This window comes from Streptomyces sp. HUAS 15-9, assembly GCF_025642155.1.
Taxonomy (GTDB): Bacteria; Actinomycetota; Actinomycetes; order Streptomycetales; family Streptomycetaceae; genus Streptomyces.
Genome location: NZ_CP106798.1, coordinates 2,734,517 through 2,791,321, shown reverse-complemented (window position 1 = coordinate 2,791,321; position 56,805 = coordinate 2,734,517). Strand labels below are relative to the sequence as shown.

48 protein-coding genes and 2 pseudogenes (2 of these 50 only partly in view) are annotated in these 56,805 nt (G+C 71.8%); 18 read left to right on the top strand and 32 right to left on the bottom strand.

The features are described 5' to 3' along the window. The 4 genes from N8I87_RS12810 to N8I87_RS12795 all read left to right on the top strand — a co-directional run. Positions 1–845 carry the 3' portion of an RHS repeat domain-containing protein gene (locus N8I87_RS12810; protein WP_317633460.1) on the top strand. Its footprint begins 64 nt before the window's first position, so only the last 845 of its 909 coding nucleotides appear in the window; its start codon lies off the left edge, out of view; its stop codon occupies positions 843–845. A 439-nt stretch (positions 846–1,284) separates the two neighbouring features. Continuing rightward, the gene (locus N8I87_RS12805) at positions 1,285–2,154 is read left to right on the top strand and encodes a DUF6924 domain-containing protein (protein ID WP_263208427.1); all 870 of its coding nucleotides are present in this window, start codon (positions 1,285–1,287) and stop codon (positions 2,152–2,154) included. Between the two features lie 76 nt (positions 2,155–2,230). Then, positions 2,231–2,644, top strand: coding sequence for a cytidine deaminase family protein (locus tag N8I87_RS12800; protein ID WP_263208425.1), 414 nt, complete (start codon positions 2,231–2,233; stop codon positions 2,642–2,644). A gap of 252 nt (positions 2,645–2,896) precedes the next feature. After that, positions 2,897–3,421 (top strand): hypothetical protein, encoded by a 525-nt coding sequence (locus N8I87_RS12795; protein WP_263208424.1) that lies wholly within the window; start codon positions 2,897–2,899, stop codon positions 3,419–3,421. 334 nt (positions 3,422–3,755) lie between these two features. Here the strand turns inward: N8I87_RS12795 and N8I87_RS12790 are convergent, their stop codons facing one another. From N8I87_RS12790 to N8I87_RS12765, 6 genes are all read right to left on the bottom strand, one after another. Further along, positions 3,756–4,793 (bottom strand): rod shape-determining protein, encoded by a 1,038-nt coding sequence (locus tag N8I87_RS12790; RefSeq protein WP_263208422.1) that lies wholly within the window; start codon positions 4,791–4,793, stop codon positions 3,756–3,758. A gap of 233 nt (positions 4,794–5,026) precedes the next feature. Next, positions 5,027–5,458, bottom strand: a complete 432-nt coding sequence (locus tag N8I87_RS12785) for a CU044_2847 family protein (protein WP_263208420.1) — start codon at positions 5,456–5,458, stop codon at positions 5,027–5,029. A gap of 107 nt (positions 5,459–5,565) precedes the next feature. Beyond that, positions 5,566–6,909 carry a carboxyl transferase domain-containing protein gene (locus N8I87_RS12780; RefSeq protein WP_263208418.1) on the bottom strand — a complete coding sequence of 448 codons (1,344 nt, stop codon included), beginning with the start codon at positions 6,907–6,909 and terminating at the stop codon, positions 5,566–5,568. Further along, positions 6,902–8,347, bottom strand: a complete 1,446-nt coding sequence (locus N8I87_RS12775) for an acyl-CoA synthetase (RefSeq protein WP_263208416.1) — start codon at positions 8,345–8,347, stop codon at positions 6,902–6,904. Before N8I87_RS12775 ends, N8I87_RS12780 begins: the two co-directional genes overlap by 8 nt. A 51-nt stretch (positions 8,348–8,398) precedes the next feature. Next, positions 8,399–9,004 carry an O-methyltransferase gene (locus tag N8I87_RS12770; RefSeq protein WP_263208414.1) on the bottom strand — a complete coding sequence of 202 codons (606 nt, stop codon included), beginning with the start codon at positions 9,002–9,004 and terminating at the stop codon, positions 8,399–8,401. A gap of 43 nt (positions 9,005–9,047) precedes the next feature. After that, the gene (locus N8I87_RS12765; protein ID WP_263208412.1) at positions 9,048–10,109 is read right to left on the bottom strand and encodes a MerR family transcriptional regulator; all 1,062 of its coding nucleotides are present in this window, start codon (positions 10,107–10,109) and stop codon (positions 9,048–9,050) included. Positions 10,110–10,224: 115 nt separating this feature from the next. On the opposite strand from N8I87_RS12765, the gene N8I87_RS12760 reads away from it, so the two are divergent. After that, entirely contained in the window at positions 10,225–11,100 is an 876-nt protein-coding gene (locus tag N8I87_RS12760; protein WP_263208410.1) for an ATP-grasp domain-containing protein, read from the top strand. On the opposite strand, the gene N8I87_RS12755 is transcribed toward N8I87_RS12760, so the two are convergent. From N8I87_RS12755 to pgfA, 10 genes and pseudogenes are all read right to left on the bottom strand, one after another. Next, positions 11,090–11,692 carry a hypothetical protein gene (locus N8I87_RS12755; RefSeq protein WP_263208408.1) on the bottom strand — a complete coding sequence of 201 codons (603 nt, stop codon included), beginning with the start codon at positions 11,690–11,692 and terminating at the stop codon, positions 11,090–11,092. The two genes, N8I87_RS12760 and N8I87_RS12755, sit on opposite strands and share 11 nt — an antisense overlap. Continuing rightward, on the bottom strand, positions 11,655–12,494 hold the full coding sequence (locus N8I87_RS12750; protein WP_263208406.1) for an FkbM family methyltransferase: 840 nt from the start codon (positions 12,492–12,494) through the stop codon (positions 11,655–11,657). The genes N8I87_RS12755 and N8I87_RS12750 overlap by 38 nt, the downstream gene beginning before the upstream one ends. Next, on the bottom strand, positions 12,491–12,697 hold the full coding sequence (locus N8I87_RS12745) for a Trm112 family protein (RefSeq protein WP_263208405.1): 207 nt from the start codon (positions 12,695–12,697) through the stop codon (positions 12,491–12,493). Before N8I87_RS12745 ends, N8I87_RS12750 begins: the two co-directional genes overlap by 4 nt. Continuing rightward, positions 12,694–13,584, bottom strand: coding sequence for a hypothetical protein (locus N8I87_RS12740; protein WP_263216418.1), 891 nt, complete (start codon positions 13,582–13,584; stop codon positions 12,694–12,696). Before N8I87_RS12740 ends, N8I87_RS12745 begins: the two co-directional genes overlap by 4 nt. Before the next feature lie 20 nt (positions 13,585–13,604). Further along, a pseudogene (locus N8I87_RS12735) lies at positions 13,605–14,338 on the bottom strand (class I SAM-dependent methyltransferase). Continuing rightward, a complete protein-coding gene (locus N8I87_RS12730) occupies positions 14,335–15,636 on the bottom strand; it encodes a condensation protein (protein WP_263208404.1) in 1,302 nt (433 codons plus the stop codon). Before N8I87_RS12730 ends, N8I87_RS12735 begins: the two are co-directional and overlap by 4 nt. Then, on the bottom strand, positions 15,633–19,946 hold the full coding sequence (locus tag N8I87_RS12725) for an alpha-(1->3)-arabinofuranosyltransferase (protein ID WP_263208402.1): 4,314 nt from the start codon (positions 19,944–19,946) through the stop codon (positions 15,633–15,635). Before N8I87_RS12725 ends, N8I87_RS12730 begins: the two co-directional genes overlap by 4 nt. Beyond that, entirely contained in the window at positions 19,943–20,668 is a 726-nt protein-coding gene (locus N8I87_RS12720; RefSeq protein ID WP_263216417.1) for a class I SAM-dependent methyltransferase, read from the bottom strand. The genes N8I87_RS12725 and N8I87_RS12720 overlap by 4 nt, the downstream gene beginning before the upstream one ends. Positions 20,669–20,772: 104 nt before the next feature. Further along, positions 20,773–21,924, bottom strand: coding sequence for a glycosyltransferase family 4 protein (locus N8I87_RS12715; RefSeq protein WP_263208400.1), 1,152 nt, complete (start codon positions 21,922–21,924; stop codon positions 20,773–20,775). Between the two features lie 180 nt (positions 21,925–22,104). Then, the gene (pgfA, locus tag N8I87_RS12710; protein ID WP_263208398.1) at positions 22,105–23,082 is read right to left on the bottom strand and encodes a cell envelope lipid trafficking protein PgfA; all 978 of its coding nucleotides are present in this window, start codon (positions 23,080–23,082) and stop codon (positions 22,105–22,107) included. A gap of 194 nt (positions 23,083–23,276) precedes the next feature. Between pgfA and N8I87_RS12705 the strand changes: the two genes are divergently transcribed. The 4 genes from N8I87_RS12705 (at position 23,277) to N8I87_RS12690 (ending at position 26,520) form a co-directional block, all read left to right on the top strand. Beyond that, complete coding sequence (locus N8I87_RS12705; RefSeq protein WP_263208396.1) at positions 23,277–23,429, top strand: hypothetical protein; 153 nt, start codon at positions 23,277–23,279, stop codon at positions 23,427–23,429. A 40-nt stretch (positions 23,430–23,469) separates the two neighbouring features. Continuing rightward, positions 23,470–24,714: a PucR-like N-terminal domain-containing protein gene (locus N8I87_RS12700; protein ID WP_263216416.1), complete on the top strand. Its 1,245-nt coding sequence runs from the start codon at positions 23,470–23,472 to the stop codon at positions 24,712–24,714. 190 nt (positions 24,715–24,904) lie between these two features. Then, on the top strand, positions 24,905–25,678 hold the full coding sequence (locus N8I87_RS12695) for an IclR family transcriptional regulator (RefSeq protein WP_263208395.1): 774 nt from the start codon (positions 24,905–24,907) through the stop codon (positions 25,676–25,678). Next, positions 25,675–26,520, top strand: a complete 846-nt coding sequence (locus N8I87_RS12690) for an SMP-30/gluconolactonase/LRE family protein (protein ID WP_263208394.1) — start codon at positions 25,675–25,677, stop codon at positions 26,518–26,520. The genes N8I87_RS12695 and N8I87_RS12690 overlap by 4 nt, the downstream gene beginning before the upstream one ends. Before the next feature lie 519 nt (positions 26,521–27,039). Here N8I87_RS12690 and N8I87_RS12685 read toward each other — a convergent pair. Genes N8I87_RS12685 through N8I87_RS12675 form a run of 3 tightly spaced genes read right to left on the bottom strand, consistent with a single transcriptional unit; the run spans position 27,040 to position 30,261 of the window. Further along, on the bottom strand, positions 27,040–28,437 hold the full coding sequence (locus tag N8I87_RS12685; protein WP_263208393.1) for an NAD(P)/FAD-dependent oxidoreductase: 1,398 nt from the start codon (positions 28,435–28,437) through the stop codon (positions 27,040–27,042). Beyond that, positions 28,430–29,659, bottom strand: a complete 1,230-nt coding sequence (locus N8I87_RS12680; protein ID WP_263208391.1) for an MAB_1171c family putative transporter — start codon at positions 29,657–29,659, stop codon at positions 28,430–28,432. The genes N8I87_RS12685 and N8I87_RS12680 overlap by 8 nt, the downstream gene beginning before the upstream one ends. Next, positions 29,656–30,261: a toxin-antitoxin system, toxin component family protein gene (locus N8I87_RS12675; protein WP_263208390.1), complete on the bottom strand. Its 606-nt coding sequence runs from the start codon at positions 30,259–30,261 to the stop codon at positions 29,656–29,658. The genes N8I87_RS12680 and N8I87_RS12675 overlap by 4 nt, the downstream gene beginning before the upstream one ends. A 233-nt stretch (positions 30,262–30,494) precedes the next feature. Here N8I87_RS12675 and arfA point away from each other — a divergent pair, with 233 nt between their 5' ends. Further along, on the top strand, positions 30,495–32,018 hold the full coding sequence (arfA, locus tag N8I87_RS12670) for an arabinosylfuranosidase ArfA (protein ID WP_263208389.1): 1,524 nt from the start codon (positions 30,495–30,497) through the stop codon (positions 32,016–32,018). A 10-nt stretch (positions 32,019–32,028) separates the two neighbouring features. Here arfA and N8I87_RS12665 read toward each other — a convergent pair whose 3' ends face one another. Next, a complete protein-coding gene (locus N8I87_RS12665; RefSeq protein WP_263208388.1) occupies positions 32,029–34,995 on the bottom strand; it encodes a beta-galactosidase in 2,967 nt (988 codons plus the stop codon). Between the two features lie 74 nt (positions 34,996–35,069). Between N8I87_RS12665 and N8I87_RS12660 the strand changes: the two genes are divergently transcribed. Both N8I87_RS12660 and N8I87_RS12655 read left to right on the top strand, forming a co-directional pair. After that, positions 35,070–35,528 (top strand): RrF2 family transcriptional regulator, encoded by a 459-nt coding sequence (locus N8I87_RS12660; RefSeq protein ID WP_263208387.1) that lies wholly within the window; start codon positions 35,070–35,072, stop codon positions 35,526–35,528. Positions 35,529–35,697: 169 nt separating this feature from the next. Then, positions 35,698–36,351: a DUF4360 domain-containing protein gene (locus N8I87_RS12655; protein WP_263208385.1), complete on the top strand. Its 654-nt coding sequence runs from the start codon at positions 35,698–35,700 to the stop codon at positions 36,349–36,351. A 121-nt stretch (positions 36,352–36,472) separates the two neighbouring features. Here N8I87_RS12655 and N8I87_RS12650 read toward each other — a convergent pair. The 8 genes and pseudogenes from N8I87_RS12650 to N8I87_RS12615 all read right to left on the bottom strand — a co-directional run bounded on the left by N8I87_RS12650 (position 36,473) and on the right by N8I87_RS12615 (position 46,882). Further along, positions 36,473–38,165, bottom strand: a pseudogene (locus N8I87_RS12650) (pyridoxal phosphate-dependent aminotransferase). Positions 38,166–38,364: 199 nt separating this feature from the next. Continuing rightward, entirely contained in the window at positions 38,365–39,513 is a 1,149-nt protein-coding gene (locus N8I87_RS12645) for an aldose epimerase family protein (RefSeq protein WP_263208383.1), read from the bottom strand. 54 nt (positions 39,514–39,567) lie between these two features. Continuing rightward, entirely contained in the window at positions 39,568–40,812 is a 1,245-nt protein-coding gene (mmsB, locus tag N8I87_RS12640; RefSeq protein WP_263208382.1) for a multiple monosaccharide ABC transporter permease, read from the bottom strand. Beyond that, positions 40,809–42,359 carry a multiple monosaccharide ABC transporter ATP-binding protein gene (gene mmsA, locus N8I87_RS12635; protein WP_263208380.1) on the bottom strand — a complete coding sequence of 517 codons (1,551 nt, stop codon included), beginning with the start codon at positions 42,357–42,359 and terminating at the stop codon, positions 40,809–40,811. Before mmsA ends, mmsB begins: the two co-directional genes overlap by 4 nt. A gap of 45 nt (positions 42,360–42,404) precedes the next feature. Further along, complete coding sequence (chvE, locus tag N8I87_RS12630) at positions 42,405–43,511, bottom strand: multiple monosaccharide ABC transporter substrate-binding protein (RefSeq protein ID WP_263208378.1); 1,107 nt, start codon at positions 43,509–43,511, stop codon at positions 42,405–42,407. Between the two features lie 116 nt (positions 43,512–43,627). After that, complete coding sequence (locus tag N8I87_RS12625) at positions 43,628–44,605, bottom strand: hypothetical protein (RefSeq protein WP_263208376.1); 978 nt, start codon at positions 44,603–44,605, stop codon at positions 43,628–43,630. 115 nt (positions 44,606–44,720) lie between these two features. Next, positions 44,721–45,725: a zinc-dependent alcohol dehydrogenase gene (locus N8I87_RS12620; protein WP_263208374.1), complete on the bottom strand. Its 1,005-nt coding sequence runs from the start codon at positions 45,723–45,725 to the stop codon at positions 44,721–44,723. Next, a complete protein-coding gene (locus N8I87_RS12615; RefSeq protein WP_263208372.1) occupies positions 45,722–46,882 on the bottom strand; it encodes a mandelate racemase/muconate lactonizing enzyme family protein in 1,161 nt (386 codons plus the stop codon). The genes N8I87_RS12620 and N8I87_RS12615 overlap by 4 nt, the downstream gene beginning before the upstream one ends. 201 nt (positions 46,883–47,083) lie before the next feature. Here N8I87_RS12615 and N8I87_RS12610 point away from each other — a divergent pair, with 201 nt between their 5' ends. Continuing rightward, positions 47,084–47,917: an SCO2400 family protein gene (locus N8I87_RS12610; RefSeq protein ID WP_263208370.1), complete on the top strand. Its 834-nt coding sequence runs from the start codon at positions 47,084–47,086 to the stop codon at positions 47,915–47,917. 228 nt (positions 47,918–48,145) lie between these two features. Here N8I87_RS12610 and N8I87_RS12605 read toward each other — a convergent pair whose 3' ends face one another. Then, positions 48,146–49,009, bottom strand: coding sequence for a hypothetical protein (locus N8I87_RS12605; protein ID WP_263208368.1), 864 nt, complete (start codon positions 49,007–49,009; stop codon positions 48,146–48,148). A gap of 197 nt (positions 49,010–49,206) precedes the next feature. Here N8I87_RS12605 and N8I87_RS12600 point away from each other — a divergent pair, with 197 nt between their 5' ends. Then, positions 49,207–50,364, top strand: coding sequence for a serine hydrolase domain-containing protein (locus tag N8I87_RS12600; protein WP_263208366.1), 1,158 nt, complete (start codon positions 49,207–49,209; stop codon positions 50,362–50,364). A gap of 294 nt (positions 50,365–50,658) precedes the next feature. On the opposite strand, the gene N8I87_RS12595 is transcribed toward N8I87_RS12600, so the two are convergent. After that, on the bottom strand, positions 50,659–51,657 hold the full coding sequence (locus tag N8I87_RS12595; protein ID WP_263208364.1) for an NADP-dependent oxidoreductase: 999 nt from the start codon (positions 51,655–51,657) through the stop codon (positions 50,659–50,661). Positions 51,658–51,746: 89 nt separating this feature from the next. Between N8I87_RS12595 and N8I87_RS12590 the strand changes: the two genes are divergently transcribed. Then, positions 51,747–52,184 carry a MarR family winged helix-turn-helix transcriptional regulator gene (locus N8I87_RS12590; RefSeq protein WP_263208362.1) on the top strand — a complete coding sequence of 146 codons (438 nt, stop codon included), beginning with the start codon at positions 51,747–51,749 and terminating at the stop codon, positions 52,182–52,184. A 553-nt stretch (positions 52,185–52,737) separates the two neighbouring features. After that, positions 52,738–53,547 carry an EI24 domain-containing protein gene (locus N8I87_RS12585; protein ID WP_263208360.1) on the top strand — a complete coding sequence of 270 codons (810 nt, stop codon included), beginning with the start codon at positions 52,738–52,740 and terminating at the stop codon, positions 53,545–53,547. On the opposite strand, the gene N8I87_RS12580 is transcribed toward N8I87_RS12585, so the two are convergent. Continuing rightward, on the bottom strand, positions 53,537–54,820 hold the full coding sequence (locus tag N8I87_RS12580) for a PA0049 family protein (protein ID WP_263208358.1): 1,284 nt from the start codon (positions 54,818–54,820) through the stop codon (positions 53,537–53,539). The genes N8I87_RS12585 and N8I87_RS12580 overlap by 11 nt on opposite strands. Positions 54,821–54,895: 75 nt before the next feature. Continuing rightward, on the bottom strand, positions 54,896–55,849 hold the full coding sequence (locus N8I87_RS12575; RefSeq protein WP_411577220.1) for a LysR family transcriptional regulator: 954 nt from the start codon (positions 55,847–55,849) through the stop codon (positions 54,896–54,898). Between the two features lie 49 nt (positions 55,850–55,898). On the opposite strand from N8I87_RS12575, the gene N8I87_RS12570 reads away from it, so the two are divergent. Together N8I87_RS12570 and N8I87_RS12565 are read left to right on the top strand one after the other, a co-directional pair. Beyond that, positions 55,899–56,288 carry a RidA family protein gene (locus N8I87_RS12570; RefSeq protein WP_263208355.1) on the top strand — a complete coding sequence of 130 codons (390 nt, stop codon included), beginning with the start codon at positions 55,899–55,901 and terminating at the stop codon, positions 56,286–56,288. A 119-nt stretch (positions 56,289–56,407) separates the two neighbouring features. Beyond that, a protein-coding gene (locus tag N8I87_RS12565) for a glycoside hydrolase family 3 protein (protein WP_263208353.1) crosses the window boundary here: on the top strand, positions 56,408–56,805 show its 5' end (the start). The gene runs 2,035 nt beyond the window's last position; only the first 398 of its 2,433 coding nucleotides appear in the window; the start codon lies at positions 56,408–56,410; the stop codon falls past the right edge of the window.

Below are 56,805 nucleotides of genomic sequence, written 5' to 3'. Positions count from 1 at the left end.
CGGTGGGCCGCCCGCTCATCCTGCGCTCGCCCGTGGGCGAACTGCACTTCGCCCACGATCCCGCGAACCGCGAGACGGAGCGCCGCCTCGGTACGGAGGTGAGGCTGACCCAGAGCTGGAGCCCGCGGAACCTCCTCACCGGTCAGAGTCTGACCTTCGGCCCGGAGGCGGACGACGCGGACCGCCTTCTCCAGCACCGCACCTACACACACCGCGCCGACGGCTGCCTCACCGAGATCCGCGAGCTGACCTCGGGCACCCGGCGCTTCGACCTCGACGGCATGGGACGCGTCACCGGAGTGCGGGCGCACGGTTGGACCGAGACCTACGCTTACGACGCGGCGGGCAATGTGGTGGACGCCTCCGCGCCCGCCCACGACACGCCCGGCGAGCGAGAGTTCGACGGCACTCTCGTCCGCTCGGCGGGCGCAACCGCGTACGAGCACGACGCGCAGGGACGCCTGGTCCGCAGAACCCGCAGGCTCCTGAACGGCCAGAGCCGTACGTGGACCTACGCGTGGAACGCCGAGGACCGTCTGGCGGAGGTGGTCACTCCGGACGGTGACCGCTGGCGCTACGCCTACGACCCGGGCCGGCGCATCTCCAAGCACCGGGTGGCCATGGACGGCTCGGAGCACGCCTTCCGGCGGCGTGCGGCGGTATACACGGCGGCGGCGAGGATCACCGTGCCGCCGCCGGCGATGCCCACGGTGCCCATGTGGCTGGAGGAACCTGCGGCCTGCTTGCAGTACCGGCGGTTGTCGCTCTTGACGGTGATGGTCAAGTGGCCCCGGTTGTCGGTCGGTCCGGGCGCCTTGTGGTGTCCGGCGATGTCGACCGGGTAGCTTCCCGGCCTGATGTCGCAGCGGATGGTGCCGTTGCCCTGCCCGAAGCTGTTCTTCTGCATCTCCACGGTGACGGCCTTGGCGAACGCGGGGGACTTCACGGTGAAGCGACCGTTGCCGTCCGCGGCCAGGGAGGTCAGGTCGACGTCGGAGGTGACCGTGATGGGCGCGCCCTGCTGAAGGGGGCCCTCTGCGGCGCTGTCGCTGTCGTTTTCGCTGATGCTGACGCTCAGGCCCGGGTCTTCCACCGCGGATGCCGCGTGGGGGGTCGTCAGTCCGATGATGGTCGTGATGAGGGCGGCTGCTGCCGCGCGCAGGCGTCTGCTGTCATGACGGAGGTGTGGGTCCATGGCTTGTCAGAGGTCTTCAGCCGGGTTTCCGTTCTCACGCCGAAGTCGCCGACAACCGGCAGGCACAGCAAGCACATTGGGGGCTCACCATGCAGCGTTCCAACTGGCCGCTCCTTGACGGCCGCACCCGGCCGCTCAAGTTGAAGGAGTGGGGCGACCTGGCCGTCATGGACCCCGACGCCGGCAAGCGGCCACGTGGACGCGGGTTCCTCGCGGCCGAGAAGGACTGGCTGCGCATCGATGCCGGAAGCGCCATGGAGAACCCCGTCGTCGCTCTCTACGCCGGAGACGACCCGGGAGCGGAGAGCGGCTGGGACGAGGTCGAAGAGGTCACCGTGATCTCCACGACCGGCTTCCTCGCCCTGTGCGACAGCGGATACGAGCCGCTGCGCAAAGAGAATCTCGCCACCGCAGGAGTCGGCCCCTACCTGATCCGTGTCCATGCCAGTGACCGGTCGTCGGACGGCAGGAGGCCCCGCTTCCTCATCCAGGTCATCCCCGGCGAGCGTACGGGGGCCGAGCCCGAGCCGGCCTCCTCCACGATCGAGGAGTCCACCGGGCCGTTCCTGGTGCGGACGTGCTTCGAACAGCCGGATGAGTGGGCACGCTTGCTCCAGGCCCTCGAAGGAGGCTCGGAGCACCACGAGTCGATCACCGTCATCGACAACCGCGCCTATGCGGGCTTCACGGCGGATCGGATCCAGGCGCGGATCGGGCGGGATGACGAGGACTGGCCCGGCATCACCCTCGTCCTCATCGCCGACGAGTGGGCACTGGCCTCCGCGGAGTTCCCTTTGCTGGCCGTGAACAACCTGCCCGACGAGGACGACGATCCGTTCAGGATCACCCTCGCAGCGGCCGGTTCCTTCGTCGTCAACATGGAGCTGGCGAACACGAGTTTCGGTGCGTGGGGCGATGGTGTCGACGCCGACGGCATCTACCGGGAAGAGCACTACTGACAGTGCCGCCGATATTCGCTTGCACACCCTCGTCACCCGGGTCAACGTCGCCTGACACCTGACGAAGGCAGAGAAGATGACCACGCAGACCCACCCCGTCGACCATGAACTCGTCCAGGCCGCGGCGCTCGTCGCTCGCACTCGCTGTCGGGGCGACAACCACACCATGGCTGCCGCGGCCCGCGCCCGGGACGGCCGGATCGTCACCGCGGTGAACGCCTACCACTTCACGGGAGGGCCGTGCGCGGAGCTGGTCCTCATCGGCGCGGCAGCCGCCCAGGGCGCCTACGACCTGGACACGATCGTCGCCGTGGGCGACCGCGACCGGGGGGTTGTTCCCCCGTGCGGTCGGTGCCGTCAGGTCCTTCTCGACTACTTCCCCGCCCTCAAGGTCATTGTCGGCGAAGGCGACCGCGTACGAACCGTCCCTGTCACCGACCTGCTGCCCGAAAGCTATGTCTGGGCCGACCACCAGCTGGACGCCGAGTAGCCACGACACTCAGCTGCCGAGTATCCGGGGATCCAAGCCCCGCCCAACAACCAAACCCCGCCCAACAACCAAGCCCCGCCCAACAACCAAGTCCGGCCCATGACTTCACCTACGCCTGTCATGGTGAGGTCAAATGTTCAATCAAGGCATTCCTGGTCCGGCAAAGGGGTCTACCCGCATAGAAGAACCCGGTGCTGTCATGCGCACGACTGCCCGGAAATCGTGCCGGGCACCGTACCGGGAGACCCCCACATGTCCCGAATACCGCGCCCCCTCGTGACCACCCTGTCCACCCTCGCCCTCGCCGCCGCGGGCCTCACCGTCACCACCGGCAGCGCCCATGCCGCCGGCTGCAGCCAGGACCACCTCCCCCTGCCCGACCCCGGCTGCCAGCCCGGCGCGTTCAACCCCGACGTCACTCAGAGCACCATCGGCTCCACGATCTGCGTCTCCGGCTGGACCGCGACCGTACGGCCGTCCAGCTCGTACACCACCGCGCTGAAGAAGAAGCAGATCGTCGAGTACGGCTACACGGACACCAGCACCTCCGACTACGAGGAGGACCACTTCGTCCCGCTCGAACTCGGCGGCGCCCCCAAGAGCGAGCTCAACCTCTGGCCGGAGCCCGAGTACGGCACCAGGACCGCCGCGAACAAGGACACCGTCGAGAACAAGCTCAAGAAGGCCGTCTGCGCCGGTCGGGTCAGCCTGGCCGATGCCCAGGACGCGATCGTCACCGACTGGACCACCGCGCTCTCCAGCCTCGGCCTCGGCTGACGCGGTTCAGGGGTCCGTCTCCTCCTCCGGGAGTAGACGGACCCCTTCGTCTCCTGCCGGGGAGGCATGGGAGGTCGCTCCGTGGGCACGATGTGCCAGACCGGGTCGCGGGCGAGGCTTGGGCGTATCAACTGCGGGGCACTGACCTCGTACCGAATGAGCGGTGACGAGCAGTGCCAGGAAGACCCGACAGTACGAGGCCTGAGGAGGCGTCATGGACCGCCGGATCCGTGTTCGTGTCAGCCGTCGGCCCGCCGCACCTCGCGGGCAGGAGATCGACCGCAGGACGCCTTCGGGGCGGATCCTGCCCTACTGACGTACATCACTGGGGGGTTCAGGCCGCCAGTGGGTCCAGCGTCATCGGCTCGATCCTGCCCTCCAGCATGGCGCCGATGCCCTGTACGGCACACACGTCGGGCCGCTCGGCGATGTGCACCGGCATGCCGGTGGCCCGTCTGAGCATCTCGTCGAACCCGGGGATCAGCGCGGACCCGCCGACCATCATCATCCCGACGTCGGCGAGGTCGGCCACCAGATCGGGTGGGCAGACCCGCAGCACCTTGCCGATGCCGTCCAGCACGGCCGTCAACGGCGTGTGGATGGCTTCCCGTACGGTCGCGGTGTCGACCCGCACGGACCGGGCGAGGCCGGTGGCCACGTCCCGCCCGTGGATCTCCGTGGTCGCCGGTCCCTGCGCGTTGAGACCGCTGCCGGACAGGGCCAGCTGCAACGGCCGTACGGACTGGCTCGGCAGCACCAGTTCGTGCTCGTGCCGCAGGAGCTGCACGATCGCGTGGTCGACGGCCTCCCCGCCGACGTTGATCCGCTCGGCGGTGACGATCGAGCCGAGCGAGAGGACGGCGACCTGGGTGGCGGCGGCCCCGCACACGACGATCATCATGCCCTGGGGCTGTTCCACCGGGAGCCCGCAGCCCACGGCGGCGGCGATGAGGGTGTCGACGAGTTCGACGCGCCGGGCGCCCAGGCCGACCAGGGTCTCGATGGTCGCTCGCTGGGCCAGCGGACCGGCGTCGTGCGGGGTGCAGGCGGCGGCCCGGAGGCGGGTCTTGCGGCGCAGGGTGCGGCGGACCTTGTCGCCGAGCAGATGGCGCAGCATGCGCTGGGCCATCTCGATGTCGACGACCGTACCGCCGGAGACCGGCCGCACCACGCGGATGTAACTCGGCGTCCGCCCCGTCATCCGCTCCGCGAAGTCGCCCACCGCGATGAGCGCGCCGGTCCGGATGTTCACGGCAGCGACGGAGGGCTGGTCGACGACCAGACCGGCGCCCTTCACATACACCCGGGTGCGGGCCGCCCCCAGGTCGACGGCGAAGTGGCAGCGGCGCAACTGCTCCAGACTGACGGTCACGGCAGATCCTCCCGGGTGCGCAGGCCGTGGGGGTGCCGCCGGGTGGCGGGCCTCTTCCTGCATCCTGCGCGGGCCGGGGGACGGTGCGCCTTCTGGAGGGGGCCGGGCGGGGTGCCGCTGAATGGGGGGTTCGCAGGAGCCGGGCGGGGACGCGGGTCGTGCCCGGCCCGCCCGGAGGTGGCGTACGGGTAACATGCCGCCCGCCCCGGGAAGGGGCACGTACGGTGCGCTGCTCAGGACCCGGTGGTGGGACCCGCCGCGGGCGGGACGGCCGGCGTCTGCGGCGGCTCCTGACGTGGCGTGCTCGACGGGGCCGCCGCCTCCTGTCCCGACGACCAGCTGAGCCGGACGACCAGTTGTCCCTCGGCCGCACCCTTGGCGATCACCGCCCCGGCCTCCGCGCTCAGCTTCACCCCGAACTCCAGCTCCACGGAGTCGGGCCGCAGCGCGCCCTCCCGGAAGACCCGCAGCGCGGACTGCGCCGCCGAGCGGACCGAGCCCAGGGCGCTCTCGAAGGTGTGGACGGTCCGGTCCGCCGTTCCGTTGCCGGGTCCGTTGCCGGGGCCTTCGCCGCGTGAGACGAGGCGGGTCCCGGTCGTGGGGTCCGCGGTCTCCACGACGACGACCGTGCCGTCATCGGTCCTGAACTCCACCAGCTTGGCCATGGCCGCGCACGCTCCCCCGTGTTCTTGATCCACTACCGGCTCCATTGTTCCCGAAGCCGACCGGCGATGTCCCCCGTTCGGCCGGTTGCGCCCGCCCCTGCCGAGGCTCAACGCCGGGCGTGGTCCACGATGCCGCGGATCACTCCCAGCTCCACCAGGTCCTGTGGCCGGATACGGAGCTGGTCGGCCGTCGCCTCCGTCTCCTCCGGGGGGCGCTTCAGGATGGCGGCCGCCAGTTCCGGGGCGATGACCGAGAAGTAACTGTCCGGCGTGGCCCAGGTGTTGCCGGGCGCCGCCAGCGCCAGCGCCCCGCCCGAGCCGCCCTCGCCGATGACGAGCGTGGTGACCGGGGTACGGGCGGCGGCCACGGCCCCGAACACGTCCGCGATCGCCGCACCCGCGCCCTCTCGCTCCGCCTCGGCGTCGTTCGCCGCGCCCGGTGTGTCCACCAGGGTCAGCACCGGTATCCCGAGCCGGTCCGCCAGCCGGATCAGCCGGGCGGCGGTGCGGTATCCGGCGGGGCGGGTCTTCGTCCCGGTCTGGGCGGCGTAGGCGACGGTACGTCCGTCCCGCTCGCCGAAGCCGCACAGCATCCCGTCGGGATCGGTGCCCCCGCAGCGGTCGCCGACGAGCGCGGCACGGCGGGTGAAGTACGCGTCCAAGTAGGCCTGTGCCCGGGGGCGTTCGGGGGAGCGGGCGCGGAGGACGGCCTCCCAGCCGGTGGCCGGGAGGGGTGTGGAGCCGAGCGCGGACGGGGGCGGGGCCTCGGCCGCCGGTGTGGTCAGCAGCCGTAGCCACAGCCCGAGCGTCTCCCGCAGCTCCTCGGGTCGTACCACCGCGTCCGCCGAACCCGCCGCCACCTGCGCCTCCGCCGTGTAGGCGGCGGGGTCGGCGTCCGGCGGGCGGACCCGGGAGCCCGCGAAGCCGACCTGGGCCCCGGGGAGGGCGAGGGTGATGTCGGCACCGGCGCCCAGGGTGGCCCAGCCGCCGCCCGTCGTCGGGTCGCGCAGTACGGCGATCTGGGACAGGCCTGCCTCCCGGGTGAGCGCCGACTGTCGGGCCACACGCTGGAGTTGGGTCAGCGCGAACATGCCCTCCTGCATCCGGCTGCCGCCGGTGGCGATCAGCGGGACGACCGGGAGGCGGTGTGCGCGGGCGTGGGTGTACGCCGCCTCCAGGCGGTCGCCGGTACGCCGGCCCAGGGAGCCGCCGAGGAAGCCGAACTCGAAGGCGATCAGCACGGCGGGCGTGCCCTCGACGCGGGCGGTGCCGCAGACGACGGACTCCTCCTCGCCGGTGCGGCGGGCGGCGCGGGCGCGCGAGGCGTCGTACCCCTGCCAGGAGATCGGTCCGTCGGGCGCGGACTTCCCTTCCCGGTAGGGGAGTTCGGTGAAGGTGGAGGCGTCGCAGACCAGTGCGAGTATGTCGCGCGCCGACAGCCGCTCAGGCATCGCGCAGCTCCCGCTTCATGATCTTCCCCATGTCGTTGCGGGGGAGGACGTCCAGGTGCCGTACGACACGCGGGCGCTTGTGCGGAGCCAGCCTGCGGGCCACATGGTCGGCCAACTCCTGGTCGGACGGCGGGGACTGGGGATCCGCCGGGACGATCCACGCCACGATCCGCTCGCCCAGATCCGCGTCCGGTTCCCCGGTGACGGCCGCCTCCAGCACCCCCGGATGCTCCAGGAGGGCGTTCTCGATCTCCCCGGCCCCGATCTTGTAACCGCCGCTCTTGATCAGGTCGGTGGCCTTGCGTCCGACGATGCGCACGTACCCGTCCGGCTCGCGCACGGCCATGTCCCCGGTCCGGAACCAGCCGTCCTCGGTGAAGGCGGCGGCGGTCGCGTCGGGCCGGTTGAGGTACTCGGTGAACAGGTTCGGGCCGCGCACCTGGATCTCGCCGACGGTCTCCCCGTCGTACGCCGCGACGGGCGTCCCGTCCTCCTCCACCAGCCGAAGCTCCACGCCCGGCAGCGGCACCCCGACCGTGCCCGCGCGCGGCTCGCCGTCGGCCCGCACGCTGGTGTTCATGAGCGTCTCCGTCATGCCGTACCGCTCGATCACCCGCTGACCGGTCGCCGCCGTGATCCGCTCGTGGTCGTGCACGGGCAGCGCGGCCGAGCCGGAGACGAGCAGCCGGGCCCGGCCGAGCGCCTTGGCCAGCTCCGGGTCGCGGGGCAGGGCCTCGGCGATGCGGTGGTACATCGTCGGCACCCCGAACAGTATGGTGGCGCCGTCGTTCAGCTCCCGGGTCACGCCCTCGGTGCCGAAGCGCCCGAGATGCCGCACGGATCCGCCGCGCCGGAGCGGGCCGAGCACGCCGAGCACCAGACCGTGCACATGGAACAGCGGCAGCCCGTGCACCAGGACGTCCTCGCCGGTCCACTGCCAGGCGTCGGCGAGCGCGTCCAGGGTCGTGGCGAGCGCCCGGCGGGGGATGACGGCGCCCTTGGGCGGACCGGTGGTGCCGGAGGTGTAGACGATCAGCGCGGGGTCGCTTTCGGACGTACGGTCCTCGGGCACGTCCCCGCTGCCGAACGCGTCGACATCGACGCGCTCCAAGTCAGCCAGTGCCGCCGGGAGTTCGTCACCCGGCGCGGTCAGCACCAGCGAGGGCGCGCTGTCGGAGAGGATGTGCGCGAGTTCCTTCTCCCCCGACTTCGGGTTGAGCGGCACCGCGGCCGCCCCGGCGAGCAGCACGCCCACCACCCCGACGGCCGTCTCCAGCTCCGGGGTCGCCCACACGGCCACCCGGCCCGCGCCATGAACCCGGGCGGCCACGGCCCCCGCGGCGGCACCCAGTTGCGCGTACGTCAGCGACCGTTCGCCGAACCGCAGGGCGACTCGCTCGCCGGAACCGCCCACCAGGGCCGGAAAGAGGGAGGACACGCGAAGCACTCCTTGTCTGTCGGGACGCTGCAGGGGACGACAGCACCCTTCCTACACCAGGCGCCGCGTCCCCACGACCGCGCTCAGATCCGAAGCGAGTCGCAGCTCCGCCGAGCACAGCACCGGGTGCTCCAGCCAGTGCAGCCGGGCCCGGTCGGGGAGACCGTCGTGCAGCGGCGGCCAGGTGGTGGCGGGCGTGAAGTCGTCCACGACGACCGTGCCGCCGGGTACGAGCAGCCGCTCCACGTCGGCGGGGGTGTCCCCGGGCGCTTTTCCCTGCCCGCCGCCGTCGAGCACGAGCAGGTCGTACGGCGCGTGCTCCTCGATCCTCCGCCAGTCGCCGGTGAGCACCTCGGCCCCCGGCCGGCCGGCGAAGATCCCGGCCGCGACCCGCGCCCGCGCCGGCTCGCGCTCGACGCTGTACAGCCGCACGCCGTCACCCGCGCCGGCGGCCAGCCAAGCCAGCCCCACCCCGAGCCCCGTGCCCGTCTCGCCGATCCGGGCCCGTGCGCCGCCCGCCAGGGCGTACAGCAGACGCCCCTGCTCGGGGCGGCACGAATACGGGAAGCCGTGGCCACGGGCGACGGCCACCGCGCGCCGGACGAGCGGAGGCAGATGGTCCACGCCGGTGTACGCGTCGGTCCCCGAAAGCGCCATGGACCCGATCCTGCCCGACGCCCGGCTGCCGTGTCGAAGGGTGTCAGGCCGCCGCCTCCACCACGTCCGCCACCACGCAGCTCACGTTGTCCGGGCTGCCCACGGCGTTCGCCTCGGTGATCAGGGTGCGTACGGCGGTGTCCGGGGCCGGGGCGGTGGACAGGAGCTGGGTGATCCGGGCGTCCGGTACGACGCCGGACAGGCCGTCGGAGCACAGCAGGTACCGGTCGCCGGGCAGGGCGTCGTGCAGTTTCAGGTCGGGGACGGCAGGGGTGTCGCCCGAGAGCGCCTTGAGGAGCATGGCGTGCTGTGGATGGGCGGTGGCCTCCTCCGCGGTCAGCCGGCCCTCGTCGATCATCGACTGGACGACCGTGTGGTCGTGGGTGATCCGGAACAGGCCGCCGTCGCGGAGCAGATACGCGCGGGAGTCGCCGATGTGGACGAGGGCCAGCCGGGACCCCGTCCACAGCAGCGCGGTCAGCGTGGTGCCGACGGTGTCGCTGCCGCCGGCCACGTCCCGGACCGCCTCGGTCGCGCCCCGCACGGCCTCCTCCAGCAGGTTCAGCACGCTGCCCGCCGACGGCTCCTCGCTCTCCAGGAACTTCAGCGCCTCCACGGCGGCGCTGCTCGCGGGCGCCCCGGCGGGCCCGAACCCGTCGGCCACGGCGAGCAGCCGTGTGCCCGCGTAGGCCGTGTCCTGGTTGGCGGGCCGTACGCGCCCGGTGTCGGAGTGGGCGCAATAGCGCAGTTCCAGCATCGTGGTGTCCTTCCTCGGCTCTGCGGTCAGGTGGTCGACGAGGAACCCGGCCAGATCGCGGCGTACGGCCGTCTCCCGCTCGACCCGCGCCCAATAGGCACGGATCTCGCGGGCGGCCGCCGCGGGCGGCAGCGCGCACACCTGCCGGATCGAGGCCAGCGGCATCCCCAGCCGCCGCAGCCACGCCACCAGCCGTGCCCGCTCCAGCTGCTCCACCGCGTAATAGCGGTACCCGGTGTCCGGGTCGACCCGCGCGGGCCGCAGCAGCTCCAGCTCGTCGTACAGCCGCAGCGCCTTCGGTGACAGCCGGCACGCCTTCGAGAAGGCCCCGATCGTCAGCAGCTCCATGCGCCGCCACCCCCGTACGTCCGCTCGTCGTTCCGCCACTGATGCTGGGGCCTCACCAAAGGTGAAGGTCAAACCCGTTGGATCGGTTGCGGCAGCGGTTGTTAGCCTGCGGCGCATGCCCCGTATCGCACTCGCCACCTACGACCCGGGCGATGAGCCCCATCACGACCGTGACCTGCCCGCGCTGGTGGCGGCCCTCACGGACGCCGGGGCCGAGGCCGGTGCCGTGCACTGGGACGATCCCGGCGTCGACTGGGACGGGTTCGATCTCGTCGTCATCCGGTCGACCTGGGACTACAGCTGGCGCGCGGACGAGTTCGTGGCGTGGGCGGAGCGGGTCGGTAAGGCGACGCGCCTCGCCAATCCGGCGGCCGTCGTGCGCTGGAACACGGACAAGCGGTATCTCGGTGACCTCGCGGCGGCCGGTGTGCCCGTCGTGCCGACCAGCTACCTCGCCCCCGGCGACGCCCCCGACCTGCCCGACGACCGCGAGTTCGTGGTCAAGCCCACCTTCGGCGCGGGCGCCCGGTTCGCCGCGCGCTACACCCCCGGCGAGCGGGACCGGGCCGTGGGGCATCTGGCGCGGATGCACGACGAGGGGCTCACCGCGATGGTGCAGCCGTACGTCGAGGGCATAGACGTCAGTGGTGAGCGCGCCCTGCAGTTCTTCGGCGGCCGTCTGCTGCACGCCAGCCGCAAGCGCGCCGTCCTGGCACCCGGCGCCGCCTACGACGCGGCCAAGGTGGCCCACCCCGACCTGGAACCGTGGACCCCGACCCCTGCCGAACTCTCCGTCGCCGAACGCGCCCTGGCCGCCGTACCGGACGCTCCCGAGCTGCTGTACGCGCGCGTGGACCTCGTCGACGGGGAGGAGGGGGAACCCCGGGTCATGGAGCTGGAGCTCGTCGAGCCGAACCTGTTCCTCTTCCTGCACCCCGGCTCGGTGGACGAGGTCGTCGCCGGGATCCTCGCGGCGGCCGCTACTCGCTGACCGCCGTCCGCTGCAGCAGCCCCCAGGTGAACTCGGCGGCCACCTCCCGCCGTACGCCCTGCGCGTCGGGCGCCGTGAACGCCAGGCCCCAGCGGGTCGGTGCCGTGCCCTCCAGGGGGCGGGCGGGGGCGAAGGCGCGGGCCACCTCGTCGACCGTGCAGGACCAGGGGGTGAGGTCTTCGAGGGTGCGGAGGTGGGGGGCGGGGGCGCCTGGGGCGCGGATCAGCCATTCGTTCCAGACCGCGCCGTCGGGACCGAGCAGCGCTTCGAAGCGCAGCGTGGGCCAGAGGGAGAGCGGCCACTGCCAGGCCCTGCACTCCAGGTCGCCGACGGTGCGCTTGGTCTCGTACTCGGGCGGGCCGAGGACGGAGCGGTAGCGCGCGGCGGACGTGCGGGCGCGCGGGGAGCGGACCATGGCCTGCCAGCGCTTGTTGGCCTCCCGCATGTCCGCGAGGGAGGCCCCCAGCTCGCGGCGGGCGTCCTCGACCAGACCGGGGTTGTGGTCGGCCATGCGGCGCAGCAGCACCAGTTGGAAGTCGAGCGCGGTGAAGGGGCTAGCGGGGCGCTTTCCGGAGGGCGGCATGGGGACCATCGTCGCCCATCGGGGTCGTACCCGGGCGGCGGCCGTCCGGGAGGAACAGCACGGAGTTGACGTAGCGCGGACCCCTGACCGCGCGGAAGGGGAGGACCCGGCGCAGCAGGCCGCGCGAGACGACATGCGCGGTTCCGGCCTGGTGGGCCTCCAGCGGGAAGGAGGCCAGCGGGATCCAGCCGGCCCCCGGCAGCACCCAGCCCTCGTAGCCCAGCAGCCGCAGATACGTCAGCACCGGCGCGATCGGCTGGATCCGTGACTCCAGCTCCACGAACAGCGCCGGGCGGTCGCGCGCGAGCAGTGCCGTGGCGCCGCGCAGCACCGCCAGTTCGCTGCCGTCCACGTCGATCTTGATGAAGCCGACGTCCCGCAGTCCCAGGTCGTCCAGCGGCACACAGGGCACCTCCAGGGCCCGGCCGTGGATGTCCCGGCGCACCAGGGACGACACACCCCGGTCGCCCGCGTCGTCCGGCGGCAGCCAGAGCCGGGCGATGCCGGGGCGGTCCGCGGCGGCGGCCTGGATCACCCGCACGTTCGCCGGGAACGCCGCCGAGGACAGCAGACGGGCCAGATGGGGGACCGGTTCCACGGTGACCACCTGGCGTGCGCGTGCCGACAGACGGCGGGTCCACGGGCCGTACCAGCCGCCCACGTCCACCGCCGTGCCGCAGCCGGCCGGGCAGAGCTCGCCGAGGCGGGCCAGCTCGGGTTCGAAGCGCGGGTACAGCGCGCGGGCGGTGGCGGCGACGAGCCGGGTGGGGAGGCGGGGGGCCAGCCGGGTGGCCAGGGTCGGTCCCCTCACGGCGTCATCCGCCTCAGCAGCTCCTCGTGCTCGTCGTCCGACACCTGCTCCCCGGACGACGGCAGCAGCTGCGGGATGCCGTCCACGATCGGATAGCGGCGGCGCAGCCGCGGGTTGTAGAGGGCCTCCTCGGGCAGCAGGTGCAGCGGCCCCTTGTCCAGCGGGCACGCCAGGATCCTCAGCAGCGGGTCGTCGGGTTTCATGGGGGTGTCAACTCCTTGGCGCCGAGGGAGGGTTCGGGGGCTCGGTCGTGCTTCGGCATGGCCAGCAGCACGCTGACCGCGAGCGTCGTGCCCGCCAGCCGCAGGGCGAGCCTGAGCGGATCGTGCGGCAGCGCCTCACCGAAGGACAGCGTGCCGAGCACCGCGGTGAACAGGCAGGTCACCGTCGTACACACCGGAACGATCAGGGAGGCCCGACAGCGTTGCAGCGCCGCCTGGGACATGACGAGGCCGAACGCTCCCGTGCAGAGCAGGAGGTACGGGTAGGGGGAGCGCAGCAGTCCGGCCGGGCCGCTGGTCACATAGCCCGACACGCCCTTGATGGCGAGCGAGCTGACCCCGTACAGCAGGCCCACCGCGACCCCGTACTCCACCCCCGTCGTGGGCAGCCGGTGCCGGCGGCGGGCCCGGCGCTCGGTGGCCCGGTACAGCCACACGCCCGCACCGAGCGAGGGCACGCACACCAGCAGCACCAGCGGGTACGGAGCGGCCCGGCTGACCTTGTCCGACCCCTCCCGCAGGGACAGTACGACCATGAGCAGCGCGGCCAGGATCGCGCCGAGCGCATACCGCTCCCGGCCGCTGGTCTCCTCGCCGAGCAGCCGTGCCGAGAGGAGCACGAGCAGCACCAGCCCGGACACGAAGATGCCCTGCGCCGCGGCGATCGGCAGCGTGCGGTAGACGACGAGCTGGGCGCCGAACCCGGCCGCCAGCGCCAGCGACCCGCCGATCCACAGGGGGCTGCCGAGCACCAGCCGCAGCAGCCGGGCGGGCCTGCGCACGGTCACCTCGGGCAGCGCGGACAGGGCCCGTTTCTCCAGCACGAACCCCGTGCTGTACAGGACGTTCGCCAGCAGGGCCGCGACCACTCCCCACCACATGGCCGCCCCTACGTCCGTCGTGCGTGCAGCAGCAGGATCGAGGCGAGCGAGGGTCTGGCACAGGCCAGCCGGTCCAGCGGACGCAGCGGACGGGGCACGCCGTGGAAGGGGGCGCCGTGCACGCGTACGACCTCGAAGCCGACCGCGGTCACGAACTCCCGCAGCGCGCGGGCCGTGTAGAGCCGCAGGTGCCCGACGACCTCCTTGCCGGGGCGGCCGTGGATCGCACGCAGGCTGACCTCGGAGAACACGGGCTGTACGCCGGCCAGCAGCAGGGCGCGGTTGTACCAGGCGGCCAGGTTCGGCGTGGAGAGCATGAGGTGGCCTCCGGGGCGCAGCACGCGGTGGATCTCGTCCAGGGCCGCGTCGGGGTCGACCAGGTGCTCGATCACCTCGCTGAACAGCACGGCGTCGGCGCAGCCGGTCCGCAACGGCAGCCCCCCGCCGGTGAGTTCGCCCCGGACGGCGTACGGCAGCCGGGCGTGGGCGCGGCGCAGGGCGTCCTGGGACCAGTCGACGCCGACGACGCGGTGACCGGCGAGGAACGGGGCGGCGGTGGCGGCCGCGGTGCCGTCGCCGCAGCCGATGTCGAGGACCGTGCGCGCCCCGCGCCGGCCGGGCCGAGGGCGGCGGCCAGCAGCCGGGCCTGGCGGATGCTGCGCGCGGCGCCGGAGGCGACCGGCACGGCGGGATCCTCGTAGAAGTCGCGGAGTTCCCCGGGCGGGGTGGCGGTGGTCGTCATGGGGCGGTCACCTCCGTGGTGTGCAGATAGTGCTCGAACAGATCGCGCAGCTCGGCACCGTCCCCTGGGCCGAGCAGGGCGCGGGACCAGCGCACGGAGAGGTGGAGGCGGCCCGCGGTGGAGGCGGTGGTGAAGGTGAGCCCGCGCGGCATACGGGCCGGTGCGGAGAACCAGACGGCGTCCGCGCGGCCCGCCTCCTCGCCGAAGTCCAGCGGGTAGGGGATGCGGCCGATGTTGCTGAGCAGGGTGGTCGACGTCCAGGGTGCGACGGCCCTGCGCAGCCCCCGGGTGAGCGCGGCTCGTACGGCCACCGGGGCCCAGGGAGCGGTCAGCAGGACGGCGCCGTGGCCGAGTTGGGGCCGGGGCAGGGACTTGAGGAACCGGGTGCGGACGGCGGTGCGGCGCAGCAGCCCGGCCATGTCCGTCGCGTCCAACTCCTCGGGCGCGAAGGGGACCTCGACGAGCCGGGTGCCGTTGCCGATGGGCATGCCCGCGTCCCGGGGGCGGTCGTCGACGGGCATGGTGATGCGGATCGGGCGGGGGCGGGCGCCGTGGTCCCGGTTCCAGCGGGCGATCAGCAGCGCGGTGGTGACCATGAGCTGGTCGTTCACCGTGTACGGGGAGCCCTTGGGGCGGTGCGGGAGGGGCAGTTCGGTGACGATCACGCCATTGCCGGGGGAGGGGGTGGGGCCGGGGCTGCCGGGGGCCACCCGGGCGGGCGGGGTCCAGTTGGACGGGACGGCCACGGACTCCCGCTGTGCGTCCTGCGTGCGTACGGGAGGTGCGGCGGGCGAGTTGTCCCGGCCGCCGTACAGCTCCGCCGCCGTGGCCACGACGCGCAGGCAGGCCGGGCCGTCCAGGGCGGCGTGGTTGACGGTGAGGATCAGCACCGTGCCCTCGCCCTCGGGCACCGCCTCCAGGCGGATCGGCGGGGCGGCGGAGAGCGGGGGAGCGCAGTCCAGGGCGCGCTGCCGGGCCTGCCCTCGCGCGTCCCGGTCCGGCGGCGGGAAGCGGATCACCTCCACGTCCGGTTCCGCCGTCAGCTCCCACTCGTACCGGGCCCGGTACCTGGCCCGGGGAGCCTCCCGCATCAGGATGCGTGGATGCCGGCGCAGCGCCTCCCCGAAGGCCGTGCGCAGCCGCGCGGGGTCCAGTCGGCCGGGCAGCCGGACCTCGATGTGCACGGTCTCCGGTTCCGCGTCCTGCAGACAGTGCCGGGCGACCTCGTCGACGACCGGGAACGGGATACGGGACGGGGGCCGCGCGGGACCGTCCGGCCGGTGCTGGAGCGCGGTCATTCGGGAGCACCTCCGTCGGGCTGTCCGGGGCCACGGGCGGAGACGGTCGGCCCGGAGGCGCTCGGCGGGGACTTCTCCTCTGGTGTGGCGGGCGCGGGCCCCGGCGGCTGCGTGCCCAGGGGACTGGATCCGCGTATCCGATGCGGCAGCGGTGCGGTCGGCGCCTCCGCGTCCGAAGGTGTGCCACCCTCCTCCCCGGGCGGGACCTCCCGGACACTCACCAGCCCCGCGAACAGCCCTATCAGCGCGAGCAGTTGGGCTAGGTGGCCGAAGGCGCCGTGTCCGGCGGCCACCGGTTCCCCGGCGCCGGTCGCGGCCGCGATCCCGGCCCCGGCGAGCGCCACGAGGGCGAGCGGCACCAGCAGCGCGTGCCGTCGGTGGGCCAGCAGTGCCAGGGGCGGCACCAGCAGGGCGAACCAGCCCGCGATCACCACGGCGACCAGCGTCAGCGCCACCGTGCCCAGCCACAGGCCGGGCGCCGGAGACTCGGGCTGCGGTTCGTCCGGGTTGGGCGCGCGGCGCCGCCACACCACCAGGCCCAGCAGGGCCGCGAGCCCCACCGCGCCGCCGATCAGACCGGCTTCGTAGGTCGTCGCCGGTCCGTACGACAGCTTGACCGTGCCGCCGGCCCCGGCCGGGATCCGCCAGCCCTGCTGCCAGCCGTCGAGCCGGAGAGGGGTCAGCTCCTTGCCGTTCAGGGTGGCCCGCCAGCCGTCGTTGTAGTTCTCGTACGTCGTCAGGTACGTGGCCGCCCCCGAGCCGATCGTCACCTCGCGGCGGTCGCCCAGCCAGTCCCGTATCCGCAGCTCACGCCCCGGGCCGGCGGCCTCGTTCACCGCCCCGCGGGTCAGCGTCACGTCCGTCAGGACCAGGGGACCGGTGTCCCCCGCCTCGACCCGGTGCGTGCCCGCGGTCAACTCCAACGCCGCGTCGACAGAGCCTTCCTGGCAGGGCGTCACCTCTACCCGTCGGCGCTCCACCAGGTCCCGTACGGTCCCCTTCACGCTCGTCGGATACAGCTCGCCGTCCACCGCCAGCACCGGGCCCTGGCCGCACGGCAGGGAGAACGTCCGGGTGGGGGCCGGCTGCCGGGTGCGGTAGCCGTCGAGCGCCGGGAGGTACGCCTCGGTGAGTCCGACGGGGAGTTGCAGGTCCTCGTCGGCGACGGGGTTGTGCAGGGTCAGCGGCGCCGTCTTGGTGATCGTGATGTCGAGCCGGTCCGTGGTGATCGGGTCGAAGCGGACCATGCCGTTCTCGTCGACGCCCGCGGTCGTCGCACCGTCCGGGGAGCTGATGTCCACCTCGGTGGGGCGGGTCGACAGGCCGCCCGCGGGGGCGAGCACGAGCTCGCCGACGGGCTGCTTGCCCTTCCAGCTCAGATGGATCGTCGGACGGTCGCCCGCGATCCACGCCGTCGTCAGATCGCCGTCGGTGAGGTTGCGCGCGGACAGCCCCGCACCCAGGGCCGCGGTGGAGTCCGCGGTCGCCGTGATCCGGTGCTTCTGGTCCGGCGCGACCCGGTACAGCAGCTTGTCGAGCGCCTCGCCCGGCACCGGCACCGCGCTCGCCGCCACCTGGTACGACCCCGCCGTCCCGGTGGCGAAGGCGCGGTGCAGCCCCGCCTCGGTGCCGGTCGCCGACAGCCCGGTCGGGTCGGCCGCGCGGTGCAAGGAGACGACCTCGGCCGCCGCGTCGGAGCGGTCGGCGTCGGTGGGCAGCCGCAGCATCCGGGTCACCTGGACGTGGGGCAGGGCGATCTCGGAGAAGCCCGCGCCGGTGAGGCCGGAGCGCCGGGCCACCGAGTCCACGATCGTCAGCTTCATCCAACGCGTCGCGCCGGCCGGGGCCTTGACGGTCTGCGTCATGCCGTCGGGCCGCAGGAAGCTGGTCACCGAGCCCTTCTCCGTCGTCACCCGCACCCGGGTCGCGGCCGCCCGCACGCTCTGCTGCGGCAACGGCGTCACCTTGACGGACGACGGCATGTCGTACGACCCGTCGAAGCCGATGCGCAGCCACTGCCCCTTCGCCGAGCCGGGCGCGCCCTCCGCCCACGCGGTGGCCGGGTCGCCGTCGAAGGCGTTGACCGGGTCGTACTGCGGGAGGTGGAAGAGCCAGTTGCCGTACGACGACGCCGTCACCGAACTGGCGCCGCGCAGTTGGGCCACGGTCTGGTGGCCGATGCCGTCGGTGGGCAGGATCTGGCGCGGCTCCTCGCCCGCGTCCTGCACGGCGTCCGGTGCGTTGCGTTCGTCACGGGTGTACGTGTACGAGGTGTTGGCGTCGACCAGCCCGAACCGGGTGTCGGCCCGCCGCAGTCCGTCGCCGACCAGCTGGAGGCCGGGAGAGCCGACCCCCGGGTGGTTGTCGCCGGTGAGCACGGTGGCCCGGTCGCGCAGCCGCGCGGCGAGCGGCAGCAGCGCCTCGGGGCCGCCGGAGACGACGGCGGTGTCCGCGGCCGACAGCAGCCGGGCCTGACCGGGCCGCGGCACGTCCTTGTCCACCGGCTCGTAGATCTCCACCGCCCGCTGCCTCGGGTACAGCCCCTCCACCTGGAGCGGGGTGCCGTGGGCGATCCGGCCGCCGGTCATCACCGGCCCGTAGCCGGTCACCCGCCGGTAGCCGGACTGCTCCAGGGTGCGCTTGACCGTGGTCGTCGGGACAGAGCCGATCTGGTCGGGGTCCAGGTCGTTGCGGACGACCACGTAGTAGATCCCGGCGCGGCTCAAGCAGTCGGCCAGGCCAGGGACTTCGCCGCCGCTCAGCAGCGCCTGCTCGACCGCGTCCATCGCGCGCCGGTTGCCCGGGGTACCGAAGGGCACGAAGTCCCGCTGTGCCCAGCGGCTGTCGGCCAGCACGTCCAGGGGGTGGTCGATGGGGGAGCCCCAGGTGTAGAGGCCGTGCGCGGTGGCCGGGACGACCAGGGCGCGGGAGTCGGGGGAGTACTTCTTCAGCCAGTCGGCCGTGGTCTGCCAGTACTTGGGCAGCTGCTGGAACGAACCCGGGTTCAGGATCGACCCGTTGAGGTACGGCCACAGCAGCCCCGGCAGCACCAGGACCGCCGCGACCAGCGGGGCGAAGCGGCGGCCGCGCACCGGGCGGGCGCCGCGCGGCTCGGCGGCCACGCCCACCAGATGGGCCAGCCCGAGCACGAGCGCCAGCGCCATGCCCGTCTGGAACTTGTAGATGTTGCGGAACGGCACCAGCGGGCCGTTCAGCCAGTCCTGTACGACCCCGTGGAAGGGCGCCCCGAACGCGCCGCCGTACCCGGCGAGCGTGATCAGCGCGGTGATGAGCACGGTCAGCACCAGCCAGCGCCGCTCCGGCATGTCGCGTCGGGCCAGTCCGGCCAGCCCGAGCCCGGCGGCGAGCGCCGAGCAGACGATCACCACGACCGCGGAGGCCACGGCCCAGCCCGCGGGCAGCCAGGCCTCGCCGAGATGCAGATAGGCGACCCAGTTCCCGCTGCCGCGCAGCGCCTCCGTGGCCGACATGGTCGCCGTCGTCGTCTGTGAAGTCTCCACATAGGGAAGGAAGTTCTCCCCGTAGACGCCGAGCAGCAGCAGCGGGATCCACCACCAGGCCGTCGCCACGAGCACTCCGGGCACCCACCAGGAGATCAGCTTGCGCTGTCGTGGTCCGGGTGGGCGGGAGAGCAGATACAGCCCGGCCGGGAGGAGGGAGGCGAGGGTCGCGGCCGCGTTGACGCCGCCCATGAACGGCACGACCAGTGCCGAGCGCAGGGCCGCGACCCGGGCGGTGTACCGCTCGTCGGCCAGCGGCAGCAGTACCCACGGCAGGAGGGCGCCGGGCAGCGCGGCCGCCGAGGTGGAGCCGACGACCACGGTGAACACCGGCCACAGCGCGTAGGCCAGCGCCCCGAGCAGCCGGGACGCCGGGGTTCCGACGCGCAGCCGCTCGGCCAGCCGCAGCGCGCCCCAGAAAGCCACCGACACGATCAGCGACAGCCACAGCCGCTCCGCGAGCCACACCGGCAGGGACACGGTGTGGCACAGCCAGTAGTACGGCAGCATCGGCCACAGATAGCCGGCGTACTGGTCCTGGATCCCGCCGAAGGATCCCTGGTCGTGCCACAACTGGCCGAGGTCGGAGAGGAATCGGCCCGGGTCGACGGTGACGCCCAGTTTGGTGTCGAAGGTCTGCCGGCCCGGGTGCACCGCGAGGAACAGCACGAACGCCACGGCCCAGAACCCCAGCAGCCAGCGCCGCGACCGTGGGCCCTCAGGCGGGCCCGAGGTGGCCGCGGTGGTGGGGACGGCTGCCGGGGGAGGAGCCTGGACCGTGGTCGTCATGGGGGACACCGCCGGAGGATGAGGAGGAGGTTCCAGGTGGCCAGCTCACGGATGCCGGGCGCCTTCACGACGGCTTCCGCGAGGAACGGCCAGTAGCGGGAGCGCGCCGAGACGACCGTGACGTCGTCGCGGGCGCGCACCTGCCGCAGGGTGGCTCCGATGTGCACGGCGAACAGGTTCTCGCCCAGGGTGTGCTTGGCCGGCCGTCCGGTACGACGGCGGTAGCGGGCGCGGGCCCGCTCGGCGCCGAGATAGTGCCAGGGCGCCCACTCGTGACCGCCCCACGGGGAGAGCCAGTTGGTGAAGGACACGTAGATCAGCCCGCCGGGCCGGGTGACCCGGGCCAGTTCGCTGAGGAACGTCTGCGGATCCGCCACATGCTCGAGGACGTTGGACGAGAACGTCACGTCGGCGGCCCCGTCGGACAGCGGCAGCAGATAGCCGTCGGCGATCACCGTCCCGGCGGGCGGCTTCTCGCCAAGCTCGGTCACGTCCGGCTCGAACAGATGGGCCTGCGCGCCTCGGCGCCGGAACTCCTCGGTGAAGTACCCACCGCCCCCGCCGACGTCCACGACGATCCGCCCGGCGACCGGCCCGTGGTAGGCCTCGACCTGGTCGGCGGCGTCCCGGGCGAGCAGGGAGTAACAGGCCCTGGGGTCGTCCTGCTCATGCCGGAAGGCACGGAAGAGGGCGAGGGAGCGGCGTAGAGAGGGGTCCTTCAGACTCCGGCGCCCTGCAGCGCCCCAATAGGGGCGCGGGGAACTGCGCGACCAGCCACGACGGATCCGCAGTCGCGCGACAGCCTCACCGACACGGCGCACAGGCGTCATCGCTCCCAGCCCCGCACCGCCTCCGCGCCAACCGCAAGGAACTGTCTCACCGTGCGGTCCCAGCGGTAGCCGGCGGCGCGGTCACGGGCCGCCTTGCCCATCGCCTCCCGGCGGCGCGCGGACAGCGCAAGCGTGCACCAGGCCGCCGCGAACGACGACTCGCCGCGCGCCAGTACGCCGGTCTCGCCGTCCACCACGGAGTCCCTGAGGCCGGGTACGTCGAAGGCGACCGTCGGTGTCTCGCGTGCCGCCGCCTCGGTCACCACCAGGCCCCAGCCCTCGACGGCCGAGGGGTGCACCAGCAGCCAGGCGGCGCACAGCAGCCGGTGCTTCTCGGCCTCCGGGACATGCCCGGTGAACTCCACGCCGGGCCCGCCGAGCCGTTCCAGCCGTTCCCGCTCCGGGCCGTCGCCGACGATCAGCAGTCGGCCGCCGGTGACCGGCCGCACCCGCTCCCAGAGTCTGAGCAGCAGATCGATCCGCTTGTACTCGACCAGCCGCCCCACCGCCACGAACAGCGGCTCGGCAGAGCGGTCGGCCCGTGGACCGGGCTCCTCCACACCGTTGTGGACGATCCGGATGCGGTCCCGCTGCACCCCGATCGCGCGCAGGGCGTGTGCCGTCGACGGGGAGACGGCGACCATCAGAGCCCGCTGCTGCGCACCGGTCAGCGCCCAGTGCTCCAGCCTTCGGCCGATCCGCGCGGCCGGTGCCAGCGGTCCGCTCAGCCGCATCCGCCACAGGTCGGTGTGGACGTGGTTGACCAGGCACAGGGTGGGGCCGTGGTGCCACAGCGGCGCGAAGTAGGGCATGCCGTTGCACACCTCGACCAGCAGGTCGCAGTCACCGACCTGGCGGGCGAAGGCCGAGCGGGCGCGCAGGTAGTGGGCGTAGGAGCCGCCCGCGGACACGACCCGGTAGTCCCGGAAGGCGGCGGGGCCGCCGCACAGGAGGGTGACCTGGTGGCCGAGACGGGTCAGTCCGTCCGCGAGCCGGTCGACGAGCAGTTCGGAGCCGCCGGCGGAGGGGTTGCCGAGGTCCCGGTGGGCGAGGAAGACGATCCGGCGCGGATGTGGGGGGAGCGCCGGGAGGTGCCGCGTGCCCTGCGGGAACGCGGCGCGCATCGAGGACGGCACGTGCTGGGGCATGGGTGCTCCAACTCGTCTCAGGGTGCGGAACTCACTGTGGGGGCGATTCTGGGGAGATTCCGTGGGGGCGATTCTGTGGATGGGCTGTGCTCGGGGTGGGGTGGACAGTTTTCGCCCAGCCGTTCCCCACGGCTACTCACCGGGATGACAATTTCGGGGCTTATTAGAGCTGACGTCACGTCACATCGTGAGCGGTGGCCTGGATATAGCGTCTGTTTCAGGACGTTTCCGTCCTCGTACCACCAAAACAGCCCCTGCCGCCGCGAGGACGAATCCGGCCACACCGGCACCGAGCGGCAGGGTTTGCCCCACCATGCGCAGTCGGCCGCTCTCCTTCTTCGCCAGGCTCACCTGTTCCTTCTGCGTCCCGGTGGTGAACCCGATCTTCCGGCTGTCCAGCAGCACCACCGCGTCCTTCTCCGACCCCGGCGCGCGCAGCGTCCGCCGCGGCCCGACCTGGGCGTAGATCACCCGGCCGGTGCGCCGGTCGGCGATCAGCTCGATGCCGTGGTTGGCGTACCACTCCTCGGCCCGCACCTGAGGACGCTTCGGCAGGCCGACGATGCTCCCGGGCACCAGCCGGGTGCCGATCTTCGTGGCGGCCACCGTCCCCGTGAACCGGTAACCGCGGTAGCCCTGCACCTTCTTGGTGCCCGCGTAGTGCAGGGTCACCGTGGAGCCGAGGGAGTTGTCCCACCACTGGTAGGAGTGTTTGCGCAGGTCGAAGGGGAACTTCAGATAGGCGTCGCCCTCGAAGTAGGGGTTCTCCTTGCAGCAGTGCACGGGCTGGTTGGTGGAGCGGTCGGTGACCCAGCGGTTCAGGAAGAACTCCAGCGCGTCGTGCGGATCGGCGGCCGGCAGGGTCTTGTCCGTGTCGACGGTCGTCGTCACGTCCCACACCGCCCGGCCGCTGCGCTCGCTGTCCTCGACGTCCCCGCGCACCACCTGGGTGATCGTGATCCGCCGGTCGGCCACGGTCCTGACCTGCCCGGTGTCGAAATAACTGCCCTTGCCGGTGTAGACAGCGGTGGTGTCGATGTCGATCGGATTCACGGCGGCACGCGGCTCGACGTACCACGCCAGCAGGGGCGCCAGCACCAGCAGGAACGTGCCGAGACCCAGGGTGATCAGGGAAAAGGGTGAGGCTGTACGGCGCATCCGGCACTCCAGGTCCGAGAAGGAACAGTGCGCGTGCGAGGACCCACCCCTCTGGGCCGGGAACCGTAGGCGCCCCTTGACTCGGTGTCAATGACTGTCGACACTGGGCCGGACAAGCAGGGGTGGGACGCCGGATGGGGACCGACTCCGGGAGCGTTCCCGGGGCCGACTCGGACAGAGAGGCTGACCCTGCGATGTCCAGACTGCTCGCCGCCGCACTGACCGTCGTGGCCGCCGCCGCCCTCGCCGTGGGTGCCGCGCTCGGTGTCGTCGCGCTGCTCGACGCCCGCCCCGACCAGCCGAACACCCCCTTGATCACCTACGAGCAAGCCGGCCAGGGGAGTTGACCCCGTGAGCCGGAGCGGCGTGCCGGAGACGAACCGGAGAATGCCGCCCGCCCGTGCGGCCGCCGTGTCCGCCCGCTCGGCCTGGCGCGACGTGCCCCGCCTCCAGGTCCGGCAGTTCGCCGCGATCGCCATGGCCGAGGCGCCCGCGCTGGCCGAGGAGATCCTGGGCGAGATCCGCCGGGAGTACCCCGGCCTGCCCGTCGTGCTCGACGAGAGCGGTGAGCCGATGGCGCTGATCGGCATCCGCCGGGCCATCGAGGTCTTCGTCCAGCACCTGGAGAGCTCCGAGGGCCGCCCGACCGTACCGCCCGGCGTGTTCCAGGAGTTCGGCCGCGGCGAGGGCCTGGGCGGCCGCAGCCTCGACTCCCTCCAGGCGATCTACCGCCTGGGAGTACGGCTGGCCTGGCGCCGCTTCGCCGAGATCGGCCAGCGCCTCGACATCCCGCCACCGGCCATGTACGAGCTGGTCGACGCGGGTTACGAGTATCTGGACGGCCTGGTCGACCAGTCGGTGCGCGGCTATGCCGAGGCCGCCGCCCGCCAGGCCGGGGAACGGCTGCGCCTGCAGCGCCGGCTGATGGAACTGCTGCTCGTCGAGCGTCACCGGGGCGACCCGGCCGACGCGCTGGCCGAGCGGGCCGCCCGGATCGGCTGGCCGCTGCCCGGGAGGGTCGCGGTGGGGGTGCTGCTGCGCCCGGCGCGGGAGGCGATGGCCCCGGCGGTGGGGCAGGGGGTGCTGCTCGACATGGAGTACGAGCAGCCGCGGATGGTCGTCCCCGATCCCGACGCCGGGGGCCGCCCCGAGCTGCTGCACCGGGCGCTGACCGGCTGGGCCGGGGCGATCGGCCCGCCGGTGCCGCTGCCCGACGCCTGCAAGTCGCTGCGCTGGGCCGAGGCCGCCGTACACCTGATGGAGCGGGGGCTGCTTCCGGCCGGGGAGATGCTGCACTGCACCGAGCACACGGAGGCCCTGGTGCTGCTGCAGCCCGAGGAGCTGATCGACGACCTGGCCCTGCGCTGCCTGGCGCCGCTGGCGCACTGCGGGCCGACGCATGGGAGAAGGCTTGCGGAAACGTTACTGGCGTGGCTGGAGACGCGGGGAGGCGCCCCGGAGGTGGCCGTGCGTCTCGGCGTCCACCCGCAGACCGTCCGCTACCGCCTGCGCCAGATCCGCGAGCTGTGGGGCGACGGGATCGACGACCCGGACCGCCGCTTCGAGCTGGAGCTGGTGCTGCGTGCCCAGCGGTTGCGCGGAGAGCTGGGCGATCCGAGGGCGCACCGGTAGTGGCGCGGAGCCGTGGCCGAACGCGCACTCATCACCGCGTACACCACCATTCCGCTCGCGTACAGAACCATTGCCGGTACAGCACCATTGCCCGTACAACCCACCATGACTAGCCTGTGTTCGTTCGTCATGCCGATCGTCTGTTGAAATTTCGAACACAGGCGCTTAGACCCAAGGGAGGGGGCCGGACGTGGGACGCCTCGTACCTGCCGTGACCCGGGCTCTCGACATTCTTGAGCTCTTCCTCGACGGGGACGGGACGCTCTCCGCCCCCGACATCGTGCGCAAGCTACAGCTGCCGCGCACCACCGTGCACGAACTGGTCACCACGCTCGCCGCCCGGTCGTACATCGTGCCCGTACCGGGCCAGCCCGGACGGTACCGGCTCGGTGTGCGCCCGTACCAGCTCGGCAGCCGCTACGCCGAGCAGCTCGACCTCGCCGCCGAGGGCCAGCAGGTGGCCCGGTCCGTCGCCGAGACCTGCGACGAGACGGTCCATGTGGCGATCCTCGAGGGCACCGACGTCATCTACATCGCCAAGGTCGACTCCACGCACGCGGTGCGCATGGTGTCGGCGGCCGGCCGCCGGCTGCCCGCCCACTGCACCTCGGTCGGCAAGATGCTGCTGGCCTCCCTGCCCGAGCCGGAGCTGGCCTCGCGCATCCCGGACGGCGCCGAGCTGGCCGCGATGACCCCCAACAGCATCACCGACCCGGGCGTCCTGCGCGAGGCCCTGGCGGAGATCCGGCAGCGCGGCATCGCGGTCGAGAGCCGCGAGTCCAACCCGGACGTGAGCTGCGTGGCGGCGCCGGTGCGTGACCGTACGGGCCAGGTGGTCGCGGCCCTGTCCATCTCCGTTCCCATGATCCGCTGGAGCGAGGAGCGCCGCGGTGAGCTGGAGCAGCTCGCCGCCAAGGGCGCGGCCGAGCTGTCGGAGCGCCTCGGCCACCGGGGCGCGGCATGACGGCGTACGAGGTGGCGGTGGCCGCGCACGCGACGCTCGGCGAGGGTCCGACCTGGGATCCGGCGGCGGGCCGGCTGCTCTGGGTGGACGTCCTGGGCTCGCGGGTGCACACCTACGACCCGTCGACCGGCCGCCGTACGGTCCGCACGACGCACCAGCACGTCGGCGCCGCCAAGCCCAGGGCGGGCGGCGGCCTGGTCCTGAACCTCAGGGACGGCGTGGGCCTCCTCGACCCGGACGGCACGTTCCGCTGGCTGCGTAACGAGCCCGTCCCCGGCCGCCGCGCGAACGACGCCGCCGTCGCCCCGGACGGCTCGCTGTGGGCGGGCACGATGCGCTACGACGAGGCGCCCGGGGGCGGCACGCTCTGCCGGATCACCGGCGACGGCTCGGCCCGGACGGTGCTCGACGACGTCACGGTGAGCAACGGCACCGGGTGGAGCCCCGACGGCCGACTGATGTACTACGTCGACTCGCCGACGCGGCAGGTCGACGTCTTCCGCCACGAGGACGGACGGGCCGTGGACCGGCGCCGACTGGCGCACATCGAGGACGGCGCGGGCTTCCCCGACGGGCTGACGGTCGACGCCGACGGCTGTGTGTGGGTGGCTCTGTGGGACGGCGGCGCGGTGCGCCGGTACACCCCGGACGGCGAGCTGGACCGCGTGATCGAACTGCCGACCCCACGGGTGACGGCGTGCGCCTTCGGGGGCCCGGACCTGACGGACCTCTACATCACCACGGCCCGGGTGGGACTGACGGCACCGCACCCGGTGGCCGGGTCGCTCCTGGTGGTCCCGGGAGCAGGCAAGGGCCTGCCCCAGCCGGCGTTCGCGGGCTGACCGGGCCGGGGTTCACAGCAGCCCGCCCGCCTTCCGCTCCTCGGCGGTCAGCGGCGGCTTGAGCGGGCCGGTCGCCGCGGCCTGGAGCACCTCGGCGCCCCGCTGCAGGGACGTCACGGTGGTCCCGGGAGCAGGCAAGGGCCCGCCGCAGCCGGCGTTCGCGGGCTGACCGGGCCGGGGTTCACAGCAGCCCGCCCGCCTTCCGCTCCTCGGCGGTCAGCGGCGGCTTGAGCGGGCCGGTCGCCGCGGCCTGGAGCACCTCGGCGCCCCGCTGCAGGGACGTCACGGTGGTCCCGGGAGCAGGCAAGGGCCTGCCCCAGCCGGCGTTCGCGGGCTGACCGCCCCCGGACTCACAGCAGCCCGCCCGCCTTCCGCTCCTCGGCGGTCAGCGGCGGCTTGAGCGGGCCGGTCGCCGCGGCCTGGAGCACCTCGGCGCCCCGCTGCAGGGACGTCACGGTGGTCCCGGGAGCAGGCAAGGGCCTGCCCCAGCCGGCGTTCGCGGGCTGACCGCCCCCGGACTCACAGCAGCCCGCCCGCCTTCCGCTCCTCGGCGGTCAGCGGCGGCCCGCTCAGCCGCGGCTTGAGCGGGCCGATCGCTGCGGCCAGGAGTGCGTCGGGGGCGAGCAGCACCTCCGCGCCCCTTTGCAGGGACGTCACGTCGGTGACGCGGCGGGCTATGCGGCCGTTGCCGGTCGCGGTGTACAGCAGGCGTCCGACGTACGCCGCCGTCAGCCGCTCCTTGAGCGTGGGCCCGCCCTCCGTCGCCCCGGGATAGAAGACGTCCGCGCCGATCGCCAGGTCCCACGCGGCCCTGACCGGCCGGCTCACCGCCTTCTGGATCTGCCGCGAGAGACCGGGCGAACCCCAGCCCTGACGCCGGACCACTTCCCTCAGGGCGAGCGCCCCTTGGGCGGCCACCGACATCCCGTGCCCGTACACCGGGTTCAGCGCGCACACCGCGTCCCCCAGCACCACGAAGTTCTCCGGCCAGGCGGGCATCCGCTCGAAGTAGTGCCGGCGGTTGGCCGTCGTCCGTGTGCACGACACCTCGCCGATCGGCTCCGCGTTCGCGATCAGGTCGGCGATGACCGGATGGCGCAGCTCCTCCCGGGCGTACCGGGCGAAGTCGGCCTCGCCGGCGGCCGGTTCGACGCCCCGGCTGCCGTAGAGGGTGACCATCCACCGTCCGTCCTCGACGGGCATCAGGACGCCACCGCCCCCGGGCCGCCCAACCTGTGGAAGATCGGGCTGGATGTTGACGATGGGGAACCCGTCCCGGGCCTGGTCCGGCGCCCGGAACAGCCGACTCGCGTACGCGATCCCGGAGTTGACCTCGCGCCGCTCCGCCGCGGGCAGCCCGAGCGAGGCCAGCCACCGGGGCGTGCGGGAGCCGCGCCCCGTGGCGTCGACCACCAGGCCGGCCGTCAGCGTGCGCTCGGCGTCGTCGTGCCCGCGTACGCGGACACCGGTGACGGCCGCGTCCGTGCCCACCAGCCCGAGCACCTCGGTCCCTGACACGAGCTCGATCCGCTCGTCGGCCAGGATCTGCGCCCGGACGATCCAGTCGAGCAGGTCCCGGCTGCTGGTCAGCATGAACGCCGACTCGGCCCAACGCCGGTACCAGCCGTACGGAGACAGCGCGACCATGTCGGTCGTCACCGGCAGTCGCCTGGCCCCGGCCGCCCGCAGCCGATCGACGACACCGGGGACCAGCTGCTCCAGCGCGCGCGCCCCGCCCGACCAGAACTGGTGCACGTGCCGGGCCTGCGGCAGCCCCTTGCGCGGCTTCGGCACGGCCGGCAGCACGTCCCGTTCGACCACGACGACACGGTCGGCGAAGGGGGCCAGGGCGCGGGCCGCGAGCAGGCCGGCCAGGGAGCCGCCGAGGACGACGGCGGTTGCTCCGGGATCACTCATGTACGGGAACGCTCTCTGCTGGGGTGGCCGCATACGCGCGTACGGCCGCGATGTCATCGGGGTGGCGGAGGGCTCGGGAGACGGCCCCGATCTCCTGGAGCAGGTTGGTCGTGTCGGGCCCGGCGGCCGTCTGGGGAGCCTCGGGCGTACGGCTCCTGTTGTCGACGGCGTCCAGGATGCCCACCGCGGCGGCCAGCGCCTTCGCCCTGTGCGGGGGGTGCCCGAGGGCGAGCGCGGCGTCGTACGACCGCTTGCTCAGGTCCGTGTCGATGTACCGGGCCAGCTGCAGCAGTACATCGCGGATGAACGTCTCGCGCCGGGTCAGCCGCAGTTCGGCGGTGGCGCGCAGCACCAGGGGCACGCCGTCGCCGTTCACCGTCCGCATCAGCTGGTACAGGGGGCGCAGTTCGCGGTGGGCGAGGCGGACCCGCCAGCGGTCGTGCAGATACTGGCCGGCGTGCGGGAGGATGAAGCCGACCGCGATCAGGATGGCGGACAGCGCGGCCACCGGCGGCGCCAGGTCGGTGCTCAGCCAGTCCTGGTTCCGCCCTGTCCAGCGGACGGTGACGGCGACGAGCTTGGAGCTGTCGAAGACCAGGTTCAGCACATAGCCGATGCCCAGCAGCCGCAGTCCCCAGCGCAGCCAGGCGTCGAGGCCGTCGGTGCGGGCCCAGTTCCAGATCAGCTTGGACGTGATCAGACAGGCCGCGGCGTGGGCGACGAGGTAGAGCAGGATCTCCTCGCGCATGAACGGCGTGTTGGCGTAGTACGTGTCCAGGTCCCGCAGCCGTTCCACGGGGGCGTCGGCGAGCGCGAACAGCACCCACAGCGTGACGATCACGCCGGAGTAGACGCAGATGACCCAGCGCATCGCGCGGCGCGTGGTGGCGGAGCGGTCGGACAGGCCGTTGCGCCAGGCGATGATGAGCAGCAGACAGGAGCCGCAGAAGGCGGTGATCAGCGAGTAGCACCAGGGCGCCGAGATGTTGGGTACGCCGGTGACCCGGTTGGTCCAGGCGATCGTCGACGGCGTCACGAACACGAACACCGCGCAGGCGAGCAGGAGCAGCCCGCCCACCGCGCGCAGCAGCGGGTCCCGCCACAGCCGGAAGATCGTGGGCAGCTTGATGACCAGGGCGGCGGTCAGCACCGCGGTCGGGATCCAGAAGGAGATGTAGAACTCGCCGAGGATGTGCGAGGGGTCGAGCGCCAGTGGGGTCACCGGGTGACTCCTCCGCGTCCGCGGTAGCCCAGGGACCGCTGGACAGGGTCGAGCGGGGTGCCGGGGCCGAGGCCGAGGACGTACGGGCGGAAGGCGGTCGCCAGCCGGTGGCCGAAGTCGTCCGCCGCCGCCTCGTCGGCCTCGCGGGAGCCGTCGCGTGCCGCGACCGTCAGTGCCGCGTCACGCCAGCCGGGCGTGCCGGCCAGGGCGCGGGCCGCCTCCGCGCCGAGCAGGTGGTCGTGCCGGTGCCCGGCGTGCAGATGCCACAACTCATGTCCGAGGATGACCAGTTGCTGCAGTGCCTCGGCCCGTTCCTCCACGATGACCAGGTCGAAGTCCTGGAATTCCACCCACAGGCCGGTGACTTCGATCTCGTCGGGGAAGCGTTCGAAGCGCAGCTCGACCGGCCGCCCGGCTCGCCGGTCGCCCATAGCCTCGCACAGCGCCCGGCACAACTCGCGTATGTCGGCGGGGGGACGGGGTCTGGCGCGCACCGCGCGGGCGAGACCGGCGGCGAGTGAGCGCTTGCCCGTCGCGGGACGGGCGCCCCGCAGCCTCGCGGCGATCCGGGCAGCCCGCCGGCGCGCGCCCGCGATGTCCATCGCTCCCCCTTCTCACCGCCGGTCGACGGCTTGTCCGAGATTACGCGCCCGGACGTGTTCGCGTCATGCGATCCGACGACCGTCGTTCCACCGGGAATGATCACTCCGGTGACCGGAGCCGTTCGAAAGTCACGCCGACCCCATTGACGGGCCGACGCCCGGATTCTACGGTCCGGTTCGAGGTTGCGAGCACAATTCGAGATACCGAACAAGAGGGCAGGGAAACGGACCCCATGAGCCAGCGCAGCGCCGCCCGCTTCACCCTCGACCCGGCCTTCACGGTCGGTGAGGTCGACCCCCGTGTCTTCGGATCCTTCGTCGAACACCTCGGCCGCTGTGTCCACACCGGCATCTTCGAACCCGGCCACCCCGGTGCCGATGCCGACGGCCTGCGCACGGACGTGCTGGAGCTGATCCGCGAACTCGGCGTCACCACCGTCCGCTACCCCGGCGGCAACTTCGTCTCCGGCTACCAGTGGGAGGACTCCGTCGGCCCCGTCGAGGACCGCCCCCGCCGGCTCGACCTCGCCTGGCACTCCACGGAGACCAATCGCTTCGGCCTCTCCGAGTACATCGCCTTCCTCCGGAAGATCGGCCCCGAGGCAGAGCCCATGCTGGCGATCAACCTCGGCACCCGCGGCGTCGCGGAGGCGCTGGAGCTCCAGGAGTACGCCAACCACCCTTCCGGCACCGCCCTGTCCGACCTGCGCGCCGCCCACGGCGACAAGGACCCCTTCGGCATCCGGCTGTGGTGCCTGGGCAACGAGATGGACGGCCCCTGGCAGACCGGCCACAAGACCGCCCGGGAGTACGGCCGTCTCGCCGCCGAGACCGCCCGCGCCATGCGGCAGCTCGACCCGGACGTCGAACTCGTCGCCTGCGGCTCCTCCAACCAGGCCATGCCCACCTTCGCCGAGTGGGAGGCGACCGTCCTGGCGGAGACGTACGACCTCGTCGACCACATCTCCCTGCACGCCTACTACGAGCCCGTCGACGGCGACCTCGACTCCTTCCTCGCCTCCGCCGTCGACATGGAGTCCTTCATCGAGAACGTCGTCGCCACCTGCGACCACGTCGGCGCCCGGCTCAAGTCCCAGAAGAGGATCAGCCTTTCCTTCGACGAGTGGAACGTCTGGTACCTGTCCCGCTGGGAGGCGCGGGCCAAGGCCCACGACCCCGCGGACTGGCCCGAGGCCCCCCGCCTGCTGGAGGACAACTACAGCGTCCTGGACGCCGTGGTGTTCGGCTCGCTGCTCATCGCCCTGCTCCGGCACGCCGACCGGGTCGCCGTCGCCTGCCTCGCCCAGTTGGTCAACGTCATCGCGCCGATCCTGACCGAGCCCGGCGGACCGGCCTGGCGGCAGACGACCTTCTTCCCGTTCGCGCAGGCCTCCGGACACGGGCGCGGCACGGTCCTCGACGTCCGGGTGGACTCGCCGGCCTACGAGACGAAGAGATACGGCGAGGCCGACCTGCTGCACGCCACGGCGGTCCGCGCCGCCGACGGCACGGTCACCGTGTTCGCCGTCAACCGCGGCCGCACCGAACCGCTCCCGCTGGAGATCGCCCTGAACGGGCTCGGCCTGACCTCCGTCGTCGAGCACAGCGCCCTCGCGGACGCCGACCCCGACGCCCGCAACACCCTCGCCGACCCGGAGCGGGTCGCCCCGCACCCGGCCGAGGGCACCACCCTCCAGGACGGCAGGCTCACCGCCGTACTGGAGCCGCTGTCCTGGAACATGATCCGGCTGTCCTAGGCACGGTCGCTCAGCGGCCGGGAGAGGCCACCGGTGTCACCGGCACCCCTCCGGCCGCGCTGCCCAGCAGCGTCAGCCGCACCCGGCCCGGACCCGACTGCGTGGTCAGCTCGGACAGCACCGCCAGGGCGAGGGTGTTGGTGCCCCGGGTGCGCAGGATGCCGTTCGGCAGGACGAAGGTGTGCTGCGGGCCGACGTCGTTGATGTACTGGCCCATGTTCCAGCCGTTGAGGAAGATCTGCGCCCGGTAGGAGCGGTACGGCTCGTCCTCGAGGACGAGCCCGACCGAGGCGTCGATGCCGGCGGGCACGGCCAGTTTGAACTCGGTCCGGTACCAGGTCACGCCCTGCCGCCGCTCGGCGCGCGGGAAGGCCACGGCCTGCCAGTCCCGGTCCGCGAGACCCGGCAGGTGCCAGCCCTCCCGTTCGCCGTACAGCCCGCCGTTGTTCTGCGGCCCGCGCACGGGATCGACGGCCGCCTCGCCCTGCAGGCGCCAACCGACCTTCGGCGCGGCCCCCTTGAAGGAGACCCCGGTCAGCCCGCGGGCCACCTTGTGCGTGTCGAGCGCCTTGCCGTCCTGGTCGTGCTGCATGCGCCGGACCAGCACGGACAGCACATGCCGGCCGGGACCACGCAGCTCCTCGCGCACCGGGAAGGCGGCCGTGGCCGTCCAACTTCCCTTGCGGACCGTGCTGTTGTCCGGAACCGGCATCCGGTGCGTGCCCAGTGGCTCCCCGTCCAGCCATGCCATCAGCAGACCCTGGGTACCGGTGCTGTAGCCGAGCGAGACCTCCTCGATGCCGGTGGAGTCCGTGAACGTGCCGCGGTACCACACGTCGCCGTAGTGGAAGCCGTAGTCGTCGGCGAACAGCACCGGCTGTCCCTTCGGCACCGGTGTGGTGCTGTACGACGACGTCAGGTCGGCGGCCCGCCACGCCGAGTCGTCGAAGTTCGGCCAGGCCTCCGGGTTCTCGGTGCGCATGCGCCAGCCGCCCAGCTCGGGCAGCCGCACCTCGGGCACGCCCGGCACCAGCGTCTCGGCGTACAGGCTCTTGGAGGTGGTGACACGAGTGGGCACCGGGCGCCCGTTCCACGTCAGGCTCTCGATCCCGCGCGGCCCCCACACCTCCAGACCGGACTCCTCGATCGTGTCGCCGGTGAGCTCGACCGTGGAGCCGTTCAGCGTGACATGGCGCAGCAGCGCCGGGCCGTAGACGAACACCGTGCCGGACGGCGTGTCGTACGGCCACAGGTGCATGGCGGTCGCGTCGTCGGCGAACAGGAGCAGCAGCGGTGTCTCGCTCTCACCGCGCTCGACCAGCACACGGGTGAGCCCGCCCTGGCCGAGGGGCGCGTTCACATACAGGGCGTTGCGGTCGTACACCCAGCCGGCCTCGGGGTCCAGCCGGTTGACGACGGGCTCGACCGGGCACTCCAGGACCAGTTCCGCCATCTCGCCGTACCGCCCGGTGAACAGCGCGATGTCCTGGCGCCCCGCGTTGACGACCATCATGGGCTGTGCGGTGCAGTACCTCAGCTTGCGCTTGCCGAGGGAGAGCCCGGTCGTCAGCAGCTTGGCGTCCCGGGCCGGAACGGTCACCTCGACGTCGCCCGCGGCGGTCGGCAGGCTGGACGTGACCTGCTTCGTGCCGTCGTTGCGCACGACGTACACATGGGCCTCGGTGTCCGGGTTGGTGAGGTGGTACACCTTGAGCCCGTCGGCCCGCACGTCCTTGGCCCGGTCCAGCTTGGCGAAGTCGGGCACCCGTTGCAGCAGATGCCCCAACTGGTGCATCGGGGCCATCTTCTCGGTGACGTTGCGCGCCTCGTCGATGGCCGCGCCGTAGTCGTACGACGTGTAGACGACCGGCGCGGGCAGCCAGCCCCACGAGGTGCCGCCGAAGGTCATGTAGACGTTGTGCAGCGTGATGCCGTTGGCCAGATTGGTCAGGTAGAAGCGCCGCTCGTAGGCCGCGTCCCGGGTGCGCCGCGACTCGGCGTACCCCTTCCCCTGGAACCACGTCCCGCCCCACGGGTCGAACCAGCCGCCCCCGAACTCGGGCACGAACCCCGGTGTGCGCGGACTGGCCGTGGCACCGCCCTTGAGCCCGCCGGGCCCGAAGTGCCCCCAGTCCGGCGGCGGCTGGGTCGGCGACGGATAGCCGTCGAAGCCGTACAGCCAGTTCCCCTTCTCGCCGCCGGTGTCGAAGGAGCCGGGTACCCAGTAGCCGTTCCTGCCCTTGTCGTTGTGGAAGAGGGGGACGTCGATCCCGTCCCGCCGTACCTTCTCATACAGATGGGACATATAGGCGCGGCCGGTCGGCTCGCCCGCATGGGCGTCGTACTCGTTCTCGATCTGGTACAGCAGGATCGTGCCGGTGCCCTCGGTGAACAGATGCCGACGGGCGATCCGGTTCACCGCGGTGAGCCACTCGTCGACGTACTTCAGATAGGTGGGGTCGGCCGTCCTCGCCGTGCCCGGCGTTGCCGTGAGCCAGCCCGGGAAGCCGCCGCCGTCGATCTCGGCGTTGATGTAGGGACCCGGGCGGAGGATCACATACAGCCCGGTCTCGGCCGCCATGCGCAGGAACAGATCGAGATCCCGCACACCCGTGAAGTCGTAGTGGCCGGGAGCGGCGGAGTGGTAGTTCCACGACACATAGATGCTGACCGCGTTGTAGCCGTGCGCCCGCATCTTCTGCAGCACGTCCCGCCACAGGGACGGGCTGGGCAGCCGGAAGGGATGCATCTCACCGGACCACACGACCAGCCGTCTGCCGTCCACGACGAGCGAGTAGTGGTCGTATCCGATCGTGTGCCGTCGTCCGTCGGCGCTCGGCGGGGCGGGCGCCGGGCCGGTCGGCACGCTGCGCGCGGCATACGCCGAGGGCGCCCCTGGGCCGCCGCTGCCGCCCAGGGCGAAACCGAGCGCGGCCGAGCCGGCGAGGGCACTGAATGAACGTCTGCTGAGCGCCAAGGGGATCCTCCCGGGCGATCTTACGGGGCGCGGGTCCGGCCATTCTCCATGGAGGTACGCCCCACAATGGACCCATGAGGATCTCGGCACGGGCGGATTACGCGGTACGGGCGGTACTGGAGGTAGCCGTACGGCAAGGTGAAGCCCCGGTGAAGGCCGAGGAAATCGCCACCGAGCAGGCCATCCCGCACAAGTTTCTGGAGGGGATCCTGGGGGATCTGAGGCGCGCCGGAATCGTGGACAGCCGGCGCGGCGGGGGCGGTGGCTACCGGCTGGCCCGGGAGGCGTCGAAGATCACGGTGGCCGATGTCATCCGCGCGGTGGACGGCCCGATCGTCTCGGTACGGGGCGAGCGCCCCACGGGCCTCGCCTACACGGGAACGGCCCAGCCGCTGCTCCCCGTCTGGATCGCCCTGCGCGCCAATGTGCGCAGGATCCTGGAGGGCGTCACGATCGCCGACCTCACGACGGACACCCTCCCCGAGCCGGTACGGCGGCTCGCGGCGGAACCGGCGTCCTGGGAGAACCCCTGAACCCCCGCGGTTCAGTGTGAAATCCGTGTGTGTGAATGGCCTGAGTTCGCCCTGCCCTGCTCTCGTGCGGCTTCCTACGATGCGAGCGCCGCCCCGGCCTTCACAGGTGCCACACAGTTTCTTCATGGGCCGGAGGCGTTCCACCCCCCACTCCACGACTGGAGAAACCATGACTGGTGGACTCCTTCTGAGCGGTGCGGTCGCCGCTCTCCTCACCACCGCGCTGCCGGGCCAGAACCCGTCCTCCGTGATCGACAACCCGCCCCCGGACAAGATCGTCATCGACGTCGCCACAGTGAACGGCTCGGGCTGTCCGCAGGGCACCGCCGCCGTCGCGGTCTCGCCCGACAACACCGCCTTCACGGTCACCTACAGCCAGTACCTCGCCCAGGCCGGCGGCAACTCCGACCCCACGGCCTTCCGCAAGAACTGCCAGCTCAACCTGATCGTGCACGTCCCGCAGGGCTTCACCTACGCCATCGCCAGCGCCGACTACCGCGGCTTCGCCTCGCTCCAGTCCGGTGCGAGCGGCGTCCAGAGAGCCTCGTACTACTTCCAGGGCTCCTCGAACACCGCGGCCAAGAACCACCCGTTCAGTGGTCCCTACAACGACGACTGGCAGGCCACCGACAGTACCGACTGGGCGCAGCTGGTCTGGGCGCCCTGTGGGGTGCTGCGCAACTTCAACATCAACACCGAGCTCCGCGTCAACGCGGGCAGCGCCAACCCCGGCAAGGTCAGCTTCATGACCATGGACTCGACGGACGGTGACATCAGCACGGTGTACCACATGGCATGGAAGACATGCCCCACGAAGTCCTGACGGACTGACGGTTCGACGGCCCGGCCCCGACCGCACCCGGGGACGCGTACCCCGACCGCACCCGGGGACGCACACGAGCCCGCGCCCTGTGAGGCAGGGCGCGGGCTCGTGATCAATAGAACTAGCCCGCCTGCCCCATCCCCGCCGCGTTCGGCCAGCTCTGGGCGTTCGGCCAGCCGGTCGCCGGAGCCGGGGTCAGCCCCGGGGCCGGGGCCGTCATACCGCGGACCTGGGCCGCGGTGAGGCCGCCGCGGGCCGGGACCCCGACAGGGGTGGGGCCGGCGACCGCGGCGGCGGGTGCCGGTACCGGTGTGGGGACCGGCGCCGGCACCGGTGCCGGTACCGGTGTGGGGACCGGTGTGGGGACCGGCATCGGGGTTGGTATGGGGGGTGGCATCGGGGCCGGCACGGGGATCGGTGCCGGAGGGGCGGCCGGGGCGGCCATGGGCTGCTGTACGGCCTGGGCTGCCGCCGGCATCGGCATCCCGCCGCCGCACGGCTGGACGGCGGCGGGGAGCGGCATGCCGGTGCCGCATGGCCGGGGCGACGGCGGGCCCCGGGGCGGCGCCGGCACCGATGGCCTGCGCGGCAAGCCCCAGCATCCCGGCGCCGTTGGTCTCGCTCACCAGCCGGTCCACCGCCGCCGTACCCGAGCTGTAGCTGGTCCCTGTGCTCAGCTCAGGTACGGCGGCTCCCCTCCTGGACCCGTAGAGCACCTGCTCCAGGCCGGACACCAGGCGACGCACGTCGACCTGGGGGCGCACCACGAGCCTCAGGAAGCGGCTGGAAGATCCGATCTTGTTGCCGCACTCACGGACCAGGATCCGGTGCTCGGTGAGCATCCGGTCCCGGACCACGGTGCCCTCGGCGCCGACGGGCAGGCGCACGAAGAGGAAATTGCCCTGGGACGGATAGACCGTCAGACCCGGCAGCGCGGACAGCTGGCTGGCCATCTCCAGCCGGTCCCGGCGCACTTGCAGCAGGCTCTGCGCATACTCTGCGCCATGCTCCTTCAGCATGAACACCACGTGCTCGGCGAAGGAGTTGAGGTTCCACTTGGGCAGCATGGAGCGGACCTTGCCCGCCAGGGACGGGTTCGCGACCAGATATCCGAAGCGAATGCCGTGCAGTCCGAAGTTCTTGCCGAGGCTGCGCAGTACGACCACGTTCGGGCGCAGCATCGCCTCCTGCACCACGCTCGGCTCGGCCTCGGCGTCGGCGAACTCCAGGAAGGACTCGTCGATCACCACCAGGTCCAGATCGACCATCGCGTCCATGAACTGCACCAGCGCCTGGCGGTGGATGAATCCGCCGTCGGGGTTGTTCGGGTTGCAGACGACGGCCACACGGGTGCCGCGCTTGCGGATGAACTCCGCGTACTGCGCGAGGTCCAGGGCGAAGCCGCTGGACTCCTGGAGCGGGAACATGTCGACGCGCTTGCCGGTCTCCATCGGCTGGTCGGTCCAGCGGCCGAAGGTGGGCACCGGAATGGCCAGGGACTCACGGACCAGAAGGTGGTCGATCCAGGTGATCAGCTCCGTGGAGCCGTTGCCCATCGCCACGCACTGCGGCGGCAGCTGCAGGAGGTTGCACAGCTCGGCCGTGATGGTGTCGGCGCTGCTCGGGTAGTACGTGATGATGTCCCGCAGCCGGGCCGACATGTCGTCGAACATCGCCGGGGTGGGGAAGTACGGATTACAGGGAATGCAGAAGTCCACCGGCCCGGCCCCGTCGCCGCCCTGCCGCGTCAGCGCCGCCATCGACGGGCTGTGTGCCGCGGTGTTGCGGAACAGCGAGGTGACGTTTTCGGCCATGGAACCTCCGTATGAGGCGAGCCCGACGGGGACGGCTGGGCTCGTCGTCTGTGGGTGGCCCGTGCGGGGGAGCACGGGCCACCTCTCTATACGGAGACGGGTGGTTGGCTGTTCAACGCGTGTGAAAGAAGTGTGTGTTCGGGAACCCGGGGCCTGTGCGCCGCGTCACCGGCCCCGTGGCTCAGGTCACTCAGGTCACTCAGTTGCCGAAGGAGTGGATCGTCGTCGTCCGGTACGTCTGCCCCGGGCGCAGCACGGTCGACGGGAACGCGGGCTTGTTCGGCGAGTCCGGGAAGTGCTGGGTCTCCAGGCAGAGCGCGTCGCCCTGGCGGTAGGTGCGGCCGCCGGTGCCGGTCAGGGTGCCGTCGAGGAAGTTGCCGGAGTAGAACTGCAGGCCCGGCTGGTCGGTGGCGATCCGCAGGGTGCGGCCGGAGTGCGGGTCGCGCAGGGTGGCCACGTGCTCGGGCCCGGCGGTGATCCCCTTGTCCAGGGCCCAGTTGTGGTCGTAGCCCTTGGCCTGCACCTGCTGGACGTGGCCGGCGCGGATGTCGCGGCCGATCGTCTTGGCCTTGCGGAAGTCGAAGGGGGTGCCGTGGACCTTCGCGAGCTCGCCGGTGGGGATCAGGCCCGTGTCGGTGGGGGTGTAGCGGGAGGCGGCGATCGTGAGCTCGTGGTTCTCGATCGTGCCGCTGCCCACGCCGGCCAGGTTCCAGTAGACATGGCTGGTGAGGTTGACGACGGTGGCCTTGTCGGTGGTGGCCTCGTAGTCGATGCGCCAGTCGCCGTGCCGGGTGAGGGTGTACGTCACCTTCGTCCGGAGCGTGCCCGGGTAGCCCATCTCGCCGTCGACGCTGGTGTAGTACAGGTGCAGGCCCACGTCGGAGCCCTTGGTGAACGGCTCGACGTCCCAGATGTGCTTGTCGAAGCCCTTGGCCCCGCCGTGCAGGCTGTTCACACCGTCGTTCACGGACAGCTGGTACGAGGTGCCGTCCAGGGTGAACTGCCCCTTGCCGATGCGGTTGCCGTAGCGGCCGATCAGGGCGCCGAAGTACGGGGTCTTCGCCACGTAGTCGTCGATGTTGTCGAAGCCCAGGGAGACGTTGGCGTAGTGGCCGTGCCGGTCGGGCAGCTCCAGGCCCTGGACGACACCGCCCCAGTTGAGGACCCTCAGCCGGGTGCCGTCGTTCTCCAGCGACCAGCGGTACACCTTGGTGCCGTCGGCGAGCTTCCCGAAGAGCGACTTCTTCGGCAGCCTGCCGCCGGCGGCCTCGGCGGTGCCCCCGAGGGTGGTCGCGGCGAGGCCCGCGGCCGCGGCGCCTGCTATGACCGTGCGTCTGTTCAGTTCCATGTGCGACTCCTCCGATGGGAGGGGCCCCGCCGTTTCCGGCGGGGCCCGAGCTACCTACGAACCGGACTTGCGCTTGTTCCACACATCGAAGCCGACCGCCACCAGAAGGGCGAGGCCCTTGATGACCTGTTGCCAGTCGGTGCCGACGCTGAGGAGGTTCATGCCGTTGTTCAGCACGCCGAGGACGAGACCGCCGATGATGGCGCCGAGGACGGTGCCGACACCGCCGCTCATGGACGCGCCGCCGATGAACGAGGAGGCGATCGCCTCGAGTTCGAAGTTGACGCCCGCCTTCGGCGAGGCCGCGTTCAGACGGGCGGCGACCACCAGACCCGCCAGGGCCGCGAGCACGCCCATGTTCAGGAAGACGTAGAAGGTGACCTTCTTGTCCTTGACGCCGGACAGCTTGGCCGCCGGCAGGTTGCCGCCGATCGCGTAGATGTGCCGGCCGAAGACGGCGTTGCGCATGATGTAGCCGTAGCCGACCACCAGCGCGCCCAGGATGATCAGCACGATCGGCGCGCCCTTGTAGCTGGCGAGCAGCATCGTCAGGGTGAGGATCGCGGCGACCAGGGCGACCAGCTTCAGCAGGAAGAGCCGGCCCGGCAGCACCTCCAGCGCGAACTCCTGCTGACGGCCGCGGTCCCGCACCTCCTGCCACACCACGGCGACGATCAGCACGAGGCCGAGGAGCAGCGTGAGGTTGTGGTAGTTGGTGTGCGGGCCGGCCTCGGGCAGGAAGCCGTTGCCCATCTTCTGCAGACCGTCGGGGAACGGGCCGAGGGTCTGGCCCTTGAGCAGGATCTCCGTGAGACCCCGGAAGAGCAGCATCCCGGCGAGGGTGACGATGAAGGACGGTATGCCGAGATAGGCGATCAGGAATCCCTGTATCGAGCCCGCGACCGCGCCCACCAGCAGGCACAGCACCAGGGCGAGCGGCCAGGCCATCTGGTGCTGCACCGTCAGCACGGCCGCGAAGGCACCCACGAAGGCGGTCAGTGAGCCTACCGACAGATCGATGTGGCCCGCGATGATCACCAGCATCATGCCGATCGCGAGGATCAGGATGTAGCTGTTCTGCAGCACCAGGTTGGAGACGTTGCGCGGCAGCAGCAGGTCCCCGTCGGTCCAGATCGCGAAGAGCACGACGATCAGGCCGAGGGCGAGCAGCATGCCGTACTGCCGCATGTTGCGGCGCAGGCCGTCCAGCATCAGCCCGAGCAGACCCCCGCCCGTGGCCGGCCCGCTCTTGCCCGGCGGCGCGGGGGCCGGGCTCTTGGCGGTGACATCCGTGCTCATCGCGTTACCTCTTTGTCCTTCGTCATATGACGCATCAGCACTTCCTGCGTGGCCTCGGCCCGTGGCACCTCACCGGTCAGCCGTCCCGCGGCCATCGTGTAGATGCGGTCGCACATACCGAGCAGCTCGGGCAGCTCGGAGGAGATGAAGACGACCGCCTTGCCCTCGGCGGCCAGCCGGTCGATGACCGTGTAGATCTCGTACTTGGCGCCCACGTCGATGCCGCGCGTGGGCTCGTCCAGGATCAGCACGTCAGGCCCCGCGAAGATCCACTTGCTCAGGACGACCTTCTGCTGGTTGCCGCCGGACAGCTTGCCCACCGGCTCGAAGACGGTCGGCGCCTTGATGTTCATGGACGTGCGGTAGCCCTCGGAGACCTGCCGCTCCTCGTGCTCGTCGACGATCCCCCGCCTGGCGACCTTGCTCAGCGCGGTCAGCGAGATGTTGCGGTTGATGGTGTCGATGAGGTTGAGGCCGTAGTGCTTGCGGTCCTCGGTGACGTACGCGATCCCGTGGTCCACCGCCTCGGCGACGGACTTCGTACGGATCTCCCTGCCGTCCTTGAGGACCGTGCCGCCCGCGTACCGGCCGTAGGACCGCCCGAAGACACTCATCGCGAGCTCGGTGCGGCCGGCGCCCATCAGGCCCGCGATGCCGACGATCTCCCCGCGGCGCACCTGGATCGACACGTCGTCGACCACCTTGCGCTGCTGGTCGATCGGGTGGTGCACGGTCCAGTTGCGGATCTCCAGGGCCGGGGCCGCGCCCTCCTCCGCATGGTGCGGGGTGCGCTCGGGGAAGCGGTGGTCCAGGTCGCGGCCCACCATGCCGGCGATGATCCGCTCCTCGGTGGTCTCGGCGGCCTTCACGTCCAGCGTCTCGATGGACCGCCCGTCGCGGATGATCGTCACCGAGTCGGCGACCCGGCGGATCTCGTTGAGCTTGTGGGAGATGATGATCGAGGTGATGCCCTGGTTCTTCAGCTCCAGGATGAGGTCCAGGAGCTTGCCGCTGTCCTCGTCGTTCAGGGCCGCCGTCGGCTCGTCGAGGATGAGCAGCTTGACCGACTTCGACAGCGCCTTGGCGATCTCCACGAGCTGCTGCTTGCCGACGCCGATGTCGGCGACCCGGGTCTCCGGATGCTCGTCGAGACCGACCCGGCGCAGCAGTTCGGTGGCGTGCTTGAGGGTGTCGTTCCAGTTGATGAGCCCACGCCTGGCGTGCTCGTTGCCGAGGAAGATGTTCTCCGCGACGGAGAGGTACGGCACCAGCGCCAGCTCCTGGTGGATGATGACGATGCCGTGGTGCTCGCTCGCCCGGATGTCCTTGAAACGGCAGATCTCCTGCTCGAAGAGGATCTCGCCCTCGTAGGTGCCGTGCGGATGGACGCCGGAGAGCACCTTCATCAAGGTGGACTTCCCGGCGCCGTTCTCACCGCAGATGGCGTGGACCTCGCCCTGGCGGACGGTCAGCGTGACGTCCGAGAGCGCTTTGACACCGGGAAAGGTCTTGACGATCGAGCGCATTTCCAGGACGGGTCCCGCCATGGTCGTGCCTTCCAATCAGTGTTGTCGGGGTCGGGTGTGTCCGGACTACTTGAGCTCGGCGTCGGTGTAGTAGCCGCCCTTGACCAGCACGTCCTCGTAGTTGGTCTTGTCGACACTGACCGGCTGGAGCAGGTAGGAGGGCACGACCTTGGTGCCGTTGTCATAGGTCTTGGTGTCGTTGACCTCGGGCTTCTTGCCCTTGAGGGTGTCGTCGACCATGGTCGCGGCGACATCGGCGAGCTTGCGGGTGTCCTTGTAGACGGTCTGCGTCTGCTCACCGGCGATGATCGACTTCACCGAGGCCAGCTCGGCGTCCTGGCCGGTGATGACCGGCAGCGGCTTGCTCTTGGAGCCGTAGCCGTCGGACTTCAGCGAGGACAGGATGCCGATGGAGATGCCGTCGTACGGGGAGAGGACCGCGTCGACCCGCTGGCTCTTGTAGGACGAGGTCAGGATGTCGTCCATGCGCTTCTGGGCCGTGGCGCCGTCCCAGCGCAGGGTGGTGACCTTGGTGAGCTCGGTCTGGCCGGAGCGGACGACCAGCTTCTTGCTGTCGATGTACGGCTTCAGGACGCTCATCGCGCCGTTGAAGAAGTACTTGGTGTTGTTGTCGTCGTTGGAGCCGGCGAACAGCTCGATGTTGAAGGGGCCCTTGCCGTTCTTCAGGCCCAGCTTGTCGACGATGTAGTTGGCCTGGAGCTCGCCGACCTTGGAGTTGTCGAAGGACGCGTAGTAGTCGACGTTCTTGGTGCCGAGGATCAGCCGGTCGTAGGCGATGACCGGGATGTTGGCGTCCGCGGCCTCCTGGAGCACGTTGTTCAGGGACTTGTTGTCGATCGCCGCGACGATCAGGCCCTTGACGCCCTGCGTGATCAGGTTCTCGATCTGCGAGACCTGCTGGTCCGGGTCGTCCTCGCCGAAGACCAGCTTGGTCTTGTAGCCCTTGGACTCCAGGTTCTTGACGACGTTCTTGCCGTCCGAGATCCAGCGCTCGGAGGACTTGGTCGGCATCGCGATGCCGATCGTGGCCCCCTTGACGCTGCCGCCCTTGTCCTTGCTGCCGCCCTCGCTGTTCTGGCCGCAGGCGGACAGGGTGAGGGCGAGGGAGGCGGCTCCGGCCATGAGGGTGAGGGCGGTTCTACGAGTGCGCATAGTGATCGTCCCTGTTCTTCTCTTCGTTGAGATGTTTCAAGCGAGGTCGGTGAAGCGCCCCAAAGGGGCGCGGGGAACTGCGCGACCAGCCACGACGGGCCCGCAGCCCCCATCGGTCATCCAGTGGCACCTTCGGCGGGGAACCGGTTCAAAGACCCCGGCAGCCGGGAGCCGAGCGGCGCCATGTCGCCGTCCGCGCCGTGCCGGGCGAGCAGGTCCAGGGCGAGGCGGCCGCGCCGCACCCGCTCCCGGGCGGTGTCCAGGGTCACGTCCCGCAGATGGGTGCCCCACGGGTAGATGCCGGGAGCCTTGGACAGACCGAACTTCAGATAGAGCGGTGCGCCGCGCCGGATCAGCTCGGCGACCTCGTACATCCGGATGTATCCGCCGAGGTCGTCGGGGGCCTCGATGTACATGTCCATGGGTGCGGCCGACACCCGGCGGATCTCGGTGAGATGATCGAGCGTCAGATCACTGGGCACATTGACGGAGTCGGCGCCGAGGCGTTCGTACACCGCGTACGACGCCGGGTTGACCGGCCCGATCAGCGCCGAGACCTTGAGCGTGGTGCCGGCCGGGATGATGCCGCTCTCCCGCGCCCGGTGCAGGGTCCACAGCACGCCCTCGTCGGCGACCAGCAGGCACTTGACGCCCAACTCGGTTGCCCGGACGGCGTCTTCGACGCATCCGGCGACCGCGTCGTGGCCCCGGGCGCGCAGGCCGCCGCCGCGTGAGTCGGTGCGCACCGAACCGCCGATGTCCCAGGTGCCGCGCGGGCCGGTGAACAGGCAGAGTTCTATGTCGCGTTCATCGGTGGCCTCGACCATCTCGGTGATCTCGGCGTCGGTCAGCATCCACACACCGCTGCCCTGGCTGATCCGGTGGATCGGCACGTCGAGCCGGGAGGACTCCTTGAGGACGACCGCCAGCGCCTCGGGACCCTCGCACGAGGGGATCTCGGTGCGCCAGCGGCCGCCGCCCGGGAAGGTGTGCGCGGAGGTGTCGGCGGGGTCGAGGGCGGGCGCGCCCAGGCCCAGGGTGGTGAGCGCCTGCTCACCGGGCCGGCGGGCTGCCGTGGCGGATGCGTCGGTCACAAGCTGTCCTTTTGTGTTCGATATTTCGGACAAGGTTCGCGGCTCGGGGTGTGAAAAAGGGCTGGGCGGTACGCCGGTCACGGCGCGATCAGGTAACGCCGTGACCGGCGTACGACTAGGGGCGGAGCAGCACCTTGCCCACCTTCGGATCGCCGGCTCCCACCAACTCGATGGCCCGCGAGAACTCGGTCAGCGGCAGCTCGTGCGTGACCAGGGGCAGCGGATCGAGCAACCCGGCGCCGAACACCCGTACCGTGTGCGCCCAGGCGTCCGGCGGCGCCCCGAAGACGGTGTGCACCTCCAGCTGCCGTACGACCAGACCGGTCGGGTCGAGACCCTCGGCACCCGGCGCAGGGATACCCGTCAGGACCAGGCGTCCGCCGCGCCTGAGCAGGGAGGCGGCGGTGCGCGCGGCGGACGCGGACCCGGCGGTCTCGATGACGACGTCGAAGTCGCAGGGGAGTTCCTGGTCCTTGGTCCGGAAGTCGGTCGCCCCGAACTGCCGCGACAGTGCCTCCCGGTCGTTGCGGGTGCCCACGACCAGCAGTTCCGACGGCGAGACGGCCTTCAGGAACTGCACCGCGAACATTCCCAGCGTCCCGGTGCCGACCACCGCGACCCGCTCGCCCGGCTTGGCGTTCCCCTTGAGGGCGGCGGCCGCGATACAGGCGGCCGGCTCCAGGAGGGCGGCGGCGGTGAGGTCCGCGTCGTCCGGCAGGACGTGCAGCAGCCGGGCCGGGAGGGTGAGCGTGCCGGCCATGGCGCCCGGCTGGGTGAAGCCGGTCTCCTCGTACCCCGCGGTGCACAGGGTGGTCTCGCCCGCGTGGCAGCGGTCGCACACCTGGCAGTTGCGGAAGCCCTCGCCGACCACCTTGCGGCCGACCAGGGAGTCCGGCACCCCGGCACCCACCGACCACACCGTGCCGGACCACTCGTGGCCGGGCGTCAGCGGGTAACGGACGTACCCCTCGGGCCGGTTGCCCTGGTACACCTCGCGGTCGCTGCCGCAGATGCCGACGGCGTGCACGGCGACCAGCGCCTCGCCCGGACCCGGGTCGCGCGGCTCGTGCGGGACGACGCGGTGCGTGCCCGGTGCTTCGACGACGACGGCGGTGTTCACTGCTCGCCGCCCTTCGGCCTGCGCTGCTCCCAGCCGTCGGCCCACAGATCGAACCGGGCCTGCTGCTGGGGGAACTCGGCTGCCGCGTCGGCGTCGAACTCGACGCCGAGGCCGGGCGCGTCGGACAGCTGGAAGTACCCGTCGACGACCTCAGGGGCACCCCTGACGACCTTCTTGATCTCCGCGTCGGCGAAATCGTTGAAGTGCTCCAGGATCTTGAAGTTCGGGGAGGTGAACCCGACCTGGAGGGAGGCCGCGGTGAGCACCGAGCCGCCCACGTTGTGGGGAGCGACGAGCATGTAGTGGGTCTCGGCGGTGGCGGCCAGCTTCCGGGTCTCCCAGATGCCGCCGATGTGGCCGACGTCCGGCTGGATGATGTCGACGGCCTGGCTCTCGAAGAGCTCACGGAACTCGATCCGGTCATGGATCCGCTCACCGGTCGCGACCGGCAGGTCCACCTTGGCGGCCACCTTCTCCAGCGCCTTGAGGTTCTCCGGCGGCACCGGCTCCTCCAGCCAGGCGGGCTTGAACGGGGCCAGCTCCCTGGCCAGCCGGACCGCGGTGGCGGGGGAGAAGCGGCCGTGCATCTCCAGCATCAGCTCGGCGTCCGGGCCGATGGCATCGCGCACCGCCTCGATGAGGGAGACGGAGTAGAGGGTCTGCGCGTGGTCGAGCTCGAAGTGCCCGGTGCCGAACGGGTCGATCTTGAGGGCCCGGTATCCGCGGGCCATGACCTCCTGGGCGGCCTTGTGGTAGGCGTCCGGGGTCCGCTCCGTCGTGTACCAGCCGTTGGCGTACGCCTTGACCCGGTCGGTGACCTTGCCGCCGAGCAGCTGCCAGACCGGGACGCCGAGCGCCTTGCCCTTGATGTCCCAGCAGGCCATCTCGACGACCGCGATGCCGGACATCACGATTTCACCCGCGCGGCCGAAGTCGCCGTACTTCATACGGCGCACGAGGTCCTCGACAGCGAACGGGTCGGAACCGAGAATGTGGTTGGCCTCGGCCTCCCGCAGATAGCCGATCAGCGCGTCGGTGTGACCGAGCATCCGGGTCTCGCCGACTCCCGTGATCCCCTCGTCGGTGTGCACCTGTACGTAGGTCAGGTTGCGCCACGGCGTCCCCACCACGTGTGTGCTGATTCCGGTGATGCGCACGGCAGTTGCCTCTCAGCTGTTCGAGATTTCGTCACACGTTCGAAATGCTGGCGTGACAGTAAGGACGGGGCGGCGGGGGTGTCAATGGGGCGAACGGATAACGGTTTCGACAAGCCTTTCGAGAGCTTTTTCGATCTCCCACAGAACCTTCACAGCGGTGCCTAGGAACGAGACCGGTGCGGAACTTAGTCTTCCGGCGTCATGGACTACTGCCACCCGTGCCGTCGGCACCTCAACGGCGCCCTCGCCTGCCCGGGGTGCGGCACACCCGTCGAAGAGCTACGTGCGTATCAGCAGCAAGCGGACGCGCTCCCTCAGGATCCGTACGAGTACAAGGACGAGTCCCCGTACGACGGTTACGACGACGAGGGCGACGAGGGCGAGGAGGACGCCGAGAGCTACGACGGCGATGGTGGCGGCGACGGGAACGAGCCGCGGGGACGCGCGGCCCGCCGCCGTGAGCAGACCCGTGGCAAGAGTCGGGGCCGGGGACGCGGAGGCGCCGCCGAGGGCCCGTCCGGCGCCGACGCGAGCCGTCGCGACCGCAAGGCCGCGGCCCATCGCCGACGGCGGCGCCGCACGATTCTGATCACCGCGGGGTTCGTCCTGGCGGCGGGTGGCCTGAGCCTTGCCGAACTGGGCGTCGACGCCCCGTTCTCCAGCCCGAAACCGGCCGCGGCCGGGGGCGAGACGACGGACGGCGGCTCCTCGTCCGCCGAGGCCGGCAAGACCGCGAAGCCCCTGGACGACGCGTCCGGCGGCTCGTCGGGAGCGGACGCCTCCCCGACCGCTTCCGCCTCCCCCTCGGCCTCGGAGTCCGGCAAGGACAAGGCGTCCAAGTCCCCGGACGACAAGGCGACGGACAAGTCCGACGACGCGTCGGCCACCGGCTCGGGCCCGACGACATCCCGCCCGACCGCCACGACCACGGCCCAGCCGGCCCCCACCCGGACCACGACCCCACCGACCTCGGCCCCGACCACCAACCCCGCACCGACCCAGACGTGCAAGCGGTTCCTGTGGTGGTGCACGTGAGCTGGCCGGAGGGACCGCCATGGGCACGGCGGCTGCGACACCGCCGGGCCCGGCGCTTGCGCGGTTGGTGACCATGCTGCCGCGGTTCTGACGGCGTCTGCTGCGATCGCCGGTCGACCGGCCGTTGCTGCCGCAGGCGTGCGGGCTTCGGCGCCGTCGGCAGGGCGGGCGCGGTCGGATCCCATCCCGATCGCGGCGGTGTTCCTTTCTGCGAATCGAGCGGGGCGCCTACCCGGGTGTGACCGCCACGACCACCCCCCGGTCCGCCGCCGGGTTCGCCGCCGCCGATACCCGTACCGCCGCCGCGCGGGCCACGCGGCCCGTGTGGGTCGCCGTTGACAGGAGGAGCGGCTGGAGGTGCTCCAGGGTGGCGACCAACAGTTCCTCGCCCGCTATCAGCACCGGGCGGGCCGCCTTCGTCGTTGCCGCTGCCGCCTCGGTCAGGTCGGCCAGGGGCGGCAGCGTGGCGCGGACGACGCCCACGCCCGCCTTGGCCGCCCGCTCCGCCAGGGCCACCTGGAGGGGCATCAGGGGAGCCACCGCCGCGGTGAGGGCGTCCGCGATGCGGCGCAGTTCGGGGGAGGAGTCCCGCAGGACCTCGGCCGCCGCACGGAGCACCGGAGTCAGGGCCAGCAGCACCCCCGCCCCCAGGCCCGCCGCCGCGGGCAGCAGCGGGGACATCGCCTCGGCCAGCTCCCCGACCGCCGCGGCCACCTCCTCCACGGCCGGCTCCACCGCGTCCAGCACCGGCAGCAGGCTGTCGCCGATGGCGGCGAGCAGGGCCTGGGCCGGTTCGCTCACCGGATGCACCGCCAGCGGAGCGCCGCTCGTACCCAGCCGGGTCAGCGTGTCGACGATCCGGTAGAACGCCTCCTGCGCCTGCGGTGACGCACTCGCCTCCGCCAGCTCCGCCGTGGTCTGCCGTAACACCCGCAACAGCTCGGTGCCCGAACCGTCCCGTGGATCAAGAGTGTTGATCGCGATTCTGGTGATGTTCCCAGCCGTGTCCAGGAGTTGGCCGGTGATGTCGGTGGTGCTGCGTGCCATGCGCAGCATGTCGTCCCTGCTGGGGAGTGAAGGAATCGTCGCCATGGCCCCCGCCTCTTCTCGGCCCGCGTCTCGGGTGCACCCGACCCCAGCATGCCCCGTGCGCCCCCCGCGTCATCGGCCATCCGGGGCATCGGTGCCACCGAGACGCCGTTGTTGCTGTTGAGTCGAACAGGTACGTCCCGCCGTACCGATCTCTGAACGGTGGGAGCAGCGGGCAGCGGCTCGGTTGAGGAGAGCGGATGACACAGGAGATCACCGTCCACGGCACGGTCGCCGATGGCTTCGAGCAGGTGCGCGAGGGGTTCGCCGCGTTCGTCGCCGGCGAACGAGCAGACTACGAAGGTCAGTTGTGCGCGTACGTCAACGGGCGGAAGGTCGTCGACCTGTGGGCGGGTGAGGACGCCGACGGGGGTTCCCTCTACGGCGTGTACTCCTCCACCCAGGGCGCCGCCCATCTCGTGGTGGCGATGCTCGTGCAGGACGGCACACTGGAACTGGACCGCAAAGTCACCTACTACTGGCCGGAGTTCGCGGCGGAGGGCAAGGGCTCACTGGCCCTGCGCGAGCTGCTGGCGCACCGGGCGGGCCTGGTCGGCACCGACTCCGGCTTCACGCCGGCGGAGCTGGCCGACGACCGGGCGATCGCCGAACGCCTCGCCGACCAGCGGCCGTTCTGGCGGCCCGGCACAGCGTTCGGCTACCACGCCCTGGTCATCGGCGCGCTCACCGGCGAGGTCGTACGGCGCGCCACGGGCCGTACGATCCAGGAGCTGCACGAGGAACGGGTCCGCGCCCCCTACGGCCTGGACTTCTACCTGGGCCTGCCCGCCTCCCGCGAGCCGCGCTTCCGCACCGTCCAGCCGATGCGGCCGACCGCAGAGCAGCGGTCCCTGCTCGACGCGCAGCCCAGCGGACCGCACACCCTCGCGTCCATCGCCTTCAACGGCCACGCGGCCGAGCCGACCGACCTGCAGTCCCTGCCCAACGAGCGCCTGATCCGCGCCAAGGGCCCGGCGTCGGTCGGTGGGGTCGCCTCGGCGCGCGGGCTCGCCGGGCTGTACGCGGCCATGATCAGCGAGGTCGACGGGAAGGCACCGCTGCTGAAACCGGACACGGTGGCGGAGTTCGGCCAGTTCCACTCCGCCGGATACGACCTGGTGGCGCGGGCGCACAAAACGTTCGGCCTCGGTTTCCAGACGACCGCCGACACCTGGCACCCGTTCCTGGGCGCCGGCACGATCGGCCACAGCGGCGCGGCGGGCTCCCAGTCCTTCGCCGACCCCCGCAGCGGCCTGGCCTACGGCTACACCCGCCGCCGCTTCGCCTTCCCGGGCGGCGCGGCCCCGGAGAACGACCAACTGGCAAGAGCGGTGCACAGAGCGGCACTGAACGTCTGACGGGGGAACAGCAGCCGACGGCCCCCACACCAACGGCAAGGGCCCACCAACTCCCACCGTCCCAACGCGCCGGCCGCGAGAGAGCCGAAGGGGCGCGCCGGTATCGAGAGAGCTTGGGGGAGCGCGGAGGCCCGAAGGGCTGAGCACGATCGTGGCCTCGACACCGGCTCAGGCGCCCCGTAGCGAACGAGCCAGACTGGCCGACCTTGGCGGTGACCGTCGCCCCGGGTTCACGACCACGTCGAGCCTGCCGTCGGATGTGGGGCAACCCGACGGTTGCGGCCATTCTCGGCGCTACAGCTTGACGATCATCTTGCCGGTGTTGTCGCCGCGCAGGACCCCGAGGAACGCCTCCAGGTTGTTCTCGATGCCCTCGACGACGGTCTCGCGGTACTTCAGCTGCCCGGAGGCCACCCACGGGCCGACCTCGGCCACGAACTGCGGCTGCAGGTCGTAGTGGTCGCCGACGAGGAAGCCCTCGATGCGGCCACGGGTCTGGATGAGCCGGGCGAGGTTCCTCGGGCCGGGGGCCGGCTCGGTGTTGTTGTAGACGGAGATCATTCCGCAGACGGCGATCCGGCCGCCCTGGTTCAGCGACCCGATGGCCGCCTCCAGGTGGTCGCCGCCGACGTTGTCGAAGTAGACGTCGATGCCGTCGGGAGCGGCCTCGCGCAGTTGCTCGGCCACCGGGCCGTTCTTGTAGTTGAAGGCGGCGTCGAAGCCGTACTCCTCCACCAGCAGCTTGACCTTCTCGTCGGACCCGGCGGAGCCGATGACCCGCGAGGCGCCCTTGAGCTTGGCGATCTGGCCGACCTGGCTGCCCACGGCACCCGCAGCGCCGGAGACGAAGACGCTGTCGCCCTCCTTGAAGGAGGCGGTGCGCAGCAGACCGGCGTAGGCGGTGAGGCCGGTCATGCCGAGGACGCCGAGGTACGTCGACAGGGGCGCGGCGGCGGGGTCGACCTTGACGGCGTTCTTCGCGTCCACGGCCGCGTACTCGCGCCAGCCGAAGAAGTGCAGGACGTGGTCGCCGACCGAGATCCCCTCGGCGTTGGAGGCCACGACCTCGCCCACCGCGCCGCCCTGCATGACCTTGCCGAGTTCGTAGGGGGCCGCGTACGACTTGGCGGCGCTCATCCGGCCACGCATGTAGGGGTCGACCGAGAGGTACTCGTTCCGCACCAGCACCTGGCCCTCGCCCGGCGTCGGGACCTCCGTCTCGAGCAGGGCGAAGTCCTCGGGCTTCGGCCAGCCGACGGGACGGCTGAGGAGGTGCCATTCGCGGTTGATCATGACGGTGCCTTTCGGATTTGTTTCAGTACCTGAAACAACCATGCGCCTGAATATTTCATGATGTCAAGTAACCGGGTACTCTTGAGGGCATGTCCACCCCAGAGAAGACCTACCGCCCCGACCGGCTGACCATGGAGGTCGTCGAGCTGATCGGGGACGTCGTGGCCCGGTTCTACGCGGACTACGAGGAAGCGGCGGGTGAGCACACGCTGACCGGGGCGCAGGCCCGCCTGCTCAGCCTCCTGTCCCTGGAGCCGCTGCCGATGCGCAAGCTCGCGCAGAAGCTGAAGTGCGAGCCGTCGAACGTGACCGGGATCGTGGACCGCCTGGAGTCCCGCGGCCTGGTCGAGCGCCGCCCCGACCCGGCCGACCGCCGGGTGAAGCTCGCCGCCGCCACGGACGAGGGCCGCCAGGTCGCCCAGGACCTCCGCAACGGCCTACGCTTCGCCCGCGAGCCCCTGGCGGGCCTCTCCGACGAGGAACGACAGTCCCTCCGGGACCTGCTGCGCCGGATGCTGCACGGATAGACCCCGTCCTCCTGGCCCCCCGGGCCCCGGCCCCCGGCCTCCGGCCCCCGGCCTCCGGCCCCCGGCCTCCGGCCCCCGGCCTCCGGCCTCCGGCCTCCGGTGCCCCCGGCCCCCGGCCTCCGGCCTCCAGCCTCCGGTGCCCCCGGCCTCCGGGCCTCCGGGCCTCCGGGCCTCCGGGCCTCCAGCCTCCAGCCTCCAGCCCCCGGCCTCCGGCCTCCAGCCCCCGGCCTCCGGGCCCCGGCCTCCGGCCTCCAGCCCCCGGCCTCCAGCCTCCGGCCTCCGGGCCTCCGGGCCTCCGGGCCTCCGGGCCCCGGCCTCCAGCCCCCGGCCTCCAGCCCCCGGCCTCCGGCCTTCGGGCCACCAGGCCCCAGCCCCCACCCCCCGGGCCTCCGGGCCCCGGCCTCCAGCCTCCAGCCCCCAGTCTTCGGGCCCGGGCCACCGGGCCTTCGGGCCACCGGGCACAGGGCCACCCGGGCATCGGGCTTCCGGCCCCCCGGGCCCCGGCCCCCGGGCCACCCCGGCCCACCCGCCCCACGCCGGTAAAGTTTTCGCCATGCGTGATCTCGGGGTGGGGTTCGGTTATCTGCTGAAGGGCCAGCGTTGGGTGGCCCGGCACGGGAAGCAGTACGGCTTCGGCCTTGTGCCCGGCCTGATCACCCTCGTTCTCTACGCGGCGGCGCTCGTCGTGCTGGCCGTCTGGGGTGAGGATGTCGTCGGCTGGGCCACGCCCTTCGCCGACGGCTGGTCGAGCCCCTGGCAGGGGCTGTTCCGGGGCTTTCTCACGGCGGTGCTCTTCGCCTTGGGCCTGCTGATGGCCGTCCTCACCTTCACCGCGGTCACCCTGCTGATCGGCCAGCCCTTCTACGAGAACCTCTCCGAGAAGGTCGACCGGGACGTGTCGCCCGACGGCACGGCACCCGAGTCGGGCCTCCCCCTGTGGCGCGAACTGTGGATCTCGGCCCGCGACAGCCTCCGCGTCCTGATCCGCGCCGCCGTCTGGGGCGTGCTGCTGTTCGCCGTCGGTTTCCTGCCGTTCGTCGGCCAGACGGCCGTACCGGTGCTCGGGTTCTTCGTCACCGGCTTCTTCCTCACCGAGGAACTCGCCTCCGTGGCCCTGCAGCGCCGGGGCGTCGAGCTGCGCGCCCGCCTCACCCTGCTCCGCTCCCGCAAGACCCTGGTCTGGGGCTTCGGCACCCCCCTCGGCCTGGCCTTCCTGGTCCCGTTCGTCGCGGTCTTCCTGATGCCGGGCGCGGTCGCCGGGGCGACGCTGCTGGCGCGGGACCTGCTGGGCGAGGAGATCGACGAGGAGGAGGACACGGACCAGGACACGGACGACGCCGAGGGGGAGCAGGTCACCTCCTGAACTCGGCGTCCGCCGCCACCGTCACGATCGACCGCACCTGGTCGATGATGTCGAGCCGGTTCCGCACGAACTCCGGGTCCGTGACCGTGCCGGACGCCGGGTCCGTGTTCCCGGTGCCGAACTGGAGCACGGGAGTGTGGACATGGCCGCCGGGCAGGCTGTCGTGCAGGCCCAGACGGTCCCTCAGCAGCGTCGCACGGTAGGCGATCTCGTTGGAGAGGTAGTCGCCACCACCGCCGGCGCGTGCCACCGAGCCGGGGGTCGGGCCGTCCGCCCGTACGACGGGACCGGTGCCGCCCGCCGGGATCTCGGTCACCTCGGTGTGGTCGTACACGGGGAAGCGCCCGGTGCGCGCGGCCACGATCGCCGCGTAGGGCAGCGTCGTGGTCGTCCACTGCGGCTGCGAGGCCGTGTCGGTGACCGGGACCGTCTCCGTCCGGCCGACGTTGTCGTTGTCGGGGAAGCCGCCCCGCCAGGCCCCGTTGGTGTGCTCGACGTCGAAGCGCCCGACCCGGCCCTGGCTCACCGTCGTGAAGAGATCGACCTTCGGCAGGTACGGCCGCAGCGTCCGCTCCACCGTCCCTCCCCCAGAGCCGAAAGCCTGGGAGGTGCCCCCAGTGAAGTCCTGCCAGCGCACCGGGAACACGGCCGTCTCCACGCGCGCCGGACCGTCCGCCGTCCGGATCACCGTGCCGTCCAGCGCGAGCGCGGTGGCCCCGGACGGGTTGGAGATGCGGATGTCCCGGTCGAGGGTGAACGGGTCGAAGCCCGTGACCAGGATCCGCCGGACGCCCTTGCCGTGCGGATAGCGGATGTCGGTCTGGCCGCGTGAGGTCCGCTCCAACTCCGACAGCAGTGCGGACCGTTGAGCGTCGGACAGGCCGAACTCCGGCTCCCACGTGCGCACTTCCCGGGTCATCCCCAGCCGGGCCCAGTACAGCGGCCGGTCGTCGTCCCTGCTGAGGTCACCGCCCGCGGACCCCCGCCCCTGCGCCCGCTCGACCGCCCGCCGCCACAGCGCCGATCCCTCCCGTACGACGAGGCGCCGGGCCTGGGCGTAGGAGTGCGCGGAGCCGAGCGCGTGGGCCAGCTCCGGGGCCACGGTGCCGAATCCCGAGCGCCGCAGGATCTCCCGGGGCACGGCCCGGTCGAGCCGCTGTTCCTCGACGGTCGGCGCCGGGGCCGTACCGGCGGACGCCGTCGCCGTGGGGGCCGCCAGCCCCGCCATCAGGGCCAGTCCGAGGACGCCGATCCGAACACGTAATGAATTCAAGGGAGTTCGAGTCCTTCCATCGCTGTGCGGGGCGCTTGGTGCGGGACAGCGGAAGTATCGCGTGACGGGAGTGGTCTACGCCATGGTGTCCGGGGGGCCCGGGATCCTCGCCGCCGCCTCCCGCAGCGCCGTGAGGAACGCCTCCGTGGCCGGCGTCGGCGTCCGCCCCCGTACCGTCGCCGCGTACACCGCCCGCGCGGGGGCGCCCTCGTCGAGGACGGGCAGCAGGGCCACGTCCGGCCGTACGGAGACGGCGGCCAGCGCCGGGACCAGGGCGACGCCCAGACCCGCGGCGACATAGCCCTGCTTGGCCGTCCACTCGGCGACGACATGCGCCACGCGCGGCCGGAAGCCCTGCCGCAGGGCCGCGTCCAGGAGCGTGCCCTCGGGGCGGGGACCGCCGGATATCCAGTCGGCGTCAGCGAGCAGGCCGAGCTGCACGGGCCCGTCCTCGCGCGCCAGCGCATGGTCGGCCGGAACAGCGACGTACAGCGACTCGTCGATGAGATGGTGGAGTTCGTACGTCTCCAGCGGCGCCCGGCCGGTCGTGGAGACCACGGCCACCTCCAGGTGCCCGTCCGCCAGCCGGTCCAGCAGCCCCGGCGTCAGCCCCTCCTCGCGGGTGACCCGGACACCGGGGTGCCGGGCCCGGAAGGCGGCGAGGGCGTGCGGCACCAGTGCCGCGTCGGCGCTGGGGAAGGCACCGAACCGCAGCCGCCCGGCGGCCGCTTCGCGCAGCGCGGCCAGTTCGCGCCCGGCGCCGTACAGCGCCCCGGCGACGGTCTCGGCGTACGGCACCAGGATCCGCCCGGCCTCCGTCAGCCGCACCCCGCGCGGCAGCCGGTCGAAGAGCGGACCGCCGCCCAGCGCCGCCTCCAGCGAGGAGATCTGCCGGGACACCGCGGACTGCGTCCAGCCGAGCGTCCGCGCGGCCGTGGTGAACGAGCCGTGCCGGGCGACCGCCAGGAACACCCGCAGCCAGACGGTGGAGAGGTCCGGATCGTGATGCGCATTCGGCATGCGAGCCATGCTAGACACTCGCTTGTCGCATCGCGGGGACACACCTAGCGTCGACGACATGCAGATCACCCTCGGCAGTCCCGCCTCCGCACCCCAGCCCCTCAACGCCTACTACTCCCAGGTCGCCCGAGCCGAACACGCCGATGGCAGCGCCCTGTTGTTCCTCTCCGGGCAGATCGCCGAGGGCGCGACCCTCGCCGAGCAGACCCGTGGCGTCTTCGAGACGATCGAGGCCCTGCTCAAGGCGCACGGCGCGACCCTGGCGGACGTCATCAACATCCGCACGTATCTGACGGACATCTCCCGGCTCGACGAATACGGCGCCGTACGAAGGGAGTTCCTCACCGGGATCCCGCCCACGAGCATGACCTTCGAAGTGCCCCGGCTGTTCCGCCCGGAGGCCCTGATCGAGATCGAGATCGTGGCGGCGGTGCCCGGGGGCGGGTGACACCGCCGCGCATGAAGACAGCGAAGGCCGTGCGCAAGCCGCCGACGGGCGTCTGGCGGCAGTGACCGGGTGATGGACACGATGGAGGTACCCAGCGACTTCGACGAGGAGGTACCACCGTGGCGGAGACCGGCAATGCCCGAGCGGACGCGGCCCGTGAGGCCGTCGTGGAGGCCGCCCTCGGGCGGCTCGACCTGGACGCCAAGACCCGCCTCCTGGCGGGCCGGGACATGTGGACCCTGCCCGCCCTGCCGGAGATCGGCCTGAAGTCCCTCGTCATGTCCGACGGCCCGATCGGCGTCCGGGGCGTGCGCTGGACCGCCGACGACCCGTCCGTCGCCCTGCCCTCCCCGACCGCGCTCGCCGCCGCCTGGGACCCGGAGCTGGCCCGCCGTGCCGGTGTCCTGCTCGCCCAGGAGGCCCGCCGCAAGGGCGTCCACCTGCTCCTCGCGCCCACCGTCAACCTGCACCGCTCCCCGCTCGGCGGCCGTCACTTCGAGGCCTACAGCGAGGACCC

Coding starts and splice junctions, on each gene's coding strand:
- N8I87_RS12595 (WP_263208364.1), bottom strand. CDS start 51,657: ATGATCAACCGCGAATGGCACCTCCTCAGCCGTCCCGTCGGCTGGCCG.
- N8I87_RS12685 (WP_263208393.1), bottom strand. CDS start 28,437: ATGAGTGATCCCGGAGCAACCGCCGTCGTCCTCGGCGGCTCCCTGGCC.
- pgfA (WP_263208398.1), bottom strand. CDS start 23,082: ATGCGCCGTACAGCCTCACCCTTTTCCCTGATCACCCTGGGTCTCGGC.
- N8I87_RS12780 (WP_263208418.1), bottom strand. CDS start 6,909: ATGCCTGAGCGGCTGTCGGCGCGCGACATACTCGCACTGGTCTGCGAC.
- mmsA (WP_263208380.1), bottom strand. CDS start 42,359: ATGGCGGGACCCGTCCTGGAAATGCGCTCGATCGTCAAGACCTTTCCC.
- N8I87_RS12645 (WP_263208383.1), bottom strand. CDS start 39,513: ATGGAACTGAACAGACGCACGGTCATAGCAGGCGCCGCGGCCGCGGGC.
- N8I87_RS12675 (WP_263208390.1), bottom strand. CDS start 30,261: ATGGACATCGCGGGCGCGCGCCGGCGGGCTGCCCGGATCGCCGCGAGG.
- N8I87_RS12570 (WP_263208355.1), top strand. CDS start 55,899: ATGCAGATCACCCTCGGCAGTCCCGCCTCCGCACCCCAGCCCCTCAAC.
- N8I87_RS12765 (WP_263208412.1), bottom strand. CDS start 10,109: ATGGAGCTGCTGACGATCGGGGCCTTCTCGAAGGCGTGCCGGCTGTCA.
- N8I87_RS12805 (WP_263208427.1), top strand. CDS start 1,285: ATGCAGCGTTCCAACTGGCCGCTCCTTGACGGCCGCACCCGGCCGCTC.
- N8I87_RS12600 (WP_263208366.1), top strand. CDS start 49,207: ATGACACAGGAGATCACCGTCCACGGCACGGTCGCCGATGGCTTCGAG.
- N8I87_RS12785 (WP_263208420.1), bottom strand. CDS start 5,458: ATGGCCAAGCTGGTGGAGTTCAGGACCGATGACGGCACGGTCGTCGTC.
- N8I87_RS12760 (WP_263208410.1), top strand. CDS start 10,225: ATGCCCCGTATCGCACTCGCCACCTACGACCCGGGCGATGAGCCCCAT.
- N8I87_RS12585 (WP_263208360.1), top strand. CDS start 52,738: ATGCGTGATCTCGGGGTGGGGTTCGGTTATCTGCTGAAGGGCCAGCGT.
- N8I87_RS12770 (WP_263208414.1), bottom strand. CDS start 9,004: ATGGCGCTTTCGGGGACCGACGCGTACACCGGCGTGGACCATCTGCCT.
- N8I87_RS12655 (WP_263208385.1), top strand. CDS start 35,698: ATGACTGGTGGACTCCTTCTGAGCGGTGCGGTCGCCGCTCTCCTCACC.
- N8I87_RS12715 (WP_263208400.1), bottom strand. CDS start 21,924: ATGCCCCAGCACGTGCCGTCCTCGATGCGCGCCGCGTTCCCGCAGGGC.
- N8I87_RS12705 (WP_263208396.1), top strand. CDS start 23,277: ATGTCCAGACTGCTCGCCGCCGCACTGACCGTCGTGGCCGCCGCCGCC.
- chvE (WP_263208378.1), bottom strand. CDS start 43,511: ATGCGCACTCGTAGAACCGCCCTCACCCTCATGGCCGGAGCCGCCTCC.
- N8I87_RS12610 (WP_263208370.1), top strand. CDS start 47,084: ATGGACTACTGCCACCCGTGCCGTCGGCACCTCAACGGCGCCCTCGCC.
- N8I87_RS12725 (WP_263208402.1), bottom strand. CDS start 19,946: ATGACGACCACGGTCCAGGCTCCTCCCCCGGCAGCCGTCCCCACCACC.
- N8I87_RS12730 (WP_263208404.1), bottom strand. CDS start 15,636: ATGACCGCGCTCCAGCACCGGCCGGACGGTCCCGCGCGGCCCCCGTCC.
- N8I87_RS12575 (WP_411577220.1), bottom strand. CDS start 55,849: ATGGCTCGCATGCCGAATGCGCATCACGATCCGGACCTCTCCACCGTC.
- N8I87_RS12800 (WP_263208425.1), top strand. CDS start 2,231: ATGACCACGCAGACCCACCCCGTCGACCATGAACTCGTCCAGGCCGCG.
- N8I87_RS12795 (WP_263208424.1), top strand. CDS start 2,897: ATGTCCCGAATACCGCGCCCCCTCGTGACCACCCTGTCCACCCTCGCC.
- N8I87_RS12605 (WP_263208368.1), bottom strand. CDS start 49,009: ATGGCGACGATTCCTTCACTCCCCAGCAGGGACGACATGCTGCGCATG.
- N8I87_RS12700 (WP_263216416.1), top strand. CDS start 23,470: ATGCCGCCCGCCCGTGCGGCCGCCGTGTCCGCCCGCTCGGCCTGGCGC.
- N8I87_RS12590 (WP_263208362.1), top strand. CDS start 51,747: ATGTCCACCCCAGAGAAGACCTACCGCCCCGACCGGCTGACCATGGAG.
- mmsB (WP_263208382.1), bottom strand. CDS start 40,812: ATGAGCACGGATGTCACCGCCAAGAGCCCGGCCCCCGCGCCGCCGGGC.
- arfA (WP_263208389.1), top strand. CDS start 30,495: ATGAGCCAGCGCAGCGCCGCCCGCTTCACCCTCGACCCGGCCTTCACG.
- N8I87_RS12660 (WP_263208387.1), top strand. CDS start 35,070: ATGAGGATCTCGGCACGGGCGGATTACGCGGTACGGGCGGTACTGGAG.
- N8I87_RS12690 (WP_263208394.1), top strand. CDS start 25,675: ATGACGGCGTACGAGGTGGCGGTGGCCGCGCACGCGACGCTCGGCGAG.
- N8I87_RS12755 (WP_263208408.1), bottom strand. CDS start 11,692: ATGGTCCCCATGCCGCCCTCCGGAAAGCGCCCCGCTAGCCCCTTCACC.
- N8I87_RS12745 (WP_263208405.1), bottom strand. CDS start 12,697: ATGAAACCCGACGACCCGCTGCTGAGGATCCTGGCGTGCCCGCTGGAC.